Genomic DNA, 57,671 nt, shown 5'->3' on the forward strand with positions numbered 1-57,671 from the left:
GGGCGGTGCAGGGCATACACGGATGTACCGCGTTAAATTCGTGTATACTAGGGTATATACAACTAGAGGAATATTATAGAAACGAAGTTGACTAAATACATTACCCGGTGAAGGTTGAGAGGCCGGGCTTGAGGTGAAATCATTTGAATTTAATTACAGACACAGAATTGCTGGCCTTTATGCGGGAGACCGCCTACAAGCCGATGACGTATCAGGAGCTGGAAGAGCATTTTGGTATTCACGATGCAGGAGAGTTTAAGAGCTTTCTCAAAATGTTGAATCGTCTGGAGCAGGCGGGTGAAATTATTTTAACCCGGACGCACCGCTATGGTGTGCCGGAACGGATGGACCTGGTACGTGGCCGGTTGCAGGCACATGCCAAGGGATTTGCTTTTCTTATTCCTGAGGACAAGGAACACCCCGATGTGTATGTCCACGCTAATGATCTGAAGAGTGCCATGAACGGAGACACTGTGCTGGTGCGCGTCAGCTCGAAGAGTGTAGGCGGCGGCAAGCTGGAAGGTGAAGTTGTTCGGATCGTTAACCGTGCGGTGACACAGGTCGTGGGCGTATTTCAGCATAACGAGACTTATGGGTTTGTTATTGCCGATGATAAACGGATTAACAAGGATATTTTCGTCCCGCTGGAAGGGTTCGGCGGTGCGGTTGATGGTGAGAAGGTTGTAGTCAAGATTGTGGAGTATCCCGAGGGACGATCTGCGGCTGTTGGACAAGTTATCGAGATTCTGGGGCATAAGGATGATCCGGGCGTTGATATTCTATCGATTATTCGCAAGCATCAATTGCCGGAAGCATTTCCTGATGAAGTCATGGCCGAGGCGCAGGACACGCCAGAGACCATTGCTGAAGAAGAAATTGCTCGCCAGCGTCGTCGTGATTTGCGGGACAAGGTCATTGTTACCATTGATGGCGAGGATGCCAAGGATCTGGATGATGCGGTTCACGTGGAGCGGATGCCTAACGGCAATATCCGGCTTGGGGTACATATTGCTGACGTCGGCTATTATGTGAAGGAGAATTCTGCGCTGGACCAGGAGGCTTATCAGCGGGGATGCAGTGTGTATCTGGTGGACCGGGTTATTCCGATGCTTCCACACCGCTTGTCCAACGGGATTTGCTCGCTCAATCCGAAGGTAGACCGGTTTACGTTATCCTGCGAGATGGAGTTCAACGAGCAGATGAAGGTGGTCAGCCATGACATCTATACGAGCGTGATTCGGACCAAGGAGCGTATGACCTATACCAATGTTCGGAAAATATTGCAGGAGGAAGATCCCGAGGTTACGGAGCGTTATGCTGATCTGGTGGATACCTTCAAGCTGATGCAAGAGTTAGCTATGCGGCTGCGGGGCAATCGCATGCGGCGTGGGGCAGTGGACTTTGACTTCGAGGAATCCAAGGTTATTGTAGATGAGAATGGCAAGGCAATCGATATTGTGAAGCGGGAACGTTCCATCGCCGAGCAAATTATTGAAGAGTTTATGCTGGCGGCGAATGAGACGGTGGCTGAGCATTTCCATTGGCTGAAGGTTCCGTTTATTTACCGGATTCATGAGGACCCGGATCAGGAGAAGCTGATGAACTTCATGGCGTTTGTCGCTAACTTCGGGCATTCCGTTAAGGGAAGCAAGGGGGACCGCATTCATCCACGGGCGTTGCAAACCCTGTTGGAAAATATTCAGGGGACCAAGGAGCAAACGGTCATCAGCACGATGATGTTGCGTTCCATGAAGCAGGCCAAATATGATGCGGAGAGCACGGGGCACTTTGGACTGGCTGCGGAGTTCTACTCCCACTTTACTTCTCCGATTCGCCGCTATCCCGATTTGGTGATTCACCGGGTCATTCGGGAGGTCATTGAAGGCGGAGGGGCGTTAAGCGAAGCGCGGCAGGAGTACTTGGCCAGCCGGATGCAGGATATCGCGCAGCAGTCATCGGAGCGGGAGCGTATCGCCGTGGAAGCGGAACGGGATACGGAGCAGTTGAAGAAGGCCGAGTACATGCTCGATAAGGTCGGGGAAGAATTCCCGGGTATGATCAGCAGCGTAACGAGCTTCGGGATGTTCATCGAGCTGGAGAATACGGTCGAGGGGCTGATTCGGCTTAGTGCGATGACGGATGATTATTACCACTTCCACGAGCAGCATATGGCGCTGATCGGGGAGCGGACGTCGAAGATCTATCGGATCGGCGACGAGGTGAAGATTCGCGTAGCGCGCGTGAACATGGACGACCATACCATCGACTTCGAGATGGTGGATATGAAGCCGCGCCGTCGCGGGGAGGGCTTTGCTGCCCGCGAGGGCTTCGGCGGCGACCGGGGTGGCCGTGGCGGCAAGCCGGGCAAGGGCGGCAGTGGTAAGCGCGGCAAGGAGCGCGTCGGGAAAGGCAAGCCGGCAGCAGCAGGCAAGGCTGCCGGGAAGGCCGCCAAGGTAGGTGGCGGCAAGGGCGGCGCGAAGCGCGGCAGCAAAGGCAAGGCTGGCCGCGGTGAGGCCGAGCTGAGCCGGAGCTTCGCCGGCGGCGGGCCAGCGGCCGAAGGCGGCCACGCGCCAGCGGTGCCAGCGCCGGGCGGCGGAAAGCGCAGCAAGCGCGGTAGCGGCGGCATTGCGCTGACCGGGCCGGAAGGCGCGATCGCGCGCGCCCGTGAAGCTCTTGGCGATGCGCCTGCCGGAGCCGCGAGCTTTGGCTTCGGCTCCGGCAAGGGAGGCTACGCCTCCGGGACGGTGGCCGTGGCCCGCGATGGCGGCGGATACCGCAGCGGCGAGGAACGCGGCTCGCGGCGGAAGAAGCCGTCCGCAAGCGGCAGCCTGGCCGGTGGCGCCCGCGAGGAAGCGGCCGGGGAATTGGCCCCAGGACGCAAGCGGAGCGGCAAGGGCAAGAGCAAGGGCGGCAGTGGAAATGCCACCGCAGCCTTTGTGCGCAAGAAGAAAAAATAAGGCCAACGCCGCATAAAGCGAGCGAGGCCCCTATAGAAATTAGAAAAGCAGCAAGTGCCGGGGAACCGGAAGCTTGCTGCTTTTCTGCTTGTGCTTGTGCAGATTTTTGAATCACATGGTGATCAGAAGCTGACCCTCTATGCCGCCTCTATCCATTGGGTTGATTGTGAGAGGCTTCGCTCATCAATCTTGTTGTTAAAGCGATGCGGCCGAAGCAGCAGAGGCCCCCGGAGATGAACCGGGAATGGAGCCTGAGGTGGTGGTAGTCTGAGCCGCAGGGCCTTCCAGCTTAACCAGCCGCTTGAGCAGCTTCTTCAGCATAACGGAGGCTTTGACACGAAGAGCCAGGCTACCCGATACATGAACGGTATAAAGTCCGCCAAGGATAGCTTGTTTCAGTTCGGCTACAGTCTCACAAGGCTGAGCCAACTCGTTATAGATGCTACCGTATTGCAGACATTGATGGGTATCGCTGCCCGCTGTAACCGGCTTGCCCAGGTCGGCAGCAAATCGTTCTACATTAGCTTGGTTGACCTCATTTCCGTATTCGTACATATCCTTGGCGTTTAAATCAAAGGCATCCAGCCGCCCTAGTTGCTCCCGGCTCAGATGATGAAGCGGCGTGGACTTGCGGAAGGGATGGGCTCCAATCTTCAGCAACGGGTAGCGTTCGGCCAAGGCCATTAGATCGTCGAAGGGAATAAAGTTGCCTTTCTTCGTGTAGTCTTCCAAGGCTTCTCGCACGCTGAGAACATGTTCCTTGCGTCCGATGATCAGAATATGTCCGTTCTCACGAATGTCGACCTCCATGCCGGGGAAGATGCGCAGTGTGCCAGCCTGATAATACTCTCCGTTGAAGGGATAGAGGCGGTCGAGATGATCATAAACGTCATGGAAACGGCGTGTATTAAAATGCTCGGTCAAAGCGAGGGCATCCAGCCCGTTCGCAATGGCTTCGGCAATCATTTCTTCGTAATAGGCCTGTGAGAAGTCGGTGGCCTTGGATAGTTTGGCGTGGGTATGCAAGTCAATTTTCATCTAAAACACTCCTTGGTTAAGCCAAAATAATAACGCGACATACAGGGCGCTTCCGCCCAAAAACAAAAAATCATGGCGTTGCAACTTGAGATGGGCCAGCTTGAGCTTCTTGGCGGCGGGATTGCGCATGCCGTAGGAGAAGCCACGGGTCTCAAGCGCCTCCACCGTGGTGCGTGACCGCTTGGCTGTAGCCAGCATCAATGGGAAGAAGGCGTAAACGAGCAGCTTAAGGTAGTACACTCCCAGCCGCCAGTACAGCAGACCGTGATGCTCGGGGGCTTTGCCCCGCAAGCGGTAGGATAGCAGCACGTTCCGGAACTCCTCGAATAGCACCGGTAAAATGCGGTAGCCGTAGGATAAGCTGAACGAGAAGGCGGCCGGGACACCTAGGGCCAGCAGGCCGTCGCTGATCTTCTCCGGGTCCATGCCTGAGAACACGGTAATACTGGCTAGCGAGACAACGGATAGCTTCATGGTCAACTTCACCAGGGGCAAAGCGGACGAGATATCTCCGCCGAAGAACAATGAGATAATGAACAGCCAGCCGACCTGTCCAATCAGGCCCAGGCATAACACCAGAATGATGAACGGAGAGACCCGGGAAAGCCAGGTGGTAGCGATCATGAACAAGCACATTCCGGCCAGGACAAGATAGCTGTTCATGAACCACGGGACGATGGCGAAGAACAGATACCAGATCAGCATACCGCGTGGGTCCAGCCGGGACAGGGAGGCGTGGCCGCTGCCGTACGCCGTGTTCATCAGTTCCAGTTGGATGCGGTCGAGCGATATTTTGTTAAACCAGTTGCGGACAAGCTCCATGCGAGAGGGGCTCCTTTCCTGTGAAAGTATGACCTAGCCGCCGGGCCAGCTCTGCTGGAGAGCCGCAAGCCGGGTGAAGGCCAAGTGCCAGAGAGAGTTGCATGCTTTGTGTCAGGGCGAGCCCAGCCTGCTGAACGAGCTGCGGCGAAGCGAAGACCTCTTCTGCTGTCCCATCCGCAAGAATGCGGCCTTGATGCATCACGATAACACGCGTGGCCCAGCGATGCACAAGCTGCATGTCATGGGTGGCGATTATCACGGTGCGGACGTGCTGTCCCAGCTCTTCCAGTGTGCTGAGTAGTTCCTCGCGTGTAGCCAGATCCAGGTTGGCTGTCGGTTCATCCAGCAGCATAATGGCAGGTCTAATCGCCGCTCCAATCGCGAGGGATACCCGGCGCTGCTGGCCACCGCTAAGCAGGCGGGCGTCCCGTTCCTGCAATTCCTCCAGCCGAAAGCTTCCCAGCATACGTTGAAGCGTCTCATCTGCTTCGGGATACCCCCGTCTTTTGAGGCAATACGAAATTTCCTTCTGCACGCTGTCCTCGATGAACATATCTTCCGGGTTCTGGAAGACGAACGCGACATCGTGGGACAGTTGTTCAATCGATACTTTGCTAGTCTCTTGCCCTAGCACGGTCACTGTGCCTTTGGAAGGCTTGGCAATTCCCGCGATCAGCTTCATCAGCGAGGATTTCCCCGCGCCGTTGTTGCCAACCAGTGCGATCCGTTCTCCTTCGTGAATTTGAAGATGGATATCGTGTAGCACGGTTTGCTCGGCTTTGCGAATTGTCCGATAGTTCAAGCTGGCCCCTTCGAATTGAATAACGGGGTTCGGGGTGTTGTCAGTTTGTACTTGCTCCGTAGCCATCAGGGTAGAAATTGAACGGTTTGTCTGCAGTAAATTCTCCGATTGAGCATGCGAGGATTGCAGTAAATCCGTAAAGTAGCCCATTCCCTCTTCCGTTGTAATGGGGTATCGGTTCTGAGGCTGAGTAGCTAGTAGCGCCGCAGCTTGGGTGACCTCAGGTGGCTGAATCCCCAGCCGTTCCAGGTCTTCCAGGCTATTCAGCGCTGCTGCAACCGGGCGCTTCCACAGCACCCGGCCTTGTTCCAGCAGGCAGACCTCTTGGCAATAATCAGCGATAAACTCGGTATGATGCTCGATGACAATGATGGTCTTCCCGTGAGCTTGGTGAAGCTGCTTCAGCACTTCATAGACCTGGCGGGCATGGCTGGGGTCTAGCTGGGAGACCGGCTCATCGACGATGAGAATTTCCGGCTCCAGAGACAATGCGCCAGCCAGCGCAAGCAGATGCTTCTGTCCGCCGCTAAGCTCCCAGATATAGCGATGTTGCAGATGGATTAGGCCACATAGCTCCAAAGCGCGTAACGCCCGCTCCCGGTAATCGCCCAGCCCGTAGTTCAGGGGAGCGAAGCAGGCCTCGTCCAGCACCGTAGGGCGTACCAGTTGATTATCGAAGTCCTGATAGACGTAGCCTACGTGCTTGGAGAGGACGGCGACGTTTTTTTGCAAGGTAGACATGCCCTGAACCCGTACTTCGCCTTCAAAATCTCCGGAATAGTAATGCGGAATCAATCCATTGAACAATTTACATAAGGTTGATTTGCCGCTGCCGTTGCCACCAATGATCGCCGTAAAGGTACCGTGCTCGATGGTTAGAGAGGCGTGGTTCAATACGGGCTGACTGGAGCCGGGATAAGTAAAGGTAACATCGGCAACTTCAATGGCGTATAAAGGTGCTTCTGACGGGGTTGCCTTCCTATTTGTATCAGGCATATGGCGAATTCTCGATGTTATTCCCAGACTGGGCATTTCGGTTCTTTCTGGCACGTAACATAAGCAAGGTAACTACTGCGATGACTGCGGCAATACCAAGGCTCAGCCAAATGGCTCCGATGCCAAAGCGATCAGCAAACCCGCTATCCCACTCCCCGATATTCCAGTCGGTCTCGGACAGGGATTCCGCACCAAACGCGACCAGTGCAAGCACGATGCCTGTAATCACCAGCTTGGGCGAAATAATGCCGGCTGCTTCGTACCGTGTAGTGGATACCCGTGGCTTGATGCCGAGCAGAGGTTCGATTTTGCCATAGAGCCGTGGAACCAGGTAGAGGGTCGGGAGCAAGGCGAACAGAATGCCGGAGAACAGCACATCGTTCAGGAAGCTGACGCCTTCGACGAGGACGACACTTTCAGCCAGGCCGGGAACGGCTTCGAATTCCTCGACGCCAATCCATACTTTACCGATATCGACCAAGGTGCTGCACAGTTGGTGGATAATTACGCCAGTCATGGCTGCGATACCAACCTGCATCCGGTTCTGCGGATTACGAACTAGGCGCCCGGCGACGTACATGGCGAAGGAGAAGGTCAGGAATTTCTCTAGTTCGCCCAAACCGCCGAATTGGCCAAGCATCAGCTCGCCGAAGATGACTTCACCCAGCGCCGCGCCAACGGCGGCATATAAGGGATGGAACAAGATGCACAGGGTCAATGGAATAAAGGCAAAATACTCTACAGATAGTTCGATGGGACCCAGTTGGAAGCTGGGGATGAGCTCGGTGAACATGTTGGACAGGCCGTACAGGGACATCGATAACACAAAAATCATCATTTTCTGCGAAGACGTGAGGGTATACAGGGTCTTACTGCTCATGGAAAGAGCCTCCTTGGCATATTTTTTATGAGGTAGTGCTTTCAGTCTAGTAGCGGAGTATTAAGGGAGAGGGGGCTTTGTGTCAACGCATTGTAATATTTTTTACATAGTGAAAACAATGTAATAAAATTTGCATAACATTAGCGAGCTAGAATGGAGTGGAGTAGATCGAAAAGGCAGGAAACAGGCCGTAAAGGAGACCCGAAGGTCATGACTTTCACCCAACGTTCGGTATTTTCGGATAAAGGCAATTTTTCATCCAGCCAGTTAAAGATCGCCGGATTCGTCGAGCGACACCCGGATGAGGTGTTGTTCATGACGGAGCAGGAGCTTGCCGACCGCATTGGTACGAGCATCGCGACGGTATCAAGGTTTTGGCGTATGGCTGGGTATGAAAATGGCAAGGATTTCAGGCAAAAGCTTCGTTCTGTGATGGATACCACGCCGGCTCATAAGCTGGAAACGACGATCTCGCGGCTGGAGCCCGCAAGCCTGCCAGTCAAGATGCTAGAGCAGACGAAAGTTCACTTGCGGGAGACGGCGGAGCAGACGGACCCGGAGGAGCTGAAAAGGGTGGCTTCACTAATGGCTGGAGCAAGACGGATTTATGTCTATGCCCCGGGACCATCCGTGGCGCTTGGCGAGTTGCTGTTCTATCGGCTATCCAGATTCGGTATGTCAGTGCGAATGATGGCGGCAAGTGGTCATGAGCTTTTGGAGTCGCTGGCTCATTTGCAGCCGGAGGATGTGGTGCTGCTATTTAGCTTCACAAGGCTCTTGCCGGAGAGTGAGGTTATTCTGGATTGTGCCAAGCGGGTGGGCTGTCCTTCCGTGATGATTACGGATCGGGAGGAGTTCTGCTATGATCCGGAGCTTGCCGCAGCCTTCTATGTCAGCCGGGGCGAGATGGGGGAGTTCCATTCGATGGTAACCCCGCTGCTGCTAGTGGAGCAGATCATCTTGAGTATAGGTCTGTTAAGTAAGGAGCAGGTGTTATCGAAGCTGGAGGTATTAAGCGAACTTCGGGCCAGATATGCAGATCGACTACCGCGAGGGAAGGCGTAGAAGAAGTGGGCCGATTTTCTTTCTTGGCCAAGTTCAGCCTTAACATCAAATGGAGACCTACATTATTGTAGGCCTCCATGGGTTTGTTCATAGTTCATTTCTATAGAAGATTAAGGTTATAGTGCTGATTTGGCTTTGATCTCCTCAATAATTTCGCTAGTTGGGCTGACTTGGCCAAATTCGTAGGCAATCACGCTGAGCGTTGTGCGTTGAATTTCATCCGCAGAGATTGCCCCCCAACCCATGTCCGGGTAATCCATCGGGGCATTGGCATCACTGAGGAAAATGATCTTGTATTCCCGGTGGGCCCCATCCCGCACGGTAGTCTCGCAGCATACGTTGGTGACGGTCCCGCAGATAATGATCGTGTTCACATCGTTGGCCCGCAATATGGTGTCCAAATCTGTATCGTGGAAGCCGCTATAAAATAGCTTGTCTACAATAATGTCCTGCGGCTCAGGAGTCAGTTCATCGATAATTTCAACTCCAGGGATGCCCCGCTTGAGAATTTCATTGGCATTCGGATACATATCCAGGAATCGCCCCGTGTCGCTTCCGTCACCCCGGACGATATGGCGTAGATAGACTACGGGCATACCGGCCGCCCGAGCAGCTGCGTTAAGCTCCTGAATGTTCTCAATAATGCCTGCGGTACGTGGCACGTATAGGGCTTCATCCTCCTTGCAGAACACATTTTGCATATCCACGACAATGACGGCTGTCCGCTTCGGATCAATATCCCATCTGACTTTATTCTTGATGCTCATCGGTAACACTCTCCTTAATAGGTTGGTTGATTGCGGGTTGCTTGATTAAGCGGCTTCTGTTGGCATAGGGTCTTGTGGCTTCAGTGTCGCTTCACGGCGTTCCAGCATAGGGCGAATCCACACGTTGATCGTTGTATTCAGTACGATTAGCATAATCACGCCGACGAGCATAGGTTGGGTGACGATACTCTGAATGGCAAGCGGGAGTCCAGCAGTCAGTTCAGCCGGGAGATACATGGTACCGAGGGAGATGATGAAGGAAGAACCAGCCACAGCCAGATTCAATTCATCCCATTTGACTTTGCTCACCATCTGTATTCCGCTAATGGCAATGATCCCGAACAATATGGTAGAGGCGGCGGACAGGACGGCTCCGGGGAGCGAGGCGATGAACAAGCCAACCTTAGGGATGAGTCCTAAAATAACGGCCATCACCCCGGCGGTCATGGTGACATAACGGCTACCAATGCCAGAAACACGGATGATACCGATGTTTTCAGGGTAAGAGGTCGTTCCGAGCCCGCCAAACACGGCACCTAGAGTACAGCCGAGGAATTCCCCGAACAGGCCACGGTTAACGCGGGAGCTATCCAGCTCTTGCTTGCCCCATTTAGTGAGGAGTGTATACATGCCGACCGCTTCGGCGGAAGCTTGCAGGAAGGCTAGTAGCATCAGAATGACCACGGGAATGGAGATACCGAATCCAAACGGGAAAATCTGTGGCAGGCGGAACCATCCTGCGGAAGCAACGGCTGAGAAGTCGACGGAACCGAAGATGGAGAAGAAGAGGGTGCCTACAATAATTCCCCAGAGCAGGGCGCCGCGGCGGATAATGGTGTTACCCCCGAAGATCATGCAGACGAGCACGCAGACCACGGTAATTAGGGAGGCGGTAAAGTTCATGCCGATGTTGGCGCTGCCGAACCAGTTCTTGAGGCCGATGTCGGCAAGCTGAGCGCCGATGATGACCAGCAGGGTGCCGTAAACGATCGGCGGGGCAATAAATTTATTAATGTGGCCGATCAGACCGAATCTGCGAATGGGAATGGCCAGCAGCATAAAGATGACGCCTGCTACAGCCATGGAGCCGAACGCTGTACCCAGTCCGACGCTGGCGCTAGCCGAAAGAATAGCTACAAAGAAGGCGGCAGTAGGACCTTGGACCACCGGGAGTCGCAGCATTTTGCCCGATTGCAGGATTGTCACCAGTCCCGTCGTCAGGAAGCAGGCTTGGATCAAATAGCCAACGACTTCAAAATCAAGGCCTAGTGCCTGACCGATCAGGACTGGAAACAAGAAGATGCCGGTTAGGGCTAATAAATGCTGAAATCCGTAAGTGACGTTGGCGCCAAAGGAAAGCTTCTCCTCGATACCGACCTGCAGGGTTTGGTTGTCTTCGTGTTCGTGATTCATGGTTAGTCCCCCTTTAAAAGTTAAATGGATAAATATTCAACATATCATCAGATGTTTGGGAAAAGGCAAGATCATCCGATGTTTACAACATCAATGTTCTGTGCGGCGAATTGCTTCGCTTCTTCGCTGCTCTTATTTACGATGGAGCGGTACATGGCTTCGTGATAAACTGTGTTATCTTCATACTGCCGGGTATCCAGAAGAAGTTGGCTTAGCATTTCCTTCAGGCTTTCCGCTACGACCTTGTACATTTCAAGTAAAACTTCGTTTTTCCCAGCCTCAGCCACCGCGATATGAAAAGAGATATCTGCTTCTACATATTCGGCGTAGTGGCCTTTCTCCAACGCTTCTTGTCTTAGATCCAGGGCGGATCGCATCAGGGCAAGGTCGGAAGTAGTTCTTCTTAAGGCAGCCAAGCCAGCAAGCTCAATTTCTAGAATCCGCCGAGCCTCCATGACCTGAGTATAGTTCTTGGGAGTAATCGCCTGACTTACGCCTGTAAGATCGGAGGATGCCGACCGGATATAGGTTCCATCCCCTTGGCGCACTTCCAGCAGACCGGCATGGGTCAATACCTTGACGGCTTCCCGGATGGTGGATCTTCCCACCGCCAGCAGCTTCATGAGCTCGGGTTCAGGGGGTAGCTTGTCCCCGCTTTTGTATTGGCCGGACTGGATGAGTCGTTGCATTTGGTCCAGCACTTCATCGACCAGTTTGCGGCGTGGAATAGCTTTGAACTCCGGATATGCCATTGTCAGCCTCCTTTTATGTCAGGTTTTATCACTCTTGGCAATTTTTCAGCTCGTTTTCATGTGATGTTTCACAGTATAGGGGGCTGTTTTCAAAAAATCAAGCAATTTTTTTATTTTATGTAAGGTAACCTAACATATAAACTTGACATAAGTTTTGAAATGGGCGTATTCTAAGTGGCAAGGAAACATCTGATGACTGATGTTATAGGAGTAAAAGTAAGGACAATATGAGGTTGCAAGGAGCTTGCTGCTAGGGCAAGACTTCTTTGTGAAGACAGGAGACAGGATGGAAACGAGACTAAGCCACCTTCCGTGGGTGCACACGAATTATTTAATGATCCGACTTTTACTGTTTGGAGCGGCCTTGTTTATTTTATCTTCTCTATATGTAACGGTGCCTTTGCTTCCGGTATTTGTGGATCAATTCCATATTGAGGCGGGCAAGGCGGCTTTGTCGGGAAGTGCATTTTCTTTGTTCTTCGCTACAGGGTGCCTGGTCTATGGACCCTTATCCAGCAGAGTAGGGCGCAAGCGCACGATGGTTATAGGCTTGGCCGTATTAACTGTTGCTACAGCCTGTGTTGGCTACGCAACCAGCTTTGAGCTGCTGGTGCTGCTTAGAGCCTTGCAGGGAGCGGCGGCGGCCACATTCTCGCCGGTGGCTCTGACGTATGCAGGGGAGACCTTCCCTCCGAAGCAGAGAGTAACGGCCATTGGCTTCATCAGCTCGGGATTTCTAATGGCTGGGATCTTCGGGCAGGTATGGGCCAGCTCATTGGCTTCGCTGGTCGGCTGGCCTTGGGTATTCAAAGGCTTAGCTGCATTGTATCTATTGGTGCTGCTGCTGTTGGCGTTATGGCTACCGTCCTCCCCGGTGCCGCCAGGTTTGACACGGCAGGGACAAATGAAAGGAACTCCACGCTGGTATGTTGTGCTATTGCGGCGGAACCTGCTACTGTGCTACGGCATTACTTTGACTATTTTGCTTAGCTTTGTGGGGATGTATAGTGTGCTGGGGTCACTTCTGAGTCAGGCTCCGTATTCGCTTAGTGATATGGATATCCTGGGTATTCGCTCTCTCGGGATGGTTGGGATGGTGTTGTCTTTCTATGCGGGCGGGATGTGCCGAAAATGGGGCAAGCTTCGGGTGCTTCGCGTCGGATTGGCGGGCTCGCTGGGGGCCTTGGTCGTGATGTCTTTGGTGCAGCATCTGGTGTTGTATGTGGCGATGAGCGTGGTGTTTGTTGCAGGAATTGCCGTGGTGGTGCCCGCGCTAATCTCTCTAATCGGGGAGCTTGGTAACGAGAATCGGGGCGTGGCGACCTCAGTCTATACCTTTGTCTTGTTTGCCGGGGCCAGTGTGGGTCCGATATTAGCGGCATCTCTGCTCGGAAGTGGGCAGACTGCACTGCCGCTCCTGGTCTTCGCCGGTATTTTGCTGGTGGCCTTCGCTTGTTCGCTGTGGGTTCGAGTGTCAGAAGAGAGGGAGAAAGGACTCTCTCAAACGGTAAAATAAGGGCGTGGATCCCCAAATGTACACGATGGTTCATTGCTGTAGATTGAGCAGTATGATGGACGGTAAACTGAACAGTAAGTTGGACAGTAAGGTGGCAGTTAAGTTGGAAGAACTGCTATGGACGCCTTCCTCGGAGTCATTTAGTGGAATATCGGAGGCAATTGCTCTATGTCCGGCTCGTGCATCAGGGTAATGTGTAGGGTCTGCTGCTCATCAATGGTAGCGAGAAAGATATCTGACATTTGCAGCTTGCGTTGCTGGAGTTGCTCCTGCACCCATTGCTCTTGCAGGCCGAGCCTGTTTAACAGCGGAGTGTTGAGCTCGCCTTCCTTAATTAGTGGATAAGACAACGGCTGGGCTGGTTGTTCCATCACGCTCAGCTTGCCGCTGCCCTCCAGCATGGCGAGTTCTACGGTACTTAGGTCAAACACTTGATTCTCTCTGAGCATCTGCAGCAGGCTGTCTACGGAATATTGAGCTTTTTTCAGATTGGTATGTACAATCTTGCCTTGATGGACGACGACCAACGGCTCAAAGGTAATGAGCTTGCCGAATCGACGAAATCGGATTGTGCCGTGGGCAAATAGCTTTTGCAGCAGGCCAATCATCAGCACCGCGAACATAATCGGGAGATGCTTGACATCGGTCTCGGAAATATCGGCCCCAACTACAGAGCCCAGGGTCAACACGATCAGGAAATCGAATACGGGCATTTCCCCAATTGATTTGCGGCCCATAAATAAAGTGATGGCGAGTAAAAAGGGATAGATCGTGATGATACGCAGTGCAATTAAGCCAAGCGTAGGCAGAAGTTCCAAACGAAGGGCTCCTTTCTGGTTCGTGATTATTGTTATTGTTGATTGGAAACGACAAATTTATCCGTATTAGCGTGGCTTACATGGGTGTAGAGATGATCTGATCTGAGACGTGAGATGGGCTGTTGCTGGTTGGTGCGGGGCCGTTGGCGGAGCGTTCTGTCCTTGCTTTTGCAGCTTTAAATTGTTACAATAAATGTCTGATTAACTGCCTGATGTAGCTTCAGAAGGAGGATGGACATGGGTAAAAAAAATGATGGCAAGGTGCTCGCACAGAACAAAAAAGCTTCCCATGATTATTTCATCGAGGATACCTATGAAGCGGGCATGGTGCTGACCGGTACGGAGATTAAGTCGATTCGGAATGCCCGGGTGAACATCGGGGATGCGTTTGCGACCATTCGTAATGGCGAGATACATATTCATAACATGCATATTAGCCCGTTTGAGCAGGGGAACCGCAGTAATCCCACGGACCCCACGCGGACGCGGAAGCTGTTGATGCATAAAGTACAGATTAGCAAGCTGCTCGGCTTGTCCAAGCAGGATGGCTATTCGATCGTCCCACTGAAGATCTACATTCGTAACGGGTACGCCAAGCTATTGCTGGGCCTGGGTAAAGGGAAAAAGCAATATGACAAGCGTGATACTGCTGCGAAAAGGGATGCTCAGCGTGATATTCAGCGTGCCTTGCGTGAGAAGCAGAAGGTGGCCAGGTAACGTTTGTTTTACCTAATCATAAAAAGAAAAACCTCAGTTCGAACCGCGAGATGCTTCCATTCTTCGTGTTCGATCTGAGGTTTATTTGTTGTATGTGTTAAATGTATGTTGCTTGAAGTTTACATTGAGGTTGGGGGATCTTTGCGCTCCTTCTCAATATCAAACTTGGACTTGAACCGATCCTCCTCGGGCGTTGGACTCACATTTTGAGCTTGCGCTGGGAAGGACGTATCTGGAGATGGGGAGTATGTCTCAGGGGCTGAATCGCTATTTTTGTTCTTGCCCCGAAGTTTTCTGAAGAGCCATGCGAATGGAATGACGATAAAGAACCAGAACTTCTTAGCCACCACTGCCAGAATGGAAATCAAGCCGGCCTTCTTGGCAGCGACCAGTCCCGCACCACCCAGAATCAATCCCGATAATCCCGAAGAGGATGATTTGTCGGTCGCTGGATCATAGTCTGTATAGGCTTGGCCTGATACTGGGGTCAATGAGGGCAGAATTTCCGCTTCAAGCACCTTACGGTCGGCATCAAGATTGTCCGGATCGGACACGAGAATAACGGATATGTATCCCAAACGGGTGAGAATACGCGAATTATAATTAATGAACGGCTCTCCTTGGGAATCCTTGAGGAGCAGAGCCCATGTCAGGCTACGCAGACTCTCATCATAGTGCGGAGGTGCAAACCATCCCTCGATGCTTAAATGATGATCCTCCGGAAGCTGTTTGTTGGCTTCTTTCTGCCCGGCTTTGTAGCTTTTTAACAGGTCATCGGCATCGATATCTGTTTTGTCCTCGTCCGAGATATGTCCGGATTCATCGTATTCGAAGTACACGACCCAATTCTGACTCTCGTCTGCGGGCTCGATGTAACCAATTTCGGTATACGTAGGGAGCTCCATGATGCCTTCCAGCATGGCAATGGTGTTGTCATCGTCCAGAAAGAAATAGTTCTCTGGCAGCGTGAGCTTAGCGATATTTCCCAATAATACTTCCTGACCTTGACCCTCGATCCAATCCAATTGCGGATCAGCTTGTTCGGCATTTGCGCTGACTGGTATAGCCAGGGTGCCAAGGGCCAGCAAGAACGACATGAGCAGTATGCCGAGCTTACTATAAACGTTGTTTCTCTTCATAACTTCCCTCCACTGTCAATTTCCTATCTTTTTTATCATCGGAATATTTTTGCCAAGAATTGAGGGGGAGGGGAGATTATAAGGCTTTAGATTCAGGGGGGGACCTGTGCTCGCTTTCACTAAAAGTGAAAACAAATTGCTGGCGGTAGAATGGAGAGTGAATCGTCAGCTTGCTTTCGGAATGCTGAATTTGGTACAATAAAGTTCCTTGGTCTAGCGGATTTTCCAGCAACCCACAAGGTATTTGGGCTGGGAAATGTGTTATACTAAGTTTGTTTCTAATGAAGACGATGGTTAGCATTCCGTGCTCAGCCGTCCAATTCCAAATTCGGGGGCGTTTTTGGATTCGACGGGGGTAGATCGAGCGTGGGTTGCGGGTAGTGGGGACGCGTCCGCTTTATCAACGCTAAAGCCAATTAAATGGCAAACAACAAAACAACTACGCTTTCGCAGCTTAATAACCTGTGAGCGTGCTCCTCTCCTGCATCGCCCATGTGCCGGATGTAGGGGCTAACTTATAGTGGGATACGCTGTCACATCTCCGCCTGGGGTGTGTTGAAGAAGACAATCAGGCTGACCTGAAGAGAACCGCGTTGTAGGGGGTCCCCTCAGGTGACATCAAAACTACAACTACACCCGTAGATGCCTATGTGGCGTTGCCTTCGGACAGGGGTTCGACTCCCCTCGCCTCCATCTAAGTACTAAAAAACGGACACCAAGTGGTGTCCGTTTTTGCTAGTTCGAATTAAGTTTTACGGAGCGATGTAACGAACTGATGGAGAGTAGTCATGTGACTATTTAGGACACTTAGAAGAGCACTAAGGACTGTGCTATAATATTATCAATAAAATACAGAATCCAAGTGAGGTGCAAAACCAATGCTACCCCAAAGGGAAGAACTACAGCGGATATTGAAAAAAGCTAATCAGCATGCAGTAACTGAGGCGAAAAAAGCTGGAGCCTCCATTTATTATATAAAAGACGGCAAAAGGATTCGTGAAGATGCCACTGGTCAAAAATTTGAGATTATTTACGATGTAGCCGGTAATCGTACTGAGCTTGTCACTCATGACTGAATCAGAGCCTATAATGACGGTATTCGCTGGCACTAATGGAGCTGGGAAAAGCACTATTAGCTATCAAATGAGGGATTATGTTGGAACGATTATTGATCCTGATCAGATTGCTAAAAGGATTAACCCGGTGGACCCTAGAAGTGCAGATTTGTCTGCTGGACGAGAGGCAGTAAAGCAAATAAGAAAGTTAATCGACAGAAAAGAAAATTTTGCTATAGAGACTACTCTGTCGGGAAGTTTTGTTTTACGTCATATGAAGACAGCTAAAGAACAGGGTTATAAGGTTGTCGTATATTATATTGGCTTGCAAGATGTACAAATGCATATTGATCGGGTAGCTTCAAGAGTGGAACAAGGAGGGCATTGGATTGCAGAGAAAGACATTCGGTGGCGTTATGGTCAATCTCTCAGTAATTTGAAGCCTGCTTTGGAGATTTCAGATGAAGTCACCATTATCGATAACACCAGTGAGCCGGAAATTGTGGCGGAGATTAAACATTCACAGATTAATTTTCGTAAAGAATTGATTCCTCCTTGGGCTAGAGAAGCTATTACGTACAGTTCAAATAGCGGATGCCGCTGAATTTCGGTTTTGATTAGCCACAGTTCACCTCCATTTAAGTACTGAAAAACGGACACCATCTGGTGTCCGTTTTTGTTCATTTATAGGTATGAACATACTTTTTGACCTGTCCCTTTTTCTTTAAATAAATTTCCCTCTTCTAATTTTACACTAAGTGCGATAATATAATTACACCCAGTGTATAAAAATATTGTGTGCAATTAATTAATGGAAGGGGATTAACATTGAATGGTTAATAAAATAGCGCGGCAAACGGTCATTATTACGGGAGGTAACTCGGGTCTGGGATACGCTTGCGCAAATACACTATTGATGTCATCGCAGCCGTATCATGTCATTCTTGCATGCCGTAACCCTGAGCGTGCAGAAGAGGCAGTTCATTTACTACGCAAGTCCGCCATGACTGAAGCGAGCGTGGAGGCGATGGTGTTGGATCTTGCATCGTTCGCATCAGTCCGTGCTTTCTCAGCAAAGCTTAAGCAAAGGCTGGAAGCTAAAGAAATCCCACCTTTGTATGGCCTTGTCTGCAATGCAGGCGTTCAGGGTAAGAAGGTATTTACGGTGGATGGCTTTGAATCAACCTTCGCAGTAAACATTCTCGGGCACTATTTGCTTATTGACCTACTGCTTCCATCATTTATGAAGCCTGCCCGAATTGCTATTGTTGCTAGCGGTGTGCATGACCCAGCGCAAATGGAGGGACTTCCTGCTGGAGCTACCGTTCCAGCACCGGCCTGGAATTCAACGTTCGCTTTAGCCAAAGGAGAGCTTGGACCTTCCGCTGCCAATGACGATGAAAATGCTGACCGCGGGCGCAGATACTCTACATCTAAGCTTGCTAGTATATACCTCACATATGGACTTGCTCAGCAACTGCCCGAGGGAATCACCGTTAATGCATTTGACCCAGGTATGATGCCTGGAACCGGCCTTGCGCGCGAGTATACGGGTTTAATCCGATTTATGTGGGATTTAGTAATGCCTAGAGTCCTACCACTGATGCGAAGGTTCATTACACAAAATATCCATTCACCCAAGGAATCTGGTATAGCATTGGTACGACTTATCACCGATCCAGCAATGAATGGTATTAGTGGTAAATACTTTGAAGGTCTAAAAGAAATCCGATCTTCCATCGAGTCATATGATGAGGAGCGTGCTATGGAACTCTTGCATAGCAGCGCGGTTCTCACAGCAATTGAAGCGCCAACTCTTTAGATAATACAGTCTAACTAGACGGATTGCCGCATATTTGCTACAATTTTTGCGAGTTTGGTCTCAGAACCGGAAGGAGCAGAAAAGGCATGTCCAAAGACACCTCTAACGGTCTTCGTGAACGAAAGAAACGAGAAACGCGTAAACGGATTGTTGAAAAAAGCTTGGAGTTGTTTTTTTCGAAGGGATTCGAGCAAACGACTTTGGATGAGATCGCTTTAGCGGCTAATATTTCACGCCGGACTTTTTTCTATTATTTCAAGTCTAAAGAAAATGTTCTGCTTGCAAAATACGACGAACTCTTGGATGAGTTGCGAGTAGTAATGCTTAAGGAAGCAATAAATCAATCTCCATTTGATGCTGCAAAAAGCTGCCTGCTAAAAATGGCATCCCTATACGTGACAAAGGAAACCGTTGATTTAGACAGGGTCATAAGCTCGTCCGAGTCGCTACGCAAACGGAAAGAAGTCTTTAATCTGGATATGGAGAACGTTTTAGCAGAACTTTTGTGTGAATTGTGGCCAGCAGAGGAGCAGTCTTCACTTCGCCTCATAGCCATGATTGTGATAGGTACCGTTCGTATTTCTCAAGATAGCTGGAGACAAGAACAGGGCCGCTATCCATTAGCTCATTATCTTGAACATAATTTCGCGCTTTTACAGAATCAATTCTGATTTACAGGGATTCAGGCTCTCGTCCTATAACAGCAACAGAAAAGCGACCTTAATCGGTCGCTTTTTTCACAATAATTCCATTCCATCTTGGATAGGAACTTAAAAGGACTCACTCCAGCAAAAACTTTTGCGTAACTAATAGTAGTTATTTAGCCCGTGTTGGCGGATAAGGTTGAGCTCTTCTGGAGTCATCAAGCCAGATCGAAATAAATTTAGATATTCCTCTGAGACGCTTTGGTTAAAAATCAGCAAATCATCTGTATTGATCGTTACCGGGACTCCGTGATCGAAAAGAGCGCGGATGGGATGCTCAGCATAACTATCCGCTACCTTTAGCATCACATTGCTGGTAGGGCATACATGCAAGGTAATAAGATGATCAGCCAGCCATCTAATGATTTGAGGCGATTTAGCGGCAGCGATGCCATGATGAACCTCCTGCAATTCAAGTTCCTCAACGGCTTCCATTACATCATCGGCAGAGCCAAATTCCCCGACATGGGCACGAAGCTTTATTCCGTAAGATTGGGCACGGCGGTATATAGTCTTGAAAGCAGTAATAGGTTGTGCTAGCTCATTGTTGCATATATCAATTGACGTGAACCAGCCGTAGGAGAGCATTTCCTCTACCTGATTCAGAATTGCTTCTGGATGATCTGCCCGGTCCAAGGCTAACTCGGGATAAAATTTAGTGTTGGGAGCAAAGCGCTGATGGAGGTCGTTAATCGTACTCATGAACGGCTCCATGGAACCAAGGGATTCTACTTCCCCTATGCCAAAGCTCATGGACAGTAGGGTGACTCGATCTTGTTGCGCTTGGGCAAAGGAAGCTTCAATCCGCTTAAGATATCCCTGAAGTCCCGGGCAATGAACTTTAACATTCTTCTCAAACCACTGTTGCATTTCGCTTAGGTTATCAAATGGCTGAGTCGGAGGGTAAATGGCGGCTCTGGCCCAATGCCCGATATAATTCATATTTCCACCGCGTCCGGCATGGCTATGCAGATCGCTCTTGGGGACGTGTTGCAATTCAGCTAAGGAACCAATCAGAAGAGCCTGGATAAATGCATCCTCCATAGCCGTAACCCCTTCCTGCTTGTTGGGCATCTATTCGTACCATGATAGCACATATTATTTCGTTGCTAAATTATGAGGGTCACAAACAATACAAAGGTTACCTGAAGAAGTCTCTATCCATTCCTTGAAGGAATTCATTGCTTTTAACGAAAAAAATGCAGAGAAAGCCTTGAAATATGGACAAAGAAACTAAAACAGAACGCCAGTTTGGAAGGAGGGGGGGGCAAGAACTAGAATTATATAGAATGTAGATTTGAGCGTCGTTGTATCTAAATTATTAGTGAAATATCTTAATTATATTATTGGCAGAGTAAATATAAACGACTATAAGATTACAAATTTACAATCGGTATTTTTTTACATACTATATTATTTTTACTATAAGTAGGATTCTTAAGATTCATTTAAAAAGAGAATAAAATCAATAGTTGGTTCAAACCTACATAGAAGATGGTTTTCATCAGAATGATTGGGGGACGAGAAATGATGGAAGGCGCTAACTCTATCCTTAGATTTGCTTACAATAAAACTTCGTTCATGCTGGAAAAACACTTTATAAATAAAAGTGAGTTTGTATTAAGTTATATAGAGGCAATAATTGATTTACTCACAAACTCAAACAAAGAGAGAGGGATTGTTTTACATCACGGCACATCTATCCCTCTATATTTTGCAATAGCTATTACTGCGTTTAAAGCCTATTTATCTGATGAAAGCGATAACACTGCTTTCCTAGATAACCTCAATTTAGATGACTTAGTATTATACGAGAATAAAAGGGGGGTGTATAAGGGAAGGGACTCAAATGGAAATATCATTATTGTAAATAAGGACAAGGGAGGCACTCCGACTACTAATTATGTCCCAATAACATTAGCCAATAAAGTACAACCTTACTATGGTGATGGTAAAACTCTAGATGGTCGTGGTATTAGAAGAAAACAAAATATAGTAGGGACAATATCAGAGTTGTTTGGAATTAATAAGCAGGAAATTAAAAGTGTAATAACCAAAGGCGTTGTAATAGTTTGTGATAGGTTTAAAGCTGATGAGATATTCGGGAATATGAGTCTCTCTTTAAATGGTAAACGAGTTAAGATGTGTGAATTATTTCCGGCTGCATACTTTACATCCAATGAAGTTTATCATTATCCAGGGAATGTTGCAAAAACTGATCCTGTAATTCGCTTTGTAAACAAAATATCTTTAGCAAGGGAGATGATACTAGAAAGTCCAGGAGTCGAGACACTTATTATTTCTGATTTAAAATATGTTTCAAATAGCTCATCTGAACTTGCTAGCATTTATGAGCGCAGTTCGCTAAAAAGTATTATCTTGCTTGGGGAGGTATGTAAAGGGATTGGCTCACCACTTTTTTATGAATTAGATAATCTACAATCATTTATATGGACTAGAGACGTAATGTTTAATTACGAAAATGATTATATTCATGAAGAGCACATCCATGATGAGTACATACATGAGGAAAGCAAGCAATTACAACAAATGATTAACAGTCATATAAATCTTGAAGTAAAAGTGGCCCCAATTAAAGGACCTTTTTTAGAAGACGATTTTCGCGAATGTAAAAAAATTTTACTGCAACTATCAAAACAAAATGATGAAGGCGATTTTTTATTAAGGTTAGTTAAAAAGGCTTATTGGCTAATAAATTTACTCGAAAAATCTATATTTCCTATCTCTATGATGGAAGAGCTGATCTATAAAAACCAAATTAATGCACCGTCACCAAACTCAGAGTTCTCTGCATTAGAAATGGGTCAAAACCATTATCTCGGAACAAGTGTAGAATCTCAAATAAATTTTATAGTGAAAGAAATTGGTCGGAAAATATTCAAGATGCAGTATTCAAATCCGAAATTTGATTTTTTGCTTGAAAATATTGCTGAAAGAGAGATTGACCAAAGGAAAATCGCAGTTATTTGCGCCAAAATATATTATCAAAAAATCTTTACTGAAGCTGTACCAGTTCATCTAAGAGATCTAATTGAAAAGGTTGACTTTTTTACCCCCTATAATTATAGATCATCGAAAATTTATCATAATGTATACGTTACTGGTGCATCAGATTGGTCTAGTTTAAACCCATTCCTACTAAGTAATAGTAAATCAGTAACATTCATTTTGTATGAAAACGAACTCAATAGATATCAACATACTGAAAAGTATACCCAAAGTAGACTATCTGAATTAAATAAGAATAACTCACTAATTAAAAGGAGTTCCGGAAGTAACATTAATAGTTTTGCTGTATCGTTGAGCTATATAGCCATATCTGAGGAAAAAAATATTGAGGATCAATTAGAGGCATTTACTGAAAGTCTTTCTCTATCTTTTTTTAATGAAGTATCTGCATCATCATCAAGTACAATTGTTCAGCCATCAGAAATAAAAAGGATAGCCTTGCTAGAGAGTGGAGAAAGAGTGTTTTTTACAAGGTTTTACTCAGCATATATTTATAATATAGATAGACAATCAGTGCAAGAAACAGATGTTTCCTCATTGAGTGAGGGGGATCTACTAATATTTACTAATTATGATAGTGGTACAATGGACATCGTTGAAAAAATAATGGATGTTATCGTTGAAAGCGACAATTGTAGTGAACAATTTAGAGAGTCTTATCAGAAGTCCGAAAGATGGAAAAAGTTACTTGGAGAATATATTAATAGTAGACATATGAGTTTTAAGCAATTATCAGATTTGATGAAAGAGCTTGGTTCTCCCAAACATGAAGTCACTCTTAGAACTTGGTTAGACGAAGAGAGTCATATTGTTGGACCGAGGGATATAGAATCTTACAGAATTATAGCAGAGATATTACAAGATCCTGAGATGTTAAAAAGTCCTGAAGCATTTCTCCAATCGAGTAGGGAAGTAAGATCTATGAGGGTAAAAGTACTGAAATATCTTGGTAAAAATATTATTAAAAACTTTAATAAAAATGAAGATGTTTATGATGAGATCTTAAGCCTATTACCAATCGATCTATCGATGATGTCTCGAATTGTTCAAATAGAGAAAATTATTAATGCAGAGAATATAATGGTGCCAGCTCATTTAGCCAACAGACCAATACAATTCTAAATAAGGAGTGTTGACGATGGAGGATTTATCAACTATTAGGACCCAATTAATAAAAGATTTAAGTAAAGAGTTATTGGGGCCAGGTTCTGAATATTCAATACCTGATGAAGATCATGAAATTATAACTGACTTACCTGAAACACGATATAGTGTAGGGGTTCTCTTTCCACAAAAAAACCTAATGAATGCAGAAAATAATAATGAGGTAGTTACCATCATATCTAGTAAGACTATTATTGATTATGATTCTGACAGTTCAGAAATATCTGTTGTAGATAAAGATACAAAACAAGAACAAAGATTTTTTGGAAATGTTGCTGACGATTTAGACAGTTCTTTGGATGAGGATATAAGTCTATCAATGCAAAATATGCCTTCTTCTATGGGAATTACTTTTTTTGCAAGCAGTGAAGTGGAAGAAATTGTAGTTAGTATATCTTTTGGAACATATAGAAATGCATTGTTAGAAGATTGTAAGGTCCCATTCCTACCTGAGAATGATGATCAATATATTCTTCCGGATAAAGTAAAGTATTTAGTTGAGTATGATCGTGAAGACAAATTACTCATATTGAAAAATAGATTGACTTCAAAGGAAGTTACTCAATTAAAGCAAAGTGAAGAGATTCATGATGAATATCTATTTGATTGTCTTTACAGATTAAGTTACCAGTTTACCAAGGGGTTCGTTAGGGTTCCACATAGCTTACCTGTTACAATTAAATTTCTCGAAAATGGATATTTTGAAGAAAATAAGTTGAGTAATGAAGAAATAAAATGTGTGGCTCTTAGAAAGGTTACCCCAAATGGAATACAAGCAATAACTATTCTATTAGTTAATACGAATACAGGTGGATATAATGGCACTAACTCTTTCTTCCAACCCAATATTCTTATCGATTCCCAAATGAACAAGGGCCTTAAATTTGAATGTTACTCCAACCGTGAATATTCAAACAACAGTGATTTAGAGGAAAAGGGTTTAGAACTTCTGTATCGCAATAAAAAGGTTTATGCAACCGGACATGGAGTATCTGCTGATTGGGAGGTAACTGAAACTGGAGAAGGGAAAATCTGGTCCAAATTTATTCCGATATTTGAAGTGCCCCAAATGGATTTTAATATCAGAGATAAACGAGTGGATACCAGTACATTTTCAATGAAGTTTTTATCTGATTTAGATAAAACTGATAAATCAAAGAAAATTAGTTTAATGAAAGATTTAGTTGATGCCTACTCTTCTTGGATAACAGAAATTGAAACAATGGGCTTATCTCTCGACAAAAGGTATAGAGAAGCAGTGGAACATCATATTCAAGAATGTAGAGAATCTTGCGAACGAATGTATTTTGGTTTGGAACTGTTGAGAAGGAGCGATGAAGTTTATAATGCTTTCCAATTAGCTAATAGGGCAATGTTTATCCAACGAATCCACTCTATTTTTCAGAAGGAAGATCATTATCCTAACGACGAAAAGTTGCGCATCAAATTAATCGAATTGAATTATTATGATGAAGACGATAAGAGTCACAAATGGCGTCCGTTTCAGTTGGCTTTCCTTTTAATGAGTTTGAGGTCTATTGTAGAAGAAAATTGTCCTGAAAGAGACTTGATTGATTTGATTTGGTTTCCAACAGGAGGAGGAAAGACAGAAGCTTATTTAGGATTAACTGCATTTACAATCTTTTATCGTCGCCTTACTCATCTTTTAAGTTCTGCAGGGACTACTGTCATAATGAGATATACTCTAAGACTCCTTGCGGCTCAACAATTTCAACGGGCAAGTGCCCTTATTTGTGCTTGTGAAGCAATTAGAAAGGACTGCGCAAATAAAAAAAATAAATATCCTAAGTATAAGCTAGGCAATGAAAAAATTACTATTGGACTTTGGATTGGAGTTAATCATACTCCAAATAAAAATGAAGATGCTAAAAAATGTGTTAATGAGCTATCGAAAGCAAACAGTAGTAACCTTCGAGAAATTAAAGATAAATACAATAAATTCCAGTTATTAAAATGTCCTTGGTGTGGTACAAAACTTGTTAAGGATCATGATAAAAATGGAAAGAATTTGATTGGTAGTTGGGGCTACTTAATGAAGGATAAGAAAAGGTTTGCCATGTTTTGTCCTCAAGAAGGTTGCGAATTTGAAACATTGTTACCTATTCAAGTTGTGGATGAGGAGCTTTACGAGAATCCACCCACACTCCTATTCGGTACTGTAGACAAGTTCGCAATGTTACCTTGGAAAAGTAATGCTGGAAGTTTCTTTGCTTCAGCAGATAACAATAGAACCCCAGAATTGGTTATTCAGGATGAATTACATTTAATATCTGGACCATTAGGAACGATGGTCGGGTTGTATGAAACGGCAATAGATGCTTTGAATAGCGCAAAAGGTGTAAAGCCTAAAATTATAGCATCAACGGCTACGATCCGGAGAGCTAAAGATCAATGTTCAAATTTGTTTAATCGAGATGTCAAACAGTTCCCATCTCCAGGAATTAACTCGGATGATTCTTTTTTTGCCAGAGAGGCGAGCATCAAAAAGATACCTGGACGAACTTATGTTGGAATAATGCCTTCTGGAAAGACTAAAGCAATGATGGAAGTTAGGGCAATTGCTGCAATACTACAACGAGTTCATATGATTAATCTTCCTTATGAGGTTAAGGATAAATATTGGACTTTAGCAGTTTACTTTAATAGTTTACGTGACTTAAGCAAATGTTCGACACTAGTAGATGATGACGTCAAGGATTTTATTAGAAGGACTGCACAACGTTTTGGAAATAGGAAATTAGCTAGACCTACTGGTTCTGCGGATGAATTGACAAGCAGAATTTCAACATCACAATTAAATGAGACGCTCGAGAAACTAGAGCGGTTAGTTTATAGTGAAGAAAACCAAAATAACAGGAAATATCCAATAAATGTACTACTTGCAACAAATATGATATCGGTCGGTGTTGACGTTGCTAGATTAAATGTAATGTTACTTGTTGGGCAGCCCAAACTAACAAGTGAATACATTCAAGCTTCTAGTCGTATTGGAAGAACTTACCCTGGGGTAGCCTTTGTTTTGTATGACGGTGCTAAAAGTAGAGATAGGTCGCACTATGAGCAATTTAGAAGTTATCATGAATCATTTTATAAATTTGTAGAACCAACAGGTGCAACTCCCTTCTCAAAACCCGCTCGAGATCGAGCTCTTCATGCTGTTATGGTAACTTTAATGAGGCATAAATATAATCTCACTTCTGACAATTCGGCTGCTTACTTTGAACGAAACGATAAAGCAATTCATGAAATAGAAGAATTTGTTATTTCCCGTGTAAATGAAATCAGAGACCGAGTTGGAATTGATTTGAGGGATGAGAGCAGTGTTATTATTGAGGAGATGGAGGAGTTTTGGAGCGACTGGGAGGACCGGATCAGCCGTTCAACTGGGACTAATTTCTACTATGGTGATAGATATTTATTACAAGACCCTCCCTCTGATACCAAGCGATTGCTTAAATCGTATGGGGATAATAGCTCAGACACAGCGAAGGAGACCCTAACATCAATGCGGAATGTTGATAAAAATGTTACAGCAGGTTTAATAATATGGGAGTGATATTATATGTCGAAACTTGGTAAGCAAAAGGATATACAGAGATTGAATGTAGTCACCCATAGTATTAGAAGTGCACAAGCAATACTTCAGTATGGTGTTGGTGCTATGGTTGATTTCCCGGACCAAACTTTAATGACGGCAGCTCCTGAATATTGGGAAAAGAAGGTTATTCAAATTCACGATGAAAGACTGGAAAAGGCCTTAAAAGTGGATTATTTTGGAATGCCAGGAGGTCAAGGTAAATATGATTGGGGAATCGCATATTCTCGGTTCCCTGAGTGGTATTTTTGTCCGAAGTGTCGGATATTTAAACCATTAAATCTTTGGGTGAATGAATATCTTAAAAAGGCTACTTCTAAACAAAAAGAAAGTGATCCTTACATGAGAAAGCCTCGTTGCATGGAGTGCAAGCAAGGATTAGTTCCAAGTCGTATAGTTGTAGCTTGTAATAAAGGACATATTGATGATTTTCCTTGGGTGCTTTGGGCACATGGAAAAAAAGAAAGTGGGATTTGTAGTAACCCCGTCCTGACTTTTGAAACCGGAGCGACTGCTTCTGCGGGGCTAGAAGGAATAAATATTAGGTGTAAAAACTGTAATTCTCGCGCAACTTTAAAAGGTGCATTTGATAAAGATGCACTAGATAGGATAGGTCACACATGTTCAGGACGGATGCCTTGGAAAAATCATTCTGTAGATTGTGTAGAGCCCCCTAGAGCTATGCAGCGCGGGGCCTCATCCTTATACTATCCAAAAGTTGTAAGCTCCCTTGTGATTCCTCCGTATTCGGAAAAAATAAACGATCGTATTGTTAATTCTATTGGTTATAATGATATCTTGAGGATTATTAGTGATTATGAAGAAGACGAAAAAGAAGATAGAATTAATAAGAGAATAGAAAAGTGGGCTGTGGATATTGCGAGAGAACTTTCTGCTGATACTATAGTAGTCAAAAATATACTATCTAGACGTCTACTTATTAGTGATGAAGACGTGAATCCTGATGCAAATGGAATGAATTATCGTATGGAAGAATATGAAGCTCTTACAGGAAAAATATCAAACAAAGACCTTAATGGCAATGATTTTATAAGGGAAGGGACCAGTATTGAAATGTACTCCATACCTTATATTAAAAATATATCGTTAATTCATAAAATTAGAGAGGTACGGGCATTGACTGGGTTTACTCGCCTAGACCCTCCTGATCCTTATGTGCCGGAGGAAAATATTCATGGTTTTGTCTCCTCCAAAGAACCGCAAACAAGGTGGTACCCCGGTTACGAAGTTCGTGGGGAAGGAATCTTTATTGAATTTGACAACTCGGAGATTGCAAATTGGATTGAAAGAAATAGTGAAAAAATTAGTTATCGAGCGCGAATTATTAACAGTCATTATCAGTCTTCATATCAAGGAGAAATTACTAGTAGAAAAATCACCCCGAAATTCATATTATTACACACAATAGCCCACTTACTTATTAGACAATTGAGTTTTGAATGTGGGTATACTGCTGCATCTTTAAGAGAGAGGCTTTATTATAGCGAACAGGACGATGAGATCGAAATGTCAGCAATTCTTATTTATACTGCAAGTGGGGATTCTGAAGGTACACTTGGTGGACTAGTTAGGCAGGGTTATTGGGATTGTCTTCCTAGGATATTTAGAAAAGCAATTGAATTTGGCGAATTATGTTCTAATGATCCGGTGTGTATTACTAGCAAAGGTCAAGGAAGGGATGCACTAAATCTTGCTGCCTGCCATTCTTGTGGTCTACTGCCAGAGACAAGTTGTGAGGAATTTAATGTTTTCTTAGATCGGGGTCTTGTAGTAGGGACTTTTGAAGAAAAGCACATAGGATTTTACAGTAATTGGCTGAATAGTTAAGATGGGTGAGTCGATGAAAATGGGAGAAAACTTTACTGCGATTGATTTATTTGCAGGATGTGGAGGACTATCTGAAGGACTTCGTCAGGCTGAGTTTAATATAATTGCAGCAGTTGAAGTTAATAAACACGCTGCAAAGACATATACTGCTAATCATAGAGAAACTATGTTATTTGATGAGGATATACGTAAGCTTGATATGAATAAGATATATGAATTGTTAAAAGGAGAGACGCTATATTTATTAGCTGGTTGTCCTCCTTGTCAAGGTTTTTCTTCGATGAGAAGACTAAATCGAAAAGAACCGGTGGATGACCCTAGAAATGATCTAATTTTGGAGTACCTTAGATTTGTGAAAGAATTTAAGCCGCTTACGTTAATGATGGAAAATGTTCCTTCCATAACCAACTACGATCTTTTTAAGTATGTTGTAAAAGAGCTAGAGTTTATGGGATATAATATTGATTATAAAATTGTGAATGTTTCGAATTATGGTGTTCCTCAAAGAAGGAAAAGATTTGTTATGGTTGGTTCACGCATTGGTGAAATAAAAGTTTCCCCAGGAAATAATGAAAGAAGAACAGTAAGAGACGTGATTGGTGGATTGGAAGGTACATATAATTCTTCTGATCCAGTTCACAAAATTTTTCCTAAGCATGTTGCAAGAATAGAAAAAATGATAAGTCAAATACCCAAGAATGGTGGCAGTAGGACAGATCTTCCTGAGGAATATACTCTGGAATGCCACAAAAGAGAAAATGTTGGATTTAAAGATGTGTATGGGAGACTAAGATGGGATGATGTTTCCTCGACTATTACAGGTGGCTGTTTGAATCCCTCAAAAGGGAGATTCCTTCATCCCGAGGAAAATAGGTGTATATCGGCGAGAGAAGCTGCACTACTACAAACCTTTCCTTCCGACTACATATTTCCATTAGATATTCCTAAGACGTCTTTGGCGTTGATGATTGGCAATGCGTTGCCGCCAATGTTTAGTAAAATCCAAAGCTCTAACATTTTCACCCATATTGAAGATTGTTTTTTATCAAGAGTTTAGATTATTAGGTACTCTATTTGTTTATCATGATAAATCTATTAACTCTTCTGTTCCTTGAATAATTTATATTGAATATCCTTTTTATAGTAAATTTTAGTGTGTTATCTCATATATTGATTAATCTGTGGAGGGTTAGGGAAGTGGTGAGGAAGTTAAGTCTACGATATACAATAAATAGATTTATTGTGAATAAGCAAATCCCCCCAATCCTAGCCCAAAGTCTAGGTTGCTCCACCCCTTAAGACGGTTATGTCACGTAACTAAGGTAGATATAATGGGTTTATAAACTTAGAGCGTGACTCATGACAGCTTAAAGGGAGTGTTTGATGATGAAGGCAACAGAAGCGCCTGCAACGGCCAAGATGGGGAAGGTCAGTTGGGTGCTGTTCAATCCTAAAACCTATGCAACGATTCTCTACTTATTGCTATCTCTCCCGTTGGGGATTATTTATTTGACATTAGCGATTACGGGGTTAGTTCTATCCGTGGTGTTGACCCCGATATTTATCGGGATACCGATGTTTTTTGGAGTGGCGAAGCTGCTTCAGGGGATAGTGAATTTTGAGCAAGGTCTGATTCGACATATCCTGGGCTTGCCAACTCCTCCGGCTTCAACTCCTAACCATTCACAAGCCGAAGCCGGGCAAAATTGGTTCAAGCGTATGGTGAAAGGATTCGACGGTGGACTCTTTATTAGAAATGTCATGCTCGTCTTGCTCCGGTTTGTCACAGGTATCGTTTTCTTTGTGGTAATGGTGACGGCGTTAGCCTTGGGAATCGGGTTCATCGCCCTTCCTGCAGTGCATATCATTCTGATGAATGAGATTCAATTGGACATCCTGGAAAATAACCTGTTCCATTATTTCCATATTAACTGGTCCTATAATGAGCAATATCTGTTATACGTAGGCTTGGGTGTTGTACTTTTCTGGATCGCGCTTCGTGTGGTGAATGGGCTGATGCAAGTTCAGCGCAGAATTATGTATGTGGATGAGTCCTATATGCAACAACCGTTGCCAGAGGCGGTCGAAGCCCCGCAATTCCATGTGCCTGCCGAGTCGCCTTATGGAGGAGATTTTTCAGAAGATCAGCCCGGTTCAGAGAAAGTATGGCTTGCTTAAGAAGAGTTGAAGTGACAAATAGTTGGGGGTCTTGGCTATGCATTTGCATACCACGGCTCCCTTTTCATTTCCAGTCAAGAAGTGAGTTTCCTTTATATCATGGGTAGATAACTCTCATGTATGGTAATATGTACTAATAGATAATAGAGGGGGAGAAATGTTGAGAAAAGCAAGTTTAGGCATTTTATTGATGGCCTTGTTGTTACTGGTTACTGCATGTGGAGGTGCTGCATCCACACCACCAGAAGCGCCGAAGACGGATACTACGGCACAGGATCAAGGTGCTACGAATAATTCAAGTAATGCAGGTAGTGAGCAAGCGGAAGAGGTTGTTACAGAAGAACCGGTTCAGGAGCCTGAAGAACCAGCAGAGGTTAGCCTGAAAGTAGGGGACAAGTTCAATTTGAGTGATTGGGAGATTGTGCTGAACTCTTTTGAATTCAATCAACAAGTCAGTGATGATTACTTTTCTTCCAGCGCCGATGAAGGGAATAAGCTCCTAATTCTGAACTATACGGTGACCAACCAAGGAACGGAAGCGGATAGCTTTACGGCTATGATTGGTGGCGTCGAGATGAAGGCCTATTTTAACGACAAATATGAGTACAATTATACGATTACGATGATCAATAAAGACCTTAGCAATGAAAGTGTGAAGCCACTAGCTTCGAAAACGGGGTTTGTGGTCATTGAAGTTCCTGATATCGTAGCCCAATCCGAAGATGGTTTGGTATTAAAACTCGCACAAGATGAGGACAAAGTGACGATTACCTTAAGATAAGTGAAGTTGTTGTTGCTATATAAAAGAAACCGCAAGCGTAATGGGAATTCCCCCCCAGAGCTTGCGGTTTTTTTGCACGAATGGTGCCACATCTCTAGCAGGAATAATTCCTCTACCTTTCGTGAAAGATGGTTCTAAGATAGATGGAGGTCACGGCATAGCTATTTGCTTCCTTGTCGGCATTAAGAGGCGCATCTACTTATGCTATAATTAAAAAATATAAATTATTTGGACAAAGGGTGCAACGAACAACCATGTACGATTATCAGGACGCTGTGCACCATAAGCTGATCATTATCGGTGCAGGCGCATCAGGACTTATGGCTGCTGTTACGGCGCGGGATTTAGGTATAGATACCGCCATTCTGGAGGGTAACGACCGAATTGGTAAGAAGATCGCCATGACAGGCGACGGTCGCTGCAATATAACAAATGAATCCACAAGGGCGGGAACGGACGACGAAGGGGTGGCTTTGTCACGCAAGTATTACGGAAGCCAGTCTGGGTTCCCCCTACCTGTGTTGCAACAATTTGGTATTCAACAAACCATTGATTTCTTTCATGTGCTTGGGCTGCCGTTGACCAGATTGAAAGAGGGCTTGATGTACCCGATGTCGCTGCAAGCCGCATCCGTGGTAGATATTTTCGAGCTTGCTTTGGAGGAACGGAACATCCCGGTATACCTTAACAACAAGGTGATGGACGTGACCGTATCGGCGGATCATCCGCGATTCACAATCACCTGTCAGACTGAGACCGGGGAACAGGCCGTCTATACCAGCGAGTATCTGTTTCTTTGTACAGGCGGGCTTACCGGCCAGAATGCTGGAACGGATGGTTCCGGTTATACACTGGCAGAGCAAATGGGGCATACCTTGATCAAGCCTTTGCCGGCCATCGTGCAGTTGAAGGTGAAGTATCCCTATCAGAAGGGGCTATCTGGTATCAAGCTTCAGGGACAAGCCCATCTCCTTGTTAATGATAAAATCGTTCGCAGTGAAGCGGGTGAAATTCATTTCACGGACTACGGCTTCTCCGGCCCACCTATTTTACAACTTGGACGGAAGGCAGCGGTGCATCTGGCAAAAAGGGATGACGTGACGCTATCCATCGATTTGATGCCGAACCGCACGGAGGATGAGGTTATCGAATTTTTGGAGACGAACTGGGGATTATTTGCACACCGGACGGTCGCGGAATCCTTCATTGGCTTTTTACACAAGAAGCTGGTCACCGTCTTGCTAAAGGAAGCAAAGATCGATCAAGAGTCGGGGCTGCTTTGCCAGGATCTCTCCTGGAAAACGAAAAAAATCTTCTATAAGCTATTAAAATCTTGGGAGTTCAAAGTAACCGAAACCCATAGCTTTGAGCATGCGCAAGCGACAGCGGGAGGGATTGCTACGAAAGAGCTGGACCCAAATACGCTGGAATCCAAGCTCGTGCCTGGGCTATACTTGGCCGGTGAGGTCATGGATGTGGACGGAGATTTTGGCGGCTACAATCTGCAATGGGCCTGGAGCTCCGGTTATACGGCTGCGATGGCGCTAGGCAAGCACATTTCCCGATGAAAATATGGACAAAAAGGAAGGGTTTCACCTCCTATGAATAAATCTCAATCTTCCAAGCATCACGAGCTGCTCATTATTGGGGCGGGCGCTTCCGGACTTATGGCCGCTGTTACGGCGCGAGATCTGGGGATAGATACCGCCATTATTGAGAGCAACGACCGTGTTGGCAAAAAGGTATTAACCACCGGTAATGGCCGCTGCAATATAACGAATAAATCGACGGCAACGGGCGGAGACGAGGCGGTTAATTTATCGACCAAATACCATAGCAATCAGGCGGAATTTCCTTTGCCTGTACTGCAGCAATTTGGTGTTCGGCAAACCGTTGATTTCTTCTCCACGATTGGCCTTCCCTTGGTCGCTATTGAGAATGGCCGAATGTACCCGATGTCTTTGCAGGCTGCCTCCGTGCTGGGGGTTTTTCAGATTGCACTGGAGGACCGCAATGCACCGATCTACTTCAAGACCAAGGTGCTTGACGTGATGGTGTCCGAGGGACATCCGCGATTTACGGTGGTGTGCCAGACGGATACGGAAGAACAGGTTATCTATACTAGCAATTATCTCTTTCTCTGCACGGGTGGCCTTACTGCTCCAAAGACAGGAACGGATGGCTCTGGCTACACCTTGGCCCAGCGACTGGGGCATACCCTGATCGACCCGGTACCCGGGATTGTTCAGTTGAAGCTGGATAGCCCTTACTTAAAGGAGTTGTCCGGAGTTAAATTCGAGGGCTGGGGACACATCATCGCTAATGGTGAAGTTATCCGCAGCGAATATGGCGAGGTGCTGTTTACAAATTATGGCGCCTCCGGCCCACCCATTCTCCAGTTAAGCCGGAAGGCTGCCGCTCAGCTTGCCAAAGGACACAAGGTCATTTTATCGCTGGATATGATGCCGGACAAGACAGATGAAGAGGTTACTGATTTCCTTGATACACATTGGGGCATGTTCGGACACCGGACGGTTGCGAATTCGCTGATCGGCATCTTGAATAAGAAGCTGATCCCGATCCTCTTGCAAGAGGCGGGCATCGATGAGGACCAGAATTTACTGTGTCAGGATATGTCTTGGAAGACTAGAAAGGCTTTGTGCCGCCTGATGAAGCATTGGGATTTCATCGTGACGGATACCAACGGATTCCCGAACGCGCAAACGACAGCCGGGGGCATTGATACGACAGATCTACAAGAAGGAACACTGGAATCCAAGCTCGTGCCTGGGCTTTATTTGGCCGGTGAAGTCATGGATGTCGATGGCGATTGTGGGGGCTACAACCTGCAATGGGCCTGGAGCTCCGGCTATACCGCCGCAACGGCACTGGCCAAGCGGATTGCTGGCAAGAGATAGAGAGAGTGATAAGCCGCTGACTGAAATTTCTTAGTTCGGCGGTTTTTTTATGCTTTGAAGCTGGCAGGAGTACACCAACTTAATTCTAGCCTAGAATAATGAATACAATCACATCGCAGAGAATATAATCCCTTACTGTAAAATTAGAGAATATGGAGGTGATCCGTGTGTACTGGCTTAATGTAGATAAACCCACCAATGTTTCTAGATTACATAAGAGTGAATGTTCATACTGCAAACCTAACGGAACAGATTTAAAGGGTAAAGAGGTCGAAAAAGTTGATGGTGGCTGGTTTTCATTTGCGTTTGTATCTGATGCTAAGCAATTCCAAGAGACCAGATTTCCAAAACAAGTGCTGTTACCATGTGCCATTTGTAATCCATTTTAAACTTGAAAATAGACACCGACTCTCTTCAAAAACCATGGGTAGCACGACTCCCTAACTATAACACCCCCACAATTTTTAACTATTAGATATAGCTAAAAACTATAACTAGATATGGTTTTTGAGTATTACACCCCGAATGGTCTGCTATGCTACAATCAAGGCAATACAAGCGAGCATGAGAGCCATCCGAGGAGGTTATTGAAATGTGTGAGAGATTCCAGACAGTAGGGAGCTTGTTGCGACCGTCTGAGCTATTAGCATATAAGACGCAAATTGAGCATCGGGATGATATTAGTTATCCTTTTTATCAAGAGTTTCAAGGTTACCAGGATTGTGAAGCCAAGGCTATTGAGGATGTAGTCAATAAGCAAATCGAAAATAAATTGTCGGTCATTACCGATGGTGAGTATTCGAAATCGATGTGGCATTTGGATTTTGTTTGGGGCTTCGAAGGTGTTAGCCGCTATATTGCCGATCACGGTTATTTCTTCCGGGATATTGATGGAAGCTCGAAATACGAGACGCGGAAAGACATCGGCTTACGCATTACAGGTGAGCTGAGCGGGAAGAACCATCATTTCATTGAAGTGTTCAAGAAGCTGAAGACTCTTGCTGGTGAACAGGAAACCAAGCTGTGCGTACCTTCTCCTTCGCATATTTTCGGGGAGTTGTCCTGGTCCGATAATATCGGAGGCACGGATGCCGTTTATCAGACTCGTCAGGAGCTTAAAGCCGGTCTTGTCAAAGCCTATAAGGAATTTGTCGCAGACTTTGCTGCCGCTGGCGGACAAATTTTGCAATTCGACGATTGCCTGTGGGAGCTATTTGCCGATGACAATCCGAACTCCCCGTATACGGGCGAAAATATTAACCAAGAGGAAGTACAGGCTCTGGCCGATGAATTCATCGACATTAATAATACCGTAATTGACTTTGGACATAGCTTGGGCTTGAAAATGTGGACGCATAACTGCCGTGGCAACTATGATTCCCGTAACATGGGCGGGGGCTCCTACGTAAAGATTGCCAATCTGTTCTTGAAGCAGCTTAAGTATGACCGTTTCTTCCTGGAATGGGATGATGAACGTGCCGGTTCGCTGGAAGCGCTGGCTGTCTTCAAGGATAAGCCGGACACGGAGATCGTACTGGGCTTGTTGTCTTCCAAGACCAATACGCTGGACGATGAAGAGCGTGTTCTTCGTTTGCTGGACGAAGCGTCGAGCATTATCGACAAGGATCGGTTGTTGCTGTCCCATCAATGCGGCTTCGCTTCCTGCGATGGCGGCAATGAATTAACGGAAGATGAGCAATGGGCGAAGATTAACCAAGGCCAAAGAATCGCCAAGCAATATTGGAGCAAGTAACGTTCAACCTTCAGAAGTATAGTTTCAGAGCCATCACCGGGATACGGTTGGTGGCTTTTTTGCGCTGTGATGAACGATTGAACTTTGCGCCCAGCACGGGTTTGCACTCGCTGTTCTAGCTCCACATCACAATCCGTCAAGCTAACCCTACAACTTTCAGCCAACATTCAACTCCGATTAAGTTTACTTTAAGTCAGCTCATATAGACTAAGAGCATACAAGAACCAAAACTTAAGGAAGGAAGTGAGTGGGGATGTTGAAGCGTACAATGTGTTTGATGTTTGTATTCGCACTGACAATGACCAGCGCATGTGGACCGGCTCTGGCTAGTACAACTACTAAGGAGACCGTCATTAAGCTGTCGGATACAGCAGTGACCGTAGATGGACAAGCCGCATCAACAAGCTCATCGGCAGCCGTCTATACGGGAGCCGAGATTGTATATTATGAGGATGGGCAGGACAGCAGTTATGGTGAAGGGACGGCTGCGGATGCACATAGTGCAGAGGAAGCGGCCAAGCATACTGTAGTAACCATTACCGAGCCGGGAGTTTACCGCGTATCGGGGACCCTGTCGGCGGGGCAGCTTGCGATCGACCTGGGAGAGGAGGCAGCTTCTGATCCGAATGCAATCGTAACGCTTGTTCTGGATGGGGTGGACATTACGAATACGGTGGCCCCGGCTGTGATTTTCTATAATGTATATGAGCCGTATTCCAATTCGGAGGATCTGAAGGGGACTGTTGATCTAAGTAATGCAGGGGCACAGGTTATTCTGGCCGATGATGCTATCAATACCGTAAATGGTTCTTATGTAGCCCGTATTTATAAAGAAGGCACCACCAAGAAGCTGCACAAATATGATGGAGCTTTCTATTCCAAAATGTCGATTAATATTTCAGGGGAAGCGCAGGGAACGGGAGAGTTGCATATTACCGCGGCTAACGAGGGGCTTGATTCCGAGCTACATCTGGCGCTTAATGGAGGCAAAGTCTATATCGAAGCCCAGGATGACGGCATTAATACGAATGAGGATGGCATTTCAATCACAAGTATTAATAATGGGTATTTGTACGTGAATGCAGGTCTTGGAGCCGAAGGAGATGGCATTGATTCCAACGGATATCTAACGATTAACGGCGGCACTGTGGTTACTATGGCGAATGATCGTAGTCCTGATGGGGGACTTGATGCTGATAAGGATATCACGATTAACGGAGGTACCGTAGTTGCACTGGGAACGCGTAATGATGCTACCTCGTCGACCTCGGAGCAGCCCTTTATCGAGCTGTCATTTGCTTCAACGCAGGCCGCGGGAAGTACCATCCAGTTGACTGACACGGAAGGCAATGAAATCTTCGAGCATACAGCGGACAAGAATTTCCAAAGTGTAACCTTCTCCTCTGCGGATCTGCAGAAGGATACGGAATATAATCTGTATATCAATGGGGTACAGCAGCAATATACGGGCAACTCCTTCGGCATGATGGGTGGTGGCTTTGGTGGCAATCCGCCAAATGATGGCAACGGACCGCTGGAAGGTATGCCACAGGGTGGAGAACGTCCGGAAATACCGGATGGTGGTATACCTCCCGAACTGCCAGACGGAGAGACGCCTCCACAGATGCCAGAGGGAATGCCAACCTCACCGGGCGGTGGACCTGCTTCCGAGGGGCAAGGTATAGCCACTGAAGGCGGGGAAGGTTCGACCGCTTTCGTCATTACCGAGCTGACTCATAGCTTCTCAGGTATTTCTGAAGCGACCGATACTAGTAGGAAGACGAAGGTAACCTTCACCGTTAATGATGGAGCGGGCATCCAAAGTGTAGCCTCTGGCAAAAATCCTGTGCTGAGTGGAGTTACAGCCAGCGCAGATGTTCCAGACAGTGACATCCAGCTCACCGTAACCGACGTTCCTTCGGAAAACTATTCAGAAACGTATCTTCTATCCGATTTGAAGAATGACTTTACGCAAATCATGCCTGAGGAGGACGGTCAGTATCAGCTTGTGGTGGCTGTAGTATCCTCAAATGAGACATACACCGGCGTGTCACAATGGCGGTTTACCATTGGAGGGCTTCCGTTTACCGATGTGAAGTCAACCGATGCTTCATATGAGGCAATCAAGCAGTTGTATGAATCCGGGGCTATGAATGGAACGAGTGCAAGTGAGTTCTCACCGGATTTACCGGTAACCCGTGCGACAGCAATTACCACGCTGGGCAGACATCTGGGAATTGAGCAGGCGCAGGTGGATTCCTTCAAGGATGTGGCGAAGGACAGTTGGTATAGTGGTTATGTTGGCTGGGCTGTGGAGCAAGGCTTGATGACCGGGGATGGTCAAGGGAACTTCATGCCGGATACCTTGGTGACCACCGAGCAGATGAAGCTGATCCTATCCAGATATGTGGAACTTAGTGGATCAAGTGTATCGGTAGATACGTTGTTTCCAAGTACGATGAAGGAGACCGTGAGCCGCGCTGAACTGGCAACGATTTTGAGTAAGCTCTAAGAGTGTGAGGGCCTATCAGGATACAATTCAACTAGGCCGGGAACCTGCCTTAAAGAAAAAGCGACCTTGATGGTTGCTTTTTTTGTACTCAAAAGGTCCTTTCCAATAAATTTTTTTTCAAAAATTATTCTTAGTAGCGAATTTGTAGGAAAAGAGAGCATACAAGCGAATACGACCCTACCTCGGAGTTATTTATGTAAAGTTTTTTCTGTATGAACGCAATAAACGCTATTTTCAATTTGTGATCAATTTCATTGTTTGTTATCATAACGTTGTTAATCGGCACAGCGACTGTCGCGTTTCGTCAAATGTTGTTTTACACTTCTGCAGAATGTAATACAGGCATCTGAACAACTGGACAAAGGGGAAAATACAGCATGAAGAACACGAGGAAATGGTTGATTTTTACTAGCTTGATAGGATTGCTCATGTTAGGAGCATGTTCGTCTGATATTGCCACGGGAGAGGGAATAGAGTCTGTTGGCAAGCAGGTTGACTATAAAATTACGGGAACCGATGCAGGCTCAGGCCTCATGAGGCTGACAGCGCAGGCAATGGAGGATTATGAGTTGTCCGACTGGACGTTGCTGGAGAGCTCGGCAGCGGGCATGACGGCAGAGCTGGACAGAGCCTACAAGAAGCAAGAGCCGATTGTCATTGTAGCTTGGACCCCGCATTGGATGTTTAATACCTATGATCTCAAGTATCTGGACGATCCCAAGCTGACTTATGGAGAGCCGGAGGAGATCCGCACTATAGCGCGTCAGGGATTACAAGACGATCATCCCGTAGCCTATGAATTCCTGGATCGATTCCTCTGGACATCCGAGGATATGGGCGAGGTTATGATCGATATACAAAATGGTGCAGAGCCGGAAGCGGCAGCCAAGAAATGGGTTGACGAGCATGAAGCTCAGGTCCAGGAATGGACAGACGGGCTGGAGCCTGTGAATGGAGATGCCTTCACCCTCAGTTATGTGGCATGGGACTCCGAGATGGCAAGCACCAACGTAGTTCGTTACGTGCTCCAGGAGAAGCTTGGATATGAGGCACAAGCCTTGCAGGTAGAGATCGGGCCGATGTGGATTGGTGTCGCTAACGGAGATGTGGATGCCATTGTAGCAGCTTGGCTTCCAGTAACCCATGCGGATTATTGGGACAAATACGGTGATAGTCTAGATGACCTTGGAGCGAATATGATCAATGTGAAATCCGGGCTTGCTGTGCCTACTTATATGGAGGATGTTAATTCCATCGAGGATTTGCAGTCCTAAGCGGCTATTTCGCCCTCAAAATCATAAATCTCAACCAGGAAAGTGGCCGCTTCAGGCCACTTTTTTGTTATCTTTGGCCACGTCGCTTACTGCGGGAGCTTGTTATGCGTCCCCTTTATTTATAGTTCATTTCATGATCAATTCATGAATATTTTGGTAAATAAAATATAATTTAGATCATTATACATATAATCTGTATTGCTTCGTTGTGCGTCCATCGGGCGTCATAGAGGCGATATGGGGAGGAAGGAGGGTAGGACAGGAGGTTTTTACGGCTTTTGGACAGCGCTTACACCAAAAGGTTGGCAAGTAAAATGAATCGGGAGGATTGTGCGTGAACAAAAGGATTCGTCGTGCGATAAGTCTGGTTTTAATGTTTTCCCTAGCGATTTCCTTAGGGGCAACAGGGTTGCCGAGCCATACCGCCCATGCGGCGGGGCTCTCTATTACCAAGGCTGGGGGCTGGAATGAGACGGCGTATGTGGAATGGGCGCCGGAGAGCAATGCCGTAGGATACAACGTGTATGTAAAACCTGCGAATGCGTCAGACTCCAGCTATCGGCAGCTAGATAATGAGTTAATTCGAAAATATCCTGCTTACTGGAGAGCGGATGCCGTAGGCTTAACCGCCGGGAGTTATGTTATGAAGGTGGAGGCCAGACGGGCCGATGGCTCGTTGACGGCGGTTGTATCTGGCCCGCTATCCGTAGCTTCACATGATAGATCGGGGTTTGCCTTCTCCTCGAATTCGCCCTTCGGGAGCGGATCAGGGGCCTATCAAGATAATGGGGCACTCAAGAATGGAGCACAAGTGTTATATATCACCTCCCAGAATGCACGCACCGTCACTCTTGATGTGATTACCAACAGTTCCGGCCGCACCCAGACAGGGGTAGGACTGGGAGATATTCTGAATCTGAGACAGAAGGGTTATGATACCACGCCGCTAGCCATTCGTTTTATTGGCAAGATAACAGCTAACGATTTGAGTGGACAATTGAACAGCAACGGTTACCTTCAGGTGAAGGGAAAGAACAACTATGCCGAGATGAACATCACGCTGGAAGGTATCGGTAATGATGCTTATGCATACGGTTGGGGATTTCTGCTCCGGGCCGTTGGCAACGTAGAAGTGAGAAACTTAGGGCTGATGCTCTTCCCGGATGATGGCATTTCCATGGATACCGGAAACGTCAATGTTTGGGTGCACCATAACGATATTTTCTATGGATCTGCGGGGAGCGATGCGGACCAGGCCAAGGGAGATGGCTCCACCGACCTGAAGAAGGGATCGACCTACATTACGATCTCCTATAATCACTATTGGGAATCGGGCAAGGTGGCTTTGGTGGGATTAAGCGAGACTGCCGAGTTCTTCGTGACCTTCCATCATAACTGGTTTGACCACTCTGACTCTCGTCATCCACGGATTCGCGTGGCTTCCGTCCATATTTATAACAACTTCTATGATGGTATCTCAAAATATGGTGTTGGCGTGACTACCGGGGCTTCGGCGTTTGTGGAGGCTAATTATTTCAGACATGCCAAGTATCCAATGATGAGCTCGCTGCAAGGCACCGACGCTTTGGGAGATGGCACCTTCTCCGGTGAAGATGGCGGCGTCATCAAGGCATACAACAATATCATCGTGGATGCCGACAGCTTGATTTACGCGAATTCCAATAGTGGTACGACATCGGCCCATGCCACTTCCTTTGATGCGTATCTGGCTTCATCAAGAAATGAAAGCGTACCCAGCTCGTATAAAGCCTTAAAAGGCGGCACGGCTTACAATAACTTCGATACCCGTCTCGATTTGGGGGTATCCAGTTCAAATATCGATAGTGTGAATGCGGTCCAGCAAATTGTCACTGCGGAAGCCGGACGGCTGGATGGCGGGGACTTTGATTGGCAATTTAATAACGCTGTAGACGATACGTCCTATGCCATGAACACGGCACTGATGAATAAAATAAGAAGCTATACCACGCAGCTTGTTTCCGTGGGTGGCAATTCTTCCACATCACCGGAACCCGAGCCAGAACCAGAACCAAATCCAGGCACAGGCCCGATTACCGGGGAACTGGCCCATAACTTCACAACGGCGGGAACCAGCAGTGACTTCTTCAACATTCAGGGGAATCTGTCTACCAGCAAGGGGACGGTCGTTTACAAGGGACTAACCTTAACCCAATGCTTGAAGATCGAGACAGCGACACGTATTGAATTTACTACCACAGAGGCTTCGACGCTAACGCTGGTATTTAACCAAGAGAGCGGCAAAAAGATCAAAATCGATGGTACTAACTATACCTTGACGGACGGCGTGGTGAGTGTGCCGCTTGCCCCCGGTACCCATACGATCACCAAGGCAGATTCGATTAATCTTTATTACATCGAGCTGCAATAGAACAAGCTTGTAAGAGCTGACCGAAGCCAAGTGGTGCTAAAGTAAAAAATAGATATGCTCCCCATATAGTAGACAGGTGAAGTACAAAATGCCTGCACGGTATGGGGAGCATTCTTATGATTCTATGTTATTCCTGAATTAATTCTCGGCTACAACCTGTTGTCCTGCAATACGGCCAAAGGTAAAGATATCAGCAATGGCATTACCTCCGAGGCGGTTCGTACCGTGAAGCACACCTGTAACCTCGCCTGCCGCATACAGACCGGGAATGATACTGCCGTCTTCATGAATGACATGTGTCTTCTCGTCGATGACAAGTCCACCCATTGTATGATGGACAGAAGGGACGGCCTTTTGAATATAGTAAGGTCCTGCCTCCAGCGAGACCAGCCCGCCGCGATGGTGAAAATCAAGATCATCGCCTGTGTCTGCATATTGATTTACTTTTTCCACGGTAGCCTTCAGTTTATCGATATCCACATTGAAGAACTTCGCCGCTTCTTCCAAAGTATCAGCCTTGTATAACAAGCCTTGCTTGATCAGCATATCGTATTCATCCTGATGGACTTCGATGGTCTTGCCGATATCTGCAATCTTCTGATTCCAGAGCTGATAGGTGTAGCCGCCTGTCTGAGCAAGGATGGCCTTCGAGATCACATCCCGACGCTCCAGTTCCTCGACAAAGCGCTCGCCCTCTTGATTAATCAGAATCGCACCGTCGAACCGGGAGTCTGCAACCAGAGAAATAACCCCTGTCTCCGGATTACACACCGGATAAGTCTGGATATACTGCATATTGGTGAGCCTGGCGCCCAAAGCTTCAGCCATGACAATTCCATCACCTGTAGTTCCCGGTGTATCGGTCGACATGTACTTTTCATCCATTTCCGGGTTGTACTTCTTACGCATCTCTACATTAGAGCCAAACCCGCCTGTAGCGACTACAACTCCCTTGTTGGCATGGAACAAAATTTTGTCGCCGCTACCATCTGTAGCTTCTACTCCGGTTACTCTGCCTTGATCATCGGTAATCAGGGCATCGGCCTTCATATTCGTCTTGATCGTAACGCCTTGTTCCTCTGTCTTGGCCTTCAGCTTTGTAATCAGCTCAGCTCCTGTATGACCTACTGGAATCAGAGCACGTTTTCTGGAGTGACCGCCAAATTGGAACAAGTGATCCGGCAGAAATTCCACCTTCACCTCATCGCGCAGCCACTCGGCAGCAGCCAGAGCATGATCTGCCAGAATCCGCACCATCTCGGGTGAACCCAAATTATCTCCGCCCTTCAGCGTATCTTCATAGAACAAATCCGCTGAATCATCCGTAATTCCTAGCTTTTGTTGCACCCAGTTGTTAGGCGCGTTCATCTCGCCGCCCGATATGAGTGTATTCCCTCCCACAGTCGGCATTTTCTCCAACAGGACGACCTGAGCTCCAGCCAGATTGGCTTCAATCGCCGCACTGAAGCCCGCACCGCCGGCACCGATGACAACTACATCATAGATCTGTTCGGCGGCTTCCTTACTCTGGGTAGTATTAGCTGCGGCGTTAGCCACAGCTAAGGTCAAGCCAGACTTGGCAATTGCATCCTTAATGGCATCCAGGTAGCCATTGCTCGTTACAGTAGAGCCGCTAATAGCGTCAACCTCCGGGCTGTTCATGGCAATAACTACTTCCTTCAGTTGAGTGTAAACCGGCTCTGCCAGCACTTCATTTTCCTTATTCTCTACGACTTCAATATCGGTAATTTGGTTGTCCTTAAAGGTCACCTTAACCTTAATGTCTCCGTGCTTGCCTTGGCCAACACCCTCAACCACCTTGCTTCCGGTTCCTTCGGTATTGTTCGCACTTGGTGTCTCCTTGCCTCCGCAAGCAGCGACCATAAGCATTAGGCATACAGCTAATAGCAAGGCCATTACTCGTTTAGAATAGATTCGTTGCATGATTGCATTCTCCCCTTCAGTTCATCTCTGACGACCAGCATCCACTTCTTGCAGCAGGCTGCTGGACAACAGCCGTCTTTCATGTGAAAATGTGCACATGAGTAATTATAGGATAGGTGTGCTCTCAAGTATTTGCACGATTGCGATATTTTTTATCCTTTTCGGGCTTTATTCCAAGCCATTTATACGATTCCATAGATAAGGAGCCGGACAGCATGATGAACTCTATACAGAAAAAGCTCTTATTGTATTCAGGTGGCTGCTTTGTGCTGCTGTTTCTTACTCTTTTGGTCACTATTTATATGGAAATGAACCATACCGTAGTTCCGTTAAATAAAAGCTTAACCCAGCAGGTGCTGGATGCTCGCAGTGATCAAATAGATTATTGGTTCAATCAAAGAATTGGTGAAATTGATACGCTGGCTGCGCTCGCTTCTAGCCATCAATGGTCCAGAGAGCAGCTTCTGCAGGAGGCACATCGACTCGAAAGTCGAAAGCAGGAAGAATATGAATCCATTCGCATCGTGGATATTCATGCCTTCTCTTGGGGGATGGAGGACAAGCCCTTCTCTATTTTGAATCGTCCCTACTACCAGCATCTCATTGAATCGAAGGCCGACTATGTGGTCAGCCATCCTATTGTATCCAAGGCAAACGGTGTAGAGATTGTCGTCATTCTCTATCCCATTCAGCCCATGAAGACTGAAGAGGCTGCCTACATTGCCGCTGCTGTCTCGCTGGAGAAGATGAAGGAGATTGCGGAGGACATCTCCCTCTATGATCAGCTTGGTAAGCTGATTGTCGGTGGAATCGACGAGCAGGAGCTGCAAATGGCAAATTGCAACCACAGTAAAGGCTGCGAGGGTGTCAGTGTATTTGAGGCCTCGATTGATAGTGTAAAGGGATGGAAGATCGTACTTGAGGTACCAGACTCCGAGCTGTCCGTGGCTGTAGTTAAAACCCAGCGAACAGCTCTAATTGTAGGAACTCTGCTTGGCTTGATCTTTATGCTACTGCTAACGATGCTGCTCACCTCGATTATTCGCCCTATTCAGGCACTTCGTCAGGTGATGAAGAATGTGCAGCGGGGCAATCAGGAGATCCGTGCGGATGAATCGCGGCAGGATGAAATTGGCGACCTGGCTCACAGCTTTAACGAAATGCTGGTACAACTGTATCGTTCCGAGCAAGAGAAACAGGCGATTGAGCTCAGACTGGTGCATGAGCAGATCAAGCCGCATTTTTTGTATAATACCCTGGATACCATTCAATGGATGGCTGGAGAATACGGGGCGGATAATATCGTTGAAATAGTGGAGGCGCTCAGCAGCTACTTCAGACTCAGTCTTGGCAATGGAGAGACGTATATCTCGCTGGAGCAGGAATTATATCATGTGGAGAGCTACTTGCAAATTCAATGTGTCCGGTATGAGGAAATTCTTGATTATAGGCTTGAGTACGAGGATGGAATCTCGCAACATCAGGTCATACGCTTCATGCTCCAGCCTCTGGTAGAGAACGCCATCTATCATGGCATCAAGCCGCTGGAAGACCAGAGATGCACCATATCTATTCAGGCTTATACCGAAGAGGATAAGCTTGTCGTGTGTGTCGATAATGACGGACTTCCGATCCCGCCAGACAAGCTGGCCAGAATTAATGAGATGCTGGCGGAGGATAGACAGGACGGAGCCGTAACCGGGTTCGGCCTGTATAGCGTGAACCATCGAATTCGTATGCTGCATGGGGATGGTTATGGGCTGATTATAAGCAGCAGCGAGGAACAGACCACCATGACAATCCACCTGCCGTTGAATGCTATAAAAGGGAGTGAGTAACATGTGGAAAATCATGCTCGTAGATGATGAACCCATTATTCGCCGGGGGTTGAGGCAATTTATTGAAAGCAGCCACTATCCGTTCTCCGTCTCTGCAGAAGCCAAGAATGCAGGGGAAGCGATACAGCAATTAGAGCAGCAGCCTGCTCACGTCTGCTTTATTGATATTAATATGCCAAACATGAACGGACTCGATCTGACCAACTTGCTGCACAAGCAATTTCCAGAGCTGGTCGTGGTCATTATCAGCGGTTATGACAATTTTGAGTATGCGCGTCAGGCTGTACAGCTTCATGCCTTTGACTACGTGCTAAAGCCGGTTCCCAAAAGTGATCTGGAGCAGCTCTTATCTCGTCTGAACCAGCATTTGCAGCAGATATTTCCTGACCAGTCTCACACAGAGACACAAAAATCTCCTACACTGGGCCAAAATCTGTCTGGTGGAGACGGGACTTTGCTGATCAACAAGGTCACAGAATATATTAACGACCATTACCAGGACCCCGAGCTGACGATTACCAGAGTGGCCACCTTGATTCATATGAATCCCACCTATCTCAGCAAGCGCATGAAGCAGGAGACCGGACAATCCTTTCTCGATTATGTGACAGGCCTCAGAATAGCCAAGGCCAAAGAGGTGCTGGATCATGCCCCTTCCAACATCAAAATAAACAGCCTTGCCACCAAGGTAGGCTACAAGAGCCAATACTATTTCAGCCGCGTGTTCAAGAACAAGGTGGGGCTGTCTCCGTTGGAGTATAAGAATAGGGGGAGACCCTAAATAGGCTTAGGGCCTCCCTCATGCCTTAATACTTCATTGGTTCATCCGGCATCTCCTTGCATCACGTAAGGTAATCCGTCCTTCCAGCCGATCTCCGTCATCGACAAGTACCAGGAACGGCCCATGTCATTGTTGCCTTGGTAGAACAAGTACGTGCGTCCATCTTCGTCCTTGAACAGGAACGGATGCCCGGACTCACTTTCGTTCCAGGTGCCCGGCTCCCCGTTGGGTAGGAAAGGCTCATCCGACAGCCGTGTCCAGCGTATCCCGTCCTTGCTGACCGCACAGCCGATCTGCTGCGGACAGTTGTTATAGGCTCCCCCATAGAACATGAACAGCTTGCCTTCATGCTCGCACACCGCCGCTGCCTCAATACACTCCTGCTCCCAGGGAAGCTCGGGTTTCAGGATGGATTCGTCGCAAGCCTGCTTCCAGGCGCCACGGCCAAAGCCGGAATCCAGCTCTGCTATTGCTACACCCTGCATCTGAATTTTCCCTTGTGGATCGCGGGTAGCAAAGTACATAAACAGTCGGCCGTCCCATAGGATCACGTCGGCGTCAATTGCCCGGCCATTGTTCCATGCGCCTGTCGGGGAGAACACCGGATTGGAGCTGTCCTTCACAAAATGTAACCCGTCGTCAGATATGGCGTGGCAGATCGCATCGTGGGCTTGATTTCCGTAGGTTTGATAGAACAGATGGACCTTATCCTCAAGCACGATGGCTCCTGGCGCGCATATGCCATTGCGCTCACAATCCTGTTCGGGCATCAACTCACCGATCTTCTCCCAATCCAGAAGATTATCGCTCCGCGCTATCCCAATTCCTCTTCCGATTCCCCAACCCGTATCTGGTTGGTCCGATACAGGCGGCGCCATCGTGTAATACATGTAATAGACGCCATTCAATTTGACAACGGCCGGATCTTTGGCAAAAGATCGTCCCTGATCTGTGTCTGCAAATAACATGGTCATGTTGTTGCCTCCCCTTGAACAGCCATTAATTTTTGACGAATTCCCACATGTCCTTGGCCATAAACGCATTCTCCGAATTATTGCTATACCAATCCGCGTAGAAAGCTTCGAGCTTGTCGCCTCCGGAACTGTTCCATAGGGCTTGCGCATCCTTGTAAGCTTGCTCGATCGTGTAAGAAGGACCGGAGACTACGGCCTTGCTATAAATATCGGCGATTTTTGACACATTGGTATTAATGATGTTGAGGTCCTCGGGCAGCGTTGGCATGTGCTCGCCGTGGGTGATGGGCGCAAATTCTACATCGGCGCTCAGGTTGGCCTCATTATTTTCCTTGATCAGCCTTAGGAAATCCTGTTCCAGGGGCTTCGAAGGATCTAGCTGGCTTTGAATATCTGTGCAGGCGCCCACTTCAATCCGGGATAGCAGCAATTGAAAATCGATATTCCATGATACCTGCTTATTGAATTCCTCGGCATGAATAGGCTGCAAGCATCCATTTGCTCCTAGGGTTGAGTCGACTCCTTCTTCGCCGAAGCGAAGCACCTCACCGGCGGTACGAGAGGCCATGAAATCGATATAAGCCATTGCCGCTTTCGGGTCTTTGGTTCGGGCATTGATAATCGTGGTCATCTGTACCGGGTTGTTGACGCCGATGGCGAACTGACCGAATTCGGACCTCGGCAGTTTGATCGCCTGCACCTCGGCGCTCGGAACGTTAATCTTCAACTGCTCATAATATTGATTGAAGTTGACCAGATCGATTGTCCGGCCTACAAAGATGCCAATTTTGCCATTGTTCCAGTCCTGCTGGGCCTTTTGTCCGTTCTTGTCGGCAAGAAAATCCTTATCGACCAGCCCGGCGTCGTACAGCCGCTTCTTAAAGGCATTGGCCGCATTCTCCTGCTCCCAGCCCCGCACCAGCTTGCCGTTATCCACCACCCATGTAACGTTGCGGAACATCGTGCTGATGGTTCCGCCCGTTTCACCGCTCAGGGCGATGCCGAAGGTATCCTTCACCCCGTTGCCGTCAGGGTCCTGCTCGGTGAAGGCTTTAGCCACCTCGAACAGTTCTTCTGCGGTTTGCGGAACTGGAAGCTCCAGCTTATCCAGCCAGTCCTTGCGAATGAACAGCGACTGGAAGCCGACGAGCGGCGATACCCGTCCGAATTCATACATTTTCCCGTCCGGCTTGACGGCAGCCTTCTTGATTGCGGGGTACTTCTCCAGCAATTGCTTATAATCGGTGCTGCTTTCCTCGATCAATTCATCCACAGGCATAATCATCTTTTGCTGGTACATCTGGTTGCGGAAGCCGGTGTCGAATTCGAATACAACGTCAGGCGCATCTCCGGAAGCAAACAGCAGGTTTAGCTTCTGCACGGCCTCGCCGCGCGGGATGGGCACGTATTTCCCTTTGACGGGTCCGTTCTCGTTAAGCCATTGGGTCCAGCGATTATTATCAATGGTTCCCATCTCTTGAGGGACATTGCCTCGGTCATAGATGGAAATGGAGAGAGTGGGCTTCTCCTTGGACACGGGTGCCGATGTTCCCGTTGCGGAATTACCGCTCTCTTCCTTCGTATTAGAGCAGGCGGCCACTATGGCTGTACAAGCTATAAGGCCCGCCAGTATTAAAGCCAGCTTTGTCATCCTCTTTTTCATTTTGCTTATCCCCCTAATTCGGATAGTTACCCTTTCACGGCGCCAATCATGACACCTTTGACAAAATACTTTTGCAGAAATGGATAAATGACCAGCATAGGTACCACCATGATGATAATGGCTGCCGAATTCACCATTTCCGGCGACAGGATCAATTGCTCGGACGACTCCAGGCCATTCATCTGCGCAAGCATCATCTGGCTCTGAATCATCTGTTGGACTAGCACCGCGATGTTGTATTTTGCAGGATCATTGATGTACATCAGAACGCTGAAGAAGGAATTCCAATATCCTACGCCATAAAATAAGGCTAATGTGGCGAGAACCGGCATGGAGAGCGGCAGGACAATCTGGAGAAGATAACGCCATTCCCCGCATCCATCTATTCGGGAGGCTTCATCAATCTCACCGGGGATATTTTCGATAAACGTCCGCAGAACCATCAAATTGAATACGCTTACGAGTCCTGGCAGCCACAAAGACCAATAGGTATTGATCAGCTCAAGATTCCTGATGGTCAAATAAGTCGGGATCAATCCCCCGCTAAACAGCATCGTAAACACAATGCCAAACATAAACACCCGGCGTCCCCAAAAATAGGATCGTGTAAGCGGGTAGGCGGCAAGGATGGTGAACACCATGCTGAGTGCTACGCCGACGACCGTAATAATCACGCTATTCGTGAGCGAGGCCAGAATAGGGGTGCTCTCAAATAGTTGCGTGTAAGCTGCTAACGACATGTCTACCGGGAACAGGGTAACGCTTCCCGCAGAGACGGCCTGAAGCGAACTGGCCGACAGCGAAGCAATATGCACCAGCGGCAGCAGGCATAACAGGGCAACGGCGGACAGTACCACATATACGCTGACCAAATAGACACGTTCTCCTATTGACGGCTTCATCCCGCGGGCACCTCCTTGTTACCATAATCCATTCCCGAACCTCCTGGCAATGGCGTTGGTGATGAGAACCAGGATCAGAGCAACCAGTGATTCAAACAATCCGATCGCCGCTGTCAGGCTGAACTGCGAACCCATCAATCCGACCTTGTAAATGTAGGTGCTGATCACTTCCGATACATCCGACACGGTAGAATTTTGCAGCATATAAATTTGGTCAAAGCCCACTTCCATGACCCGGCCCATCGCCAATATCAACATGAGTACAATGGTTACCTGCAATCCCGGCAGCGTCACATGACGAATCTGCTTCCATTTGGAGGCCCCGTCGATACTAGCTGCTTCATATAGCGTAGGATCAATATTAGTTAGAGCCGCCAGATAAATAATGGCACTGAAGCCCGCTTCCTTCCAGACACCGGAGCCAACGAAAATGGTTAGCCAGGAGCCTTCGCGATACAAAAAAGGATACGTATGGCCGGTAAGGCTCTCCCACCATCCGCTTACAATGCCGTTTTGCTGAGAGAAGATCGTTACGATAATTCCGCTTACGATAATCCATGAGAAGAAGTGGGGCAGATAAACGAGCGTCTGCACCAGCCGCTTGAACCACATGTGCCCGACCTCATTCAACAGGATGGCGAGAATAATCGGGAATGGAAAGCCAATGATGATCGACATAAGACTTAGCATCAACGTATTACGGATGATCTGAACAGTCGTGGGTGTACTGAACAGGAGACGAAAGTTATCGAATCCAACCCACGGACTATGTACAATGCCATCCATCAAATTGTACTTTTTGAATGCAATGACCACTCCGCCCATCGGCACGTATTTAAAAATGACAAAGAATGCGATAACGGGAATGAACATCAAGAAGAGCGGCAAGTTTCGCCTCCAGATGCGGCTGATGCCAATCACCTCCTGGTCGTTTACTGAAATTCAGACTAGAACCGGACTAGCCTTACTGTGCTGCTTCCTGCAGGATGGCCTCAAGCACATTCTGAATATAGGTCATTCAGAGGACGTTGATCAATTTTCAATTTTCGCCGAATAATCATTACGGTGTGACGTCAAGCGCATTGCAACTGAGATTAAGGAACGACGGCCATAAACAGTTTTCGCTTATAAACTTCTCTGTCACGATGGGCATGGGATCTTTCGGTATTTACCAAATTGTTAATCATGGGAAAATTGGAAATTGATAGTTTTTAATCAACTACCATACATTTAAGAAGAAGTTAAATACTCATTTCATAATAAGGAGGTTAACACGTGGAAAAAGGCAAGAAGCTTAGCAGGGTAGTTCTTCGCGTTTCAATGGCCATCTGCTTGTTTGCAGCTTTGCCGGGATTAACTTATGCCGCACCTGTTCCCATTCACTCTGGTCCGCAATTTGTGGATGGCTATTACGCAGACCCTGATGTACAGAATTATAATGGAACCTATTGGGTGTACCCGACTCGTCCAAGCCAGGTTGGCGAGCCTCCCAGCACAGGCGCCAAATCCATGGACATCTTCTCTTCAACAGATCTGGTCAACTGGACAAAGTATTCAAATGTAATAAGCTCGGCTAACATATCCTGGTTGTCGCATGCATTGTGGGCGCCGAGCGGGGCCTATCGCGATGGGAAGTATTACATTTATTTTGCTGCAAACGCGATCAATGGCGATGGCCAATTAGGCGGAATAGGCGTTGCAGTAGCGGATCAGCCCGAAGGACCATATACCGATGCGATTGGTGCGCCGCTTATTAATGTCGTCAGAAATGGTGCAGGTCCCATGGATCAAGACGTATTTATTGATGATGACGGTCAGGCTTATATGTATTATGGGAGCTGGGGCGAGGCTAATGTCGTCAAGCTGAACGCTGACATGAAGTCGCTTGGAACATGGCCTGATGGTACCGTCTATAAGAAGGTGACGCCCGCCAAAACGGGTAGTAATGACTTTTTTGAGGGACCTAAAGTGTTCAAGAGAAACGGGATATATTATATGACTTATTCCGCCGGTGTGTGGGTAGATTCAACTTATAAAGTCATGTATGCTACCTCTGACTCTGTGACAGGACCGTTTGTGCCCAAAGGCATTATGCTGCATTCTGATGCTACAACCGCCTATGGACCGGGTCATAACGGAATTATAAAGTCGCCTGATTCCGAGGATTGGTACATTTTTTACCATAAGCGTTATCTGAATAATCCGGATTGGGATGCTCGCGTATTAGCCTACGATAAATTTGAGTTTAGTGCAGACAATAGCATTATTCCAGTCGAAATGGCAGTAGGGGATAACTTTAATGATGGAAATGATGTAGGGTGGACCAAACATGGCGGGACATGGACCGTATCAGGAGGTCAATATCATGTAGCGTCAAATCCGGGGGCCAAGGCTCTTCTGGACACCAATTTCTCCAATATGGTGTATGAAGCTGATGTGACGCCGGGCTCCACCGGCAATGCGGGCCTCGTATTCAGGGTATCGAATCCCGGAACGGGTGCCGATGCTTACCAAGGTTACTATGCGGGCCTTGATGTTCCCAATCAGAGGGTGGTCATCGGGAAAGCCAACAACAACTGGACGTCGCTTGCCACGGCTCCTATGAGCCTATCAGCCAATACAACATATCCTATAAAAATTGTTGCGCAAGACACATCCATTAAGGTTTATGTGGGCGATATGGCTACACCTAAGCTTAGCGTTACGGATTCAAGCTATATCGGAGGCAAGATCGGGGTCAGAACGTATAATTCGGCTGCAAAATTCGATAATATTTCAGTGGAAAGCAGTCAATATGAAACAGAAAACATCATGGTTAGTGCAACCTCAGGCGACAAGCATCTCCTGTTCGGAGAAGGGTCCGGTCCAGATCCTAATCTGAGCGGTGGATATGGAGTCATGCTGGAAGCCGATGCCGTTCATGATTATGTGACATACACGGTGAATGTGCCCGAGGCACGCAGCTATAGTGTGAAGGTCGGGGTGAAAAAAGGACCCGGACGGGGGCAGTTCCAGATGTCGGTCAACGGTGTGAATCACGGTTCGGTTCAGGACCTATATGCAAATTTATTGAGCTATGCGGAACTAAGTGTAGCCAATATAACTTTCAGCTCTGCAGGCCAAAAATCCTTCAAGTTTAATGTTGCAGGCAAAAATAACGCAAGCTCCGGATACTTTCTGGGCCTTGATTATATTAAACTAGTACCCAATTGATCTAAGTAAAGAGGACGGTTATGATGAACCGTCCTCTTTACTCCCCCTCGTATATTGCTTGCGATATTCGCCCGGCGGTATTCCTTCGCTTTTCTTGAACGTTCGTATAAATGAGATAACCTGCAAGTAGCCCACCTGCTCACCAATGGTCTGAACGGGCAAATCGGTCTCCGTCAGCAGCCGCTTGGCCTCCGTCATGCGAAGATTCATGACGTAGTCAACGAACCTCTCGCCGGTGCCGGCTTTGAACAGCTTGCTGACGACGCGCGGTGCAAGTCCGAACTCCTCGCCCAGATGATCAAGGGAGATGTCGGGATTGCCGTAATTGCTCTGTAGATAAAGGGCGATCTGCTCTACTATTGGAAATTGCGGCTGACGGTCGCGCCACTCGTGCAGCGATTCTGCAAGCAGGTGCAGCAGTTCGGCCATACTGCGCTGAATTTCGTCGATTAACTCCTTCGCCAATATGGCGGACGGGGTATAGCGACGGAGTGGCTCCACCCATACCGTCATCATCTCCTCCGGCATGTCGTTCATCTCTCTCTTCAGCGAGTAGAACAGATAGTTAACCACCTCTGCCGTCTGCTCTTGCGAAAGCCCATCCCTTCTAATGCCTTCGAACAGTCGTTCGAACTGATCAATCCACGCGGAATCTCCACCTCGCAGCAGCTTCACAACCCCTTTGGCCATGTGCAGATGGGTGTAAAGGTCGCCTTGTACGTTCAGCTTCCAGTCGGATGCCGCGTAGATGCGGCTATAGCCGTGCAACGCCCGGTATTGGCCGGCTTGCATCGCCTCCCGGTATGACCCTCTAATCTCGTCCATCTCGCTTACGGTTGTGCCGATATACAGGGACACTGTGAACTGTAGATTAGCCGCCACCCACTCCTTAAGCTTGTTGGCAATATTCAGTATCTTGGCTTCATTGACCGCGTCCTGAAAGTAGATGATGGAGCAAAGCTGGTCCGCTTGCTTCCACTCAGACCAGACCGCAAGCTCGTGATGACGACAAATCTCCTCCAGCACACCCTGCACAACGAATTTAAACAACGCCTGGTCGCGCTGATTGTAGGCCTTGCTGAATTGCTGGCGATTGTCCAGCATGACCACCAGCACGATGCTGGATGCGAAGGAATGCGGGATGCCCAATTCGTCGGCCTCGCGCTCCCACTCTGCCTCCGACAAGGATAGGCTGCCCGTAAGCAGCTCGTGGAACCAATATCTTTTTCGAATAATAAGGTCGTCCTGATGCTTGGCTTCGTATTCATGGGATTTCTCCATTAAGTTATCCAGCGCAGTGGCGATGAACTGAAACTCGTTATGCTGGCTGCTTTTGCCGAGCTGCAAGCTTCTTCTCAGCGCATAGTGGTCAATGCGGATCATGATTTCTTCAATTGGCTTGTAGTTGCGGTGAGTCACGTATGTCAGCACGATGATGCTTAGCAGGAATGTGATGAGCGCCGGGAGCGTCCAGGCGTCCAGGAAGACCGACATCAGCTTCTGCTCGGACTCCGGAATACCCACGGAGAGATGCCACCCGGTATAATCGGAGCGAATCGTGCTGATCCCCCACGTCGATTGCGGCGGCGTATTCTCTCGGAATAGGGAGGAGCTATCGCCATCGTTAAGCTCCAGATAACCCGAGGCATTGGAATTGACCGTTTGTAGTGCTTGCTGAATGGAGGAGAGCTGGACATTGACCACAACGTAGCCTTTGGGAACCACTGACGTAACAGGCAGAGGTCTGACTAACGTGACGACATTCGCAACTGCGTTCGCTTGATAGAGACGGTACGCCCTGGGCGAAGACCACTTCTTCTCTTCCGGATTGTCTATCGCTCTCGTCAGAAAGTACTCATCGGCGAACGTATCCTTTGGCTTGAGCAAGCCAAAGTTGGAGATGATTTCTTGGCTTGATATTTTGTATATGTATATATCTCCAGTGAGCGGGAACAAAGTGCGAATATCGGTCAGGCGCTCCGTCAACTCGAACATGGTGAAGGGCGGTGTGGGCGCCGTACTGTTCATGTATTCGGTAAGCTTCTCATCCGTCAGCATCTGCTGGACCACAAATTCCTCAATCGACTTCATCGACGAATCCAGAACACTGGACACATGCGAGGCAAAGAGCTCATTGGTATTCTGGAGGCGGACCTTCGTCTCCGACGTCCATTTCACGTAGAATAACAAGATAAGGACGAGCACAAGGAACATCAGAATCGGGGAATAGGACAGCAGCATGCGGTAAAACCATTTTTTCTTGATGTTGTCGAAGCCTCCTTTGCACATTTGAGATTGACTAGTACATTCGACATTAATGACCGATTACCTCCCCTTTTAGAAAGCGCTTACTTTTACAAAGCAGGAGGTTGGAAGCCTCTTTGTAATACTTTCACCCTGTTCCTACCCCTGCCATTGCACTAAAGTAATCCATAGAAACAAGCGAGCTTAGAAAAGGAGTCGAGAGAAATGGCTATTGTGCAATTGAAATCCAACCATCCGCAGCTGTCCTTACTGATCCGCAAGAACCCTGCCTCTGGCATGATGCTGCGTTCCATCCGCAAGGGCATGGCCTATGGGTGGTACACGGATGAACAGACCTTTAACGTCTACTTCAAGGATGCCGATAATGAAATTTCATATAAGGAACATGAGCAGGAGAGCTTTGAATATCTGAACGTATCCCGGTACAATACACCGTTATTTCCGCTGAACGTCATTAATGAGTTTTTCGCTTCGCCGCTGAAGGCGCAGCATGAGCAGGATGTGGAGGGCTTTGAACATACCTTCTTCGTCAATATGATCCATATTGAGCTGCCGCGGTACATTGAATTTTTCGCGAAGCATCTTCCGGACTTTACCTTTGAAATGACCCATCTGGCGCATAAGAGCTATTCGCTCAAGGTGACAACAAGAACGAGTCTGTATCAGTTGCTTCATGTGGTCAGCGTCTTGTGCCTGTTCCTGTCGATGTTCGGCAATGAATTTATCGATATCTCGGATAGCGTGCTGGATAAATACATCAAGAGCCTGCATGTCATGGACGCACCTTTTTATATCCGTCATCTGTTTGTCCGCAATTTCCTCTCTTCCCGGGATCGGTTCAATAAATACAAGACCCTCGTGGAGAAGACGGATCGCTACGATATTCAGTTTGCCTACGGAGGAACGGCGCTGCAACGGAGGAACTATATTGCGGGCAGGCTTGCTTTTGACAAGTCGATATTGGATGTGGGCTGTGGCGAGGGCTTCTATGCCCTTCCGTATGCGAAGAAGATTGAAGGTAGCTATTACGCCGTGGACATTAACGAAGAAGCGCTGGAGAAGGTCAATAGTAAGGCCAAGACACGAGAGATCGACAACATTGTCACGTTCGCTTCCATCGATTTGTTCCTGAAGGATTATAACGGGGAACGGGTCGACATTATTCTTACCGAGGTTATTGAGCATATGAGCCAAGAGGAAGCAGCGGGGCTCATTCGCCAAATCAGCAGTCAGGTGGACTTCGAGCAATTTGTCATCACAACGCCTAATGCGGACTTCAACCGGTATTACGAGCTAGAGGATTTCCGTCACGACGACCACAAGTGGGAAATGGGCAGCGATGCC

Annotated in this window: 41 protein-coding genes and 1 other RNA gene (1 of these 42 only partly in view); 26 read left to right on the forward strand and 16 right to left on the reverse strand. The window is 47.1% G+C overall.

From position 1 onward, the window contains the following. The first annotated feature begins 179 nt into the window (after nt 1-179). A complete protein-coding gene (gene rnr / locus AC1VOR_RS14305) occupies nt 180-2,957 on the forward strand; it encodes a ribonuclease R (RefSeq protein WP_482618895.1) in 2,778 nt (925 codons plus the stop codon). A gap of 195 nt (nt 2,958-3,152) precedes the next feature. Here the strand turns inward: rnr and AC1VOR_RS14310 are convergent, their stop codons facing one another. From AC1VOR_RS14310 to AC1VOR_RS14325, 4 genes are read right to left on the reverse strand one after another with little or no spacing between them, the layout of a single operon-like run. Beyond that, nucleotides 3,153-3,995 carry a PHP domain-containing protein gene (locus tag AC1VOR_RS14310; protein ID WP_482618620.1) on the reverse strand — a complete coding sequence of 281 codons (843 nt, stop codon included), beginning with the start codon at nt 3,993-3,995 and terminating at the stop codon, nt 3,153-3,155. After that, the gene (locus tag AC1VOR_RS14315) at nt 3,996-4,817 is read right to left on the reverse strand and encodes an energy-coupling factor transporter transmembrane component T family protein (RefSeq protein ID WP_482618621.1); all 822 of its coding nucleotides are present in this window, start codon (nt 4,815-4,817) and stop codon (nt 3,996-3,998) included. Continuing rightward, nucleotides 4,792-6,615 carry an ABC transporter ATP-binding protein gene (locus AC1VOR_RS14320; RefSeq protein WP_482618622.1) on the reverse strand — a complete coding sequence of 608 codons (1,824 nt, stop codon included), beginning with the start codon at nt 6,613-6,615 and terminating at the stop codon, nt 4,792-4,794. The genes AC1VOR_RS14315 and AC1VOR_RS14320 overlap by 26 nt, the downstream gene beginning before the upstream one ends. Beyond that, nucleotides 6,608-7,495, reverse strand: coding sequence for a DUF8171 family membrane protein (locus AC1VOR_RS14325; protein WP_482618623.1), 888 nt, complete (start codon nt 7,493-7,495; stop codon nt 6,608-6,610). Before AC1VOR_RS14325 ends, AC1VOR_RS14320 begins: the two co-directional genes overlap by 8 nt. 210 nt (nt 7,496-7,705) lie before the next feature. On the opposite strand from AC1VOR_RS14325, the gene AC1VOR_RS14330 reads away from it, so the two are divergent. Beyond that, nucleotides 7,706-8,560: a MurR/RpiR family transcriptional regulator gene (locus AC1VOR_RS14330; protein WP_482618624.1), complete on the forward strand. Its 855-nt coding sequence runs from the start codon at nt 7,706-7,708 to the stop codon at nt 8,558-8,560. A 116-nt stretch (nt 8,561-8,676) separates the two neighbouring features. Here AC1VOR_RS14330 and AC1VOR_RS14335 read toward each other — a convergent pair whose 3' ends face one another. The 3 genes from AC1VOR_RS14335 to AC1VOR_RS14345 form a co-directional block, all read right to left on the reverse strand. Beyond that, a complete protein-coding gene (locus AC1VOR_RS14335; protein WP_482618625.1) occupies nt 8,677-9,327 on the reverse strand; it encodes an isochorismatase family protein in 651 nt (216 codons plus the stop codon). A gap of 45 nt (nt 9,328-9,372) precedes the next feature. Next, nucleotides 9,373-10,740 (reverse strand): uracil-xanthine permease family protein, encoded by a 1,368-nt coding sequence (locus tag AC1VOR_RS14340; protein ID WP_482618626.1) that lies wholly within the window; start codon nt 10,738-10,740, stop codon nt 9,373-9,375. A gap of 71 nt (nt 10,741-10,811) precedes the next feature. Further along, nucleotides 10,812-11,492, reverse strand: a complete 681-nt coding sequence (locus tag AC1VOR_RS14345; protein ID WP_482618627.1) for a FadR/GntR family transcriptional regulator — start codon at nt 11,490-11,492, stop codon at nt 10,812-10,814. Between the two features lie 286 nt (nt 11,493-11,778). Here AC1VOR_RS14345 and AC1VOR_RS14350 point away from each other — a divergent pair, with 286 nt between their 5' ends. Then, complete coding sequence (locus AC1VOR_RS14350; RefSeq protein ID WP_482618628.1) at nt 11,779-13,008, forward strand: MFS transporter; 1,230 nt, start codon at nt 11,779-11,781, stop codon at nt 13,006-13,008. 140 nt (nt 13,009-13,148) lie between these two features. Here AC1VOR_RS14350 and AC1VOR_RS14355 read toward each other — a convergent pair whose 3' ends face one another. Then, complete coding sequence (locus AC1VOR_RS14355) at nt 13,149-13,826, reverse strand: DUF421 domain-containing protein (RefSeq protein ID WP_482618629.1); 678 nt, start codon at nt 13,824-13,826, stop codon at nt 13,149-13,151. Nucleotides 13,827-14,063: 237 nt separating this feature from the next. Between AC1VOR_RS14355 and smpB the strand changes: the two genes are divergently transcribed. After that, nucleotides 14,064-14,543, forward strand: a complete 480-nt coding sequence (gene smpB / locus AC1VOR_RS14360) for an SsrA-binding protein SmpB (protein ID WP_059048838.1) — start codon at nt 14,064-14,066, stop codon at nt 14,541-14,543. Between the two features lie 119 nt (nt 14,544-14,662). Here the strand turns inward: smpB and AC1VOR_RS14365 are convergent, their stop codons facing one another. Then, the gene (locus AC1VOR_RS14365; RefSeq protein WP_482618630.1) at nt 14,663-15,682 is read right to left on the reverse strand and encodes a DUF2167 domain-containing protein; all 1,020 of its coding nucleotides are present in this window, start codon (nt 15,680-15,682) and stop codon (nt 14,663-14,665) included. Nucleotides 15,683-16,012: 330 nt separating this feature from the next. Here AC1VOR_RS14365 and ssrA point away from each other — a divergent pair. From ssrA to AC1VOR_RS14390, 5 genes are all read left to right on the forward strand, one after another. After that, nucleotides 16,013-16,378, forward strand: a transfer-messenger RNA (tmRNA) gene (ssrA, locus tag AC1VOR_RS14370). Between the two features lie 182 nt (nt 16,379-16,560). After that, nucleotides 16,561-16,758 carry a hypothetical protein gene (locus tag AC1VOR_RS14375; RefSeq protein ID WP_482618631.1) on the forward strand — a complete coding sequence of 66 codons (198 nt, stop codon included), beginning with the start codon at nt 16,561-16,563 and terminating at the stop codon, nt 16,756-16,758. Then, nucleotides 16,751-17,341, forward strand: a complete 591-nt coding sequence (locus tag AC1VOR_RS14380; RefSeq protein WP_482618632.1) for an ATPase — start codon at nt 16,751-16,753, stop codon at nt 17,339-17,341. The genes AC1VOR_RS14375 and AC1VOR_RS14380 overlap by 8 nt, the downstream gene beginning before the upstream one ends. 228 nt (nt 17,342-17,569) lie before the next feature. Next, the gene (locus tag AC1VOR_RS14385) at nt 17,570-18,559 is read left to right on the forward strand and encodes an SDR family NAD(P)-dependent oxidoreductase (protein WP_482618633.1); all 990 of its coding nucleotides are present in this window, start codon (nt 17,570-17,572) and stop codon (nt 18,557-18,559) included. An 86-nt stretch (nt 18,560-18,645) separates the two neighbouring features. Then, the gene (locus AC1VOR_RS14390) at nt 18,646-19,230 is read left to right on the forward strand and encodes a TetR/AcrR family transcriptional regulator (RefSeq protein ID WP_482618634.1); all 585 of its coding nucleotides are present in this window, start codon (nt 18,646-18,648) and stop codon (nt 19,228-19,230) included. 135 nt (nt 19,231-19,365) lie between these two features. Here AC1VOR_RS14390 and AC1VOR_RS14395 read toward each other — a convergent pair whose 3' ends face one another. Beyond that, nucleotides 19,366-20,307, reverse strand: a complete 942-nt coding sequence (locus AC1VOR_RS14395; protein ID WP_482618635.1) for an amidohydrolase family protein — start codon at nt 20,305-20,307, stop codon at nt 19,366-19,368. A 483-nt stretch (nt 20,308-20,790) separates the two neighbouring features. Here AC1VOR_RS14395 and AC1VOR_RS14400 point away from each other — a divergent pair, with 483 nt between their 5' ends. From AC1VOR_RS14400 to AC1VOR_RS14460, 13 genes are all read left to right on the forward strand, one after another. Next, nucleotides 20,791-23,415, forward strand: coding sequence for a DrmE family protein (locus AC1VOR_RS14400; RefSeq protein WP_482618636.1), 2,625 nt, complete (start codon nt 20,791-20,793; stop codon nt 23,413-23,415). A gap of 16 nt (nt 23,416-23,431) precedes the next feature. Further along, nucleotides 23,432-27,034 (forward strand): helicase-related protein, encoded by a 3,603-nt coding sequence (locus AC1VOR_RS14405; RefSeq protein WP_482618637.1) that lies wholly within the window; start codon nt 23,432-23,434, stop codon nt 27,032-27,034. A 6-nt stretch (nt 27,035-27,040) separates the two neighbouring features. Next, nucleotides 27,041-28,921 (forward strand): DrmB family protein, encoded by a 1,881-nt coding sequence (drmB, locus tag AC1VOR_RS14410; RefSeq protein ID WP_482618638.1) that lies wholly within the window; start codon nt 27,041-27,043, stop codon nt 28,919-28,921. A gap of 13 nt (nt 28,922-28,934) precedes the next feature. Beyond that, a complete protein-coding gene (locus tag AC1VOR_RS14415) occupies nt 28,935-29,978 on the forward strand; it encodes a DNA cytosine methyltransferase (protein ID WP_482618639.1) in 1,044 nt (347 codons plus the stop codon). A 329-nt stretch (nt 29,979-30,307) separates the two neighbouring features. Then, on the forward strand, nt 30,308-31,099 hold the full coding sequence (locus tag AC1VOR_RS14420) for a sensor domain-containing protein (protein WP_482618897.1): 792 nt from the start codon (nt 30,308-30,310) through the stop codon (nt 31,097-31,099). A 157-nt stretch (nt 31,100-31,256) separates the two neighbouring features. After that, nucleotides 31,257-31,880: a DUF4352 domain-containing protein gene (locus tag AC1VOR_RS14425; protein WP_482618640.1), complete on the forward strand. Its 624-nt coding sequence runs from the start codon at nt 31,257-31,259 to the stop codon at nt 31,878-31,880. 254 nt (nt 31,881-32,134) lie between these two features. Next, nucleotides 32,135-33,448 (forward strand): BaiN/RdsA family NAD(P)/FAD-dependent oxidoreductase, encoded by a 1,314-nt coding sequence (locus AC1VOR_RS14430; protein WP_482618641.1) that lies wholly within the window; start codon nt 32,135-32,137, stop codon nt 33,446-33,448. Between the two features lie 33 nt (nt 33,449-33,481). Further along, nucleotides 33,482-34,798, forward strand: coding sequence for a BaiN/RdsA family NAD(P)/FAD-dependent oxidoreductase (locus AC1VOR_RS14435; RefSeq protein ID WP_482618642.1), 1,317 nt, complete (start codon nt 33,482-33,484; stop codon nt 34,796-34,798). Nucleotides 34,799-34,965: 167 nt separating this feature from the next. Then, entirely contained in the window at nt 34,966-35,187 is a 222-nt protein-coding gene (locus AC1VOR_RS14440) for a hypothetical protein (RefSeq protein ID WP_482618643.1), read from the forward strand. A gap of 203 nt (nt 35,188-35,390) precedes the next feature. Beyond that, complete coding sequence (locus AC1VOR_RS14445) at nt 35,391-36,551, forward strand: cobalamin-independent methionine synthase II family protein (protein ID WP_482618644.1); 1,161 nt, start codon at nt 35,391-35,393, stop codon at nt 36,549-36,551. A gap of 253 nt (nt 36,552-36,804) precedes the next feature. After that, nucleotides 36,805-39,063 (forward strand): S-layer homology domain-containing protein, encoded by a 2,259-nt coding sequence (locus AC1VOR_RS14450; RefSeq protein ID WP_482618645.1) that lies wholly within the window; start codon nt 36,805-36,807, stop codon nt 39,061-39,063. Between the two features lie 377 nt (nt 39,064-39,440). Continuing rightward, nucleotides 39,441-40,337 (forward strand): glycine betaine ABC transporter substrate-binding protein, encoded by an 897-nt coding sequence (locus AC1VOR_RS14455; protein WP_482618646.1) that lies wholly within the window; start codon nt 39,441-39,443, stop codon nt 40,335-40,337. A gap of 334 nt (nt 40,338-40,671) precedes the next feature. Next, nucleotides 40,672-42,747, forward strand: a complete 2,076-nt coding sequence (locus AC1VOR_RS14460; protein WP_482618647.1) for a pectate lyase family protein — start codon at nt 40,672-40,674, stop codon at nt 42,745-42,747. A gap of 138 nt (nt 42,748-42,885) precedes the next feature. On the opposite strand, the gene AC1VOR_RS14465 is transcribed toward AC1VOR_RS14460, so the two are convergent. Continuing rightward, complete coding sequence (locus tag AC1VOR_RS14465) at nt 42,886-44,691, reverse strand: flavocytochrome c (RefSeq protein ID WP_482618648.1); 1,806 nt, start codon at nt 44,689-44,691, stop codon at nt 42,886-42,888. Nucleotides 44,692-44,906: 215 nt separating this feature from the next. Between AC1VOR_RS14465 and AC1VOR_RS14470 the strand changes: the two genes are divergently transcribed. Further along, nucleotides 44,907-46,529: a sensor histidine kinase gene (locus tag AC1VOR_RS14470; protein ID WP_482618649.1), complete on the forward strand. Its 1,623-nt coding sequence runs from the start codon at nt 44,907-44,909 to the stop codon at nt 46,527-46,529. 1 nt (nt 46,530) lies between these two features. Continuing rightward, nucleotides 46,531-47,310 (forward strand): response regulator transcription factor, encoded by a 780-nt coding sequence (locus AC1VOR_RS14475; protein ID WP_482618650.1) that lies wholly within the window; start codon nt 46,531-46,533, stop codon nt 47,308-47,310. 41 nt (nt 47,311-47,351) lie between these two features. Here the strand turns inward: AC1VOR_RS14475 and AC1VOR_RS14480 are convergent, their stop codons facing one another. The 4 genes from AC1VOR_RS14480 to AC1VOR_RS14495 are packed head-to-tail and all read right to left on the reverse strand — an operon-like array spanning nt 47,352 to nt 51,737. Continuing rightward, a complete protein-coding gene (locus tag AC1VOR_RS14480; RefSeq protein WP_482618651.1) occupies nt 47,352-48,284 on the reverse strand; it encodes a family 43 glycosylhydrolase in 933 nt (310 codons plus the stop codon). A 25-nt stretch (nt 48,285-48,309) separates the two neighbouring features. Further along, nucleotides 48,310-49,947, reverse strand: a complete 1,638-nt coding sequence (locus tag AC1VOR_RS14485) for an extracellular solute-binding protein (protein WP_482618652.1) — start codon at nt 49,945-49,947, stop codon at nt 48,310-48,312. 26 nt (nt 49,948-49,973) lie between these two features. Continuing rightward, nucleotides 49,974-50,849 (reverse strand): carbohydrate ABC transporter permease, encoded by an 876-nt coding sequence (locus tag AC1VOR_RS14490; RefSeq protein ID WP_059049100.1) that lies wholly within the window; start codon nt 50,847-50,849, stop codon nt 49,974-49,976. 18 nt (nt 50,850-50,867) lie between these two features. After that, the gene (locus AC1VOR_RS14495) at nt 50,868-51,737 is read right to left on the reverse strand and encodes an ABC transporter permease (protein ID WP_482618653.1); all 870 of its coding nucleotides are present in this window, start codon (nt 51,735-51,737) and stop codon (nt 50,868-50,870) included. A gap of 387 nt (nt 51,738-52,124) precedes the next feature. Here AC1VOR_RS14495 and AC1VOR_RS14500 point away from each other — a divergent pair, with 387 nt between their 5' ends. Next, nucleotides 52,125-54,062 (forward strand): family 43 glycosylhydrolase, encoded by a 1,938-nt coding sequence (locus tag AC1VOR_RS14500; RefSeq protein ID WP_482618654.1) that lies wholly within the window; start codon nt 52,125-52,127, stop codon nt 54,060-54,062. Nucleotides 54,063-54,080: 18 nt separating this feature from the next. On the opposite strand, the gene AC1VOR_RS14505 is transcribed toward AC1VOR_RS14500, so the two are convergent. After that, complete coding sequence (locus AC1VOR_RS14505; protein ID WP_482618655.1) at nt 54,081-56,303, reverse strand: helix-turn-helix domain-containing protein; 2,223 nt, start codon at nt 56,301-56,303, stop codon at nt 54,081-54,083. 228 nt (nt 56,304-56,531) lie between these two features. Here AC1VOR_RS14505 and AC1VOR_RS14510 point away from each other — a divergent pair, with 228 nt between their 5' ends. Continuing rightward, nucleotides 56,532-57,671, forward strand: partial view of a class I SAM-dependent methyltransferase gene (locus tag AC1VOR_RS14510; RefSeq protein ID WP_482618656.1) — the 5' portion only. The gene runs 132 nt beyond the window's last position; only the first 1,140 of its 1,272 coding nucleotides appear in the window; its start codon is at nt 56,532-56,534; its stop codon lies off the right edge, out of view.

It is taken from the genome of Paenibacillus sp. 1SOY10, assembly GCF_056836745.1.

Excerpts from the sequence above, each read along its gene's own strand:
- AC1VOR_RS14415 (WP_482618639.1), top strand. The coding sequence starts at position 28,935 with ATGAAAATGGGAGAAAACTTTACTGCGATTGATTTATTTGCAGGATGT.
- AC1VOR_RS14455 (WP_482618646.1), top strand. The coding sequence starts at position 39,441 with ATGAAGAACACGAGGAAATGGTTGATTTTTACTAGCTTGATAGGATTG.
- smpB (WP_059048838.1), top strand. The coding sequence starts at position 14,064 with ATGGGTAAAAAAAATGATGGCAAGGTGCTCGCACAGAACAAAAAAGCT.
- AC1VOR_RS14375 (WP_482618631.1), top strand. The coding sequence starts at position 16,561 with ATGCTACCCCAAAGGGAAGAACTACAGCGGATATTGAAAAAAGCTAAT.
- AC1VOR_RS14485 (WP_482618652.1), bottom strand. The coding sequence starts at position 49,947 with ATGAAAAAGAGGATGACAAAGCTGGCTTTAATACTGGCGGGCCTTATA.
- AC1VOR_RS14405 (WP_482618637.1), top strand. The coding sequence starts at position 23,432 with ATGGAGGATTTATCAACTATTAGGACCCAATTAATAAAAGATTTAAGT.
- AC1VOR_RS14335 (WP_482618625.1), bottom strand. The coding sequence starts at position 9,327 with ATGAGCATCAAGAATAAAGTCAGATGGGATATTGATCCGAAGCGGACA.
- AC1VOR_RS14470 (WP_482618649.1), top strand. The coding sequence starts at position 44,907 with ATGATGAACTCTATACAGAAAAAGCTCTTATTGTATTCAGGTGGCTGC.
- AC1VOR_RS14450 (WP_482618645.1), top strand. The coding sequence starts at position 36,805 with ATGTTGAAGCGTACAATGTGTTTGATGTTTGTATTCGCACTGACAATG.
- AC1VOR_RS14390 (WP_482618634.1), top strand. The coding sequence starts at position 18,646 with ATGTCCAAAGACACCTCTAACGGTCTTCGTGAACGAAAGAAACGAGAA.
- AC1VOR_RS14395 (WP_482618635.1), bottom strand. The coding sequence starts at position 20,307 with ATGGAGGATGCATTTATCCAGGCTCTTCTGATTGGTTCCTTAGCTGAA.
- AC1VOR_RS14505 (WP_482618655.1), bottom strand. The coding sequence starts at position 56,303 with ATGCTGCTGTCCTATTCCCCGATTCTGATGTTCCTTGTGCTCGTCCTT.
- drmB (WP_482618638.1), top strand. The coding sequence starts at position 27,041 with ATGTCGAAACTTGGTAAGCAAAAGGATATACAGAGATTGAATGTAGTC.
- AC1VOR_RS14310 (WP_482618620.1), bottom strand. The coding sequence starts at position 3,995 with ATGAAAATTGACTTGCATACCCACGCCAAACTATCCAAGGCCACCGAC.
- AC1VOR_RS14330 (WP_482618624.1), top strand. The coding sequence starts at position 7,706 with ATGACTTTCACCCAACGTTCGGTATTTTCGGATAAAGGCAATTTTTCA.
- AC1VOR_RS14480 (WP_482618651.1), bottom strand. The coding sequence starts at position 48,284 with ATGACCATGTTATTTGCAGACACAGATCAGGGACGATCTTTTGCCAAA.
- AC1VOR_RS14325 (WP_482618623.1), bottom strand. The coding sequence starts at position 7,495 with ATGAGCAGTAAGACCCTGTATACCCTCACGTCTTCGCAGAAAATGATG.
- AC1VOR_RS14320 (WP_482618622.1), bottom strand. The coding sequence starts at position 6,615 with ATGCCTGATACAAATAGGAAGGCAACCCCGTCAGAAGCACCTTTATAC.
- AC1VOR_RS14420 (WP_482618897.1), top strand. The coding sequence starts at position 30,308 with ATGAAGGCAACAGAAGCGCCTGCAACGGCCAAGATGGGGAAGGTCAGT.
- AC1VOR_RS14475 (WP_482618650.1), top strand. The coding sequence starts at position 46,531 with ATGTGGAAAATCATGCTCGTAGATGATGAACCCATTATTCGCCGGGGG.
- AC1VOR_RS14380 (WP_482618632.1), top strand. The coding sequence starts at position 16,751 with ATGACTGAATCAGAGCCTATAATGACGGTATTCGCTGGCACTAATGGA.
- AC1VOR_RS14425 (WP_482618640.1), top strand. The coding sequence starts at position 31,257 with ATGTTGAGAAAAGCAAGTTTAGGCATTTTATTGATGGCCTTGTTGTTA.
- AC1VOR_RS14340 (WP_482618626.1), bottom strand. The coding sequence starts at position 10,740 with ATGAATCACGAACACGAAGACAACCAAACCCTGCAGGTCGGTATCGAG.
- AC1VOR_RS14435 (WP_482618642.1), top strand. The coding sequence starts at position 33,482 with ATGAATAAATCTCAATCTTCCAAGCATCACGAGCTGCTCATTATTGGG.
- AC1VOR_RS14400 (WP_482618636.1), top strand. The coding sequence starts at position 20,791 with ATGATGGAAGGCGCTAACTCTATCCTTAGATTTGCTTACAATAAAACT.
- rnr (WP_482618895.1), top strand. The coding sequence starts at position 180 with ATGCGGGAGACCGCCTACAAGCCGATGACGTATCAGGAGCTGGAAGAG.
- AC1VOR_RS14365 (WP_482618630.1), bottom strand. The coding sequence starts at position 15,682 with ATGAAGAGAAACAACGTTTATAGTAAGCTCGGCATACTGCTCATGTCG.
- AC1VOR_RS14445 (WP_482618644.1), top strand. The coding sequence starts at position 35,391 with ATGTGTGAGAGATTCCAGACAGTAGGGAGCTTGTTGCGACCGTCTGAG.
- AC1VOR_RS14345 (WP_482618627.1), bottom strand. The coding sequence starts at position 11,492 with ATGGCATATCCGGAGTTCAAAGCTATTCCACGCCGCAAACTGGTCGAT.
- AC1VOR_RS14385 (WP_482618633.1), top strand. The coding sequence starts at position 17,570 with ATGGTTAATAAAATAGCGCGGCAAACGGTCATTATTACGGGAGGTAAC.
- AC1VOR_RS14350 (WP_482618628.1), top strand. The coding sequence starts at position 11,779 with ATGGAAACGAGACTAAGCCACCTTCCGTGGGTGCACACGAATTATTTA.
- AC1VOR_RS14315 (WP_482618621.1), bottom strand. The coding sequence starts at position 4,817 with ATGGAGCTTGTCCGCAACTGGTTTAACAAAATATCGCTCGACCGCATC.
- AC1VOR_RS14430 (WP_482618641.1), top strand. The coding sequence starts at position 32,135 with ATGTACGATTATCAGGACGCTGTGCACCATAAGCTGATCATTATCGGT.
- AC1VOR_RS14465 (WP_482618648.1), bottom strand. The coding sequence starts at position 44,691 with ATGCAACGAATCTATTCTAAACGAGTAATGGCCTTGCTATTAGCTGTA.
- AC1VOR_RS14490 (WP_059049100.1), bottom strand. The coding sequence starts at position 50,849 with ATGAAGCCGTCAATAGGAGAACGTGTCTATTTGGTCAGCGTATATGTG.